Origin of the sequence: Arthrobacter sp. E3 (genome assembly GCF_017353415.1) — a bacterium.
Classification (GTDB): Bacteria; Actinomycetota; Actinomycetes; order Actinomycetales; family Micrococcaceae; genus Specibacter.
This window is the reverse complement of sequence record NZ_JAFMPX010000004.1, coordinates 114,941-160,134: the sequence shown is the minus strand read 5'-3', so window position 1 is coordinate 160,134 and position 45,194 is coordinate 114,941. Positions and strand designations below refer to the sequence as shown.

Below are 45,194 nucleotides of genomic sequence, written 5' to 3'. Positions count from 1 at the left end.
CTGCAAATAATATTCATGGACCAACCCACGAATCTCATCCCTTGTATAACCCTTCGTAATTGATGACATGGCTGGCTCCTTTAATCAAAAGACACGAATGACTCACAACCAGCCTGACGTAGAGGGTTCGCCGCTTATCGGCATGTACCGAAGCACGAATATGCGGCGAAGGTGCGTTTATACGGTTGGACTACTGCATGTGCAAGATCGCGTTGGCCTGCTGCACCAGCTGGGTGTGGCGGGCGCGGCCCACAAAGCCTGCTGTGGCCCACGCTGCTGCGCCACCCACCACGATGGAGAAAATCCACGGGATCCAGGCGGTGGAGCTGTCATTGCCCAGTCCCACGGCCATGGTGATGATCCAGACAAGCAAGGATGCCACCACGGCCGCACCGGCTGGAAGCACTGCGCCGAATGTACTGCGGTACTTGTCCACTGCCCAGGCAATGGCACCCAGGGCGCCGGAACAAAGGGCAATGATAACCAACGCGACCATGAAGATTCGTCTCTCTTTTATCCAGCTAAAGGGTGGGGGCTCTTAGAGGGCGCCGAATCCGACGCTGCGGGCCTTCTCGCCACCCAATTCAACGTACCCCAGGGCATTTCCGGGAACAATCAACAGACGGCCCTTCTCGTCTTTGAGACGAAGCGCGGTGCCCTTGTCCAATGCTTCAGTCACCAAGGCCGCAACGTCATCAGCGCTCTGCTCGGATTCAAGAACGATTTCACGGCTGACGTTTTGGACGCCGATCTTAATTTCCACTGTTGTCTCCTTGGTGCAAACTTGCGATAAAGGTATGTACAAACCACTGTAGGGGCAGCGGCTCAGGATTCTTTGGGGAAGCGGCTAATTCCGCGCCAAGCTAAACGATAAACCAGATCGCTGGCCACATCGATGTCAATATTGTCCTTGGTCTCAAGCCAATAGCGGGCGCTGACTTGGGCCATGCCCGCCAGTGCGCGTCCCAGCAGGGTTGCCTCAACGGCGGAGAGCTTGGTGTCCTCAGCAATGACCTGGCCAATCGCATCGGCATAGTTCGCATTGAACTTTTCCAGCCGGGCGGCCACATCAGGGTCGTTGACGAGGTCGGATTCGAAAACCAGCCTGTGGGCCTGATCGTCGTTGGCCATGAACGTGTAATACGCCTTCATGGTGGCCTGGACGCGCAACTTGTTGTCCGTAGTTGAGCTCAACGCGTCCACGAGCATGGACGTCAACGACTCAAGATGGCTGTCCAACAGCGCCAAATACAGTTCCCGTTTACCGGGGAAGTGCTGGTATAGCACGGGCTTGCTGACCTTGGCGGTCTCGGCAATTTCATCCATGGCTGCACCGTGGTACCCATGGTTGACGAAAACTTCCAAAGCTGCGGACAGCAGTTGTGCGCGGCGTTCATCGCGGGGCAGCCGGGTGGGCGCGCTTTTGGTGACGGCGCGTTCCTTGGCAGACGGTTCCAAACTCATGACAGCAGCCTTTCTTTCCATTGCCCCCAGGTGCTGCTGGGCTGTTTTGTGTCAGTCTACTCGCGGGCAATGCGCCACAGGCTGCAAGCAGGACTAGATTAAGAAGCATGGTTTCCCTCATTCAGTCCTTGACCTCCACGACTGCCACCCGTCTGCCAGCTCTGGTGGAGCCCGGACCTCCGTTGACTGCCGAGGAACTGGAACGGTATTCACGCCATGCCCTGATTCCGGAAATTGGGTTGGAAGGGCAACGGCGGCTGCGCAACGCCCGCGTGTTGGTGATCGGCGCTGGCGGGCTCGGTTCCCCGGCATTGTTGTATTTGGCCGCGGCAGGCGTCGGAACGCTGGGCATCATCGACGACGACGTCGTGGAGTTGAGTAACCTGCAGCGCCAAGTCATCCACAGGGTGGCGGACATTGGCCGCACCAAGCTCGAATCGGCCAGGGACTCCATTCTTGACATCAACCCGGGCGTGAACGTGGTGTTGCACCACGTGCGCCTGGATTCCTCCAACGCCCTGGACCTCTTTGCCGACTATGACATCATCCTGGACGGTGCGGACAACTTTGCCACCCGCTACCTCGTCAATGATGCGGCTGCGCTGCTGGGCAAGCCCTACGTGTGGGGATCCATCCTGCGCTTTGACGGCCAAGTCAGCGTGTTTTGGGACAAGTTCGGCCCCAACTACCGTGATTTGTACCCCGAGCCGCCGGCCCCCGGCACTGTGCCCTCGTGTGCGGAGGGCGGCGTGTTCGGCATGCTGTGCGCCTCCATCGGGGCCATGATGGTCACAGAAGCCGTCAAGCTCATCACGGGCATTGGTCAGAGTCTTCTTGGGCGCCTTCTCGTGTTTGATGCGTTGACTTCGCGGTGGCGTGAAATTCGGATCGCCAAGGACCCGGAGGCGGCACCCATCACCGAGCTTGTGGACTACGAGGTCTTCTGCGGCATTGTTGCGCACCATGACGACTACGCCGACCTCATCTCCGCCGGGCAGCTCGCCGAACGCTTGGCCGGGCGAGAGCAGGGCAGCGATGACTTTGTTTTGATAGACGTGCGGGAGCCGGTGGAGTTTGAGATCGCCCGGATACCCGGGTCGGTGCTGATTCCGCTGGCAGGCATCAAGGACGGAACGGCGCTGGGGCAAGTGCCGCGCGGCGTTCCGGTGGTGTTGCACTGCAAGGCCGGTACTCGCTCGGCCCAGGCACTGGTGAGCTTGCGCACGGCCGGTTTCACCGACGTCGTGCATCTTGACGGTGGTATGGATGCGTGGGCTGCCAACGGCTGAAACAAGGTCGTGGCGGGCTGCTATCGAGCGGAGATGAGAATATTGTCTGCGATCTTGGTCCAGCCCGGTTCCAGTTTTCCGGTGTCGAAGTCGTCGCCCAGAAGGATCGTGGAAAGCTGCGTGTTCACCGACGATATTTTAGTGATTTCGCCACTGCCTCTGGTATCTCCACAACCTACCTGCCAAGCGGGATCCTCACCTGGCGGAACAACGGCCACGCAGGTGGTGCTGGCATCGCCGCTTTGGATGCCGAAGAATTGCACCCCGTCCTGGGTCGCAAGCAGCCGTGAACTGTCCCTGTTCATTTCCGTCGACAGATTCACCGTTGCAGGCAATGTGTCTTCGGGTGTGGCGGTGCGCTCCAGGGCCTTGAGCCCTGCCTGATCGGAACAGCCCGTCAAGAGGAGAACTGCAATACCTGCTGCGGCGAAAAGCGGCACGGACACACGTTTCATTATTTTCCCCGGATCGCGACTTTCACTCGATGCTACAGCCCGGAGAATCCTGGAGGAAGCGTGATTAACATGTTGGCTGTACTTGTCATCTGGGTTTTGATTCTGGCTATTGTTTTTCTGCGGCTCCGCATTGCCGAACTCCGTGGCAGGAACGCTCCCGGAGTCCAACAACGGTAGAGCGGTCCCACGGAAACTCGATTCAGCGTGCCAGACAATGGCGCTGTCCCAGGGATTTTGCCATTCATATCGATGCGCGCTGCCCAGCGACAAACCCGCCGCATAGGAGTAAGTTTTTTGGTAGGCCTTCCTCGTAATTCTGGGGCCGGCACTCACTTAAAGAGGCGCACCTTGAATCACGCCGGGCATCAACCAACACCGCAGCAGCCACTTGCTTCGGGATTTGGGCACTACACCGCTGCCGCAGCCGTTGTGGAGGGAATGAATCTCTCCGGATGTGTTGCCATTGTGACCGGCGGCTACTCAGGGTTGGGATTGGAGACGGTCCGTGCGCTGGACGGCGTCGGGGTGCGGGTTTTTGTTCCGGCACGCCGTCCCGATCATGCCCGCGGGGTGCTGGCGGCAGCAGACCTTGGCGGGGTCGAAGTGTTCGACATGGACCTGGGTGTGCAGGCCAGCGTCAAGGAGTTTGCCCGCGAGTATGTGGCCTCCGGAAACCGTCTGGATATTCTGATCAACAATGCCGCCATCATGGCATGCCCGGAAACGAGGGTGGGTCCGGGCTGGGAAGCGCAGTTTGCCACCAACCATCTGGGGCACTTCACCCTGGTGAACGAGTTGTGGCCGGTGCTGGCCGACGGCGGGGCACGCGTGGTGGCTTTGTCCTCCACGGGGCACAAAATCTCCGGCATCCATTTTGACGATCCCCAATTCATGCACGGCTATGACAAGTGGCAGGCCTATGGGCAGGCGAAAACTGCCAACAGCCTGTTCGCTGTGGAACTGGATGCGCAGGGCACGGACTACGGGGTGCGGGCCTTCGCCGTGAACCCCGGAGGCATCATGACCGGGCTCCAGCGCCACCTCACAAACGAGGAAATGGTGGCGGCAGGGTGGATGGATGACACCGGGAAGCTCAAAGATGGGTTTAAATCTGCCGGAGAAGGGGCAGCAACATCGGTGTGGGCTGCAACTTCGCCGCTGCTTGATGGCAAGGGAGGCGTGTACTGCGAGGACTGCGACATTGCCAGTCCCACCGAACAGGAGTCGGAGTTTGCCCGATTTGCCGGTGTGGACGCGCACGCGGTGGATCCGGAAAGTGCCTGGAGGCTCTGGATGCTGTCGGCTGAGCTGACGGGCGTCAACGCGTTCGATTAACCTGCGGCTTCGTTCGGATCAAGGCTTTGAGTCAGGGTGGAGCCGATGACAGCAGGGTCGATCTTCAGCCCGTACAGGGCGTCAAGGGCCGCCAAGTAACTGTCCGGATCCCCGGCGGCCGCGAGCTCCTTCGCTCTAACCGTCGGCACGTGAAGTAGTTGCTTGACCATGCGACGCATGGCGAATTCCACTTCAGCGGTGGCTGCAGTGCAGCCGTGCTGTTTGCGGACCTTCGCGATTTCATCGTCAAGGACACCCATGGTGTGCCTGCGCAGCGCAACAATTGCGTGGTCCAAGGAGCGGGAATTTTGGGCCCGCTCAAAGTCCCTCGTTGCTGCGGAGACGAGTGACGAAGCCTGTGCCAGAGTGGATTCCTCTTCCGCTGGGGCTGCTTGGCGGACCGTTTCCAAGGTCATCAGGTCCACTCCGGGCAGGCTATCGATGTCAGCGGCAAAGTCGTGGTTCAGAGCGAGGTCGATGACAGTGAGTTGCTGCGAATCGTTGTGGCGCAGTTGCGCCAAATCCGTTCGCGTCACTTGATGGTCGGAACCGCTGCAGCCTAGGAGCAGTGATGCTTTGGACAAGGCCTGCGGCAACGATTCCTCGTTCAGGGCCGTGCCTCCGCGGGAAGCGGTGAAGGTTTCAGCTCGGCCGGAGGGGGAGTAGATGGAAATGTCGGTACAGCCGCGTTGCACGAGCTGTGCCATGGCTGCCCCCGCGTAGGCGCCGGTGCCAAAGAGAACAGCGGACTTGCCAGCAAGTGAGCCCAGTGGACGGTCCTGTAGTTCTGCGGCTAAATCCAACGCAACGGAGACGATTGACATGCCGCGGCGTCCGAGTGCCGTTTGGGAGCCCACGTCCTTGGCAGTCTTGGCAGCGGCCTGAAATAGTCTGACGAGGGAGGGCGTAGTGGCGCCTTGTTCCTGGGCGATGCTCAGCGCGCGGCGCACCTGCCCGGCAATCTCGCGCTCACCCACCACGGCAGATTCCAGTCCCGTGCTCACCGCGAAGAGGTGCCGCGGTACGGCGTCGGACTCCAAGGTGGACAGCGCTGCTGCAACGTACCGTTCGGCAAGTCCGGAATGTCTGCTAATCGATTCGATCAGCGAGCTGCGGGCAGACTCAAGGTCCTCGCTGCTGCGGGCGTGCACGTACAGTTCGTAGCGGTTGCAGGTGGCCAAAGTGATGAGCCCGGTGACTGCATTTTCCGGTGGGATGATCTCAGCACTGACTGCCGCGGCCCCGGCGCTAAGGCGGGCAACGGTTTCCAGATCAATGCTGCTGTGCGAAGCAACGAGGGAGAATAGAACCACAATGCCAATATCGTAGCCCCCCAAGCTGATGGTTTATGGACATGATGGAACAAAGCGTCACTAAGATTTTGTGATGCTGCTTACAAGCGGCCGTCAACATGTCCTCTCTTTGCGGTGACAGTTTGTCCACAAAACAGTTTGAGTTGGCTCTGTAGGGTGGTGCCATGACACTGAACTCCAGCCACCCCCTGATGGATGGCCGCACCGCCAGCTCCCCTTTGATTACGGCCTACAGGGGAGGTACGCCAAGCCGCCGCCCCATCTGGTTCATGCGCCAAGCAGGGCGCTCACTGCCGGAGTACCGCAAGCTGCGTGAAGGCACCACCATGCTTGAATCCTGCCTTTTGCCGGCCATGGCCGCGGAAATTACGCTCCAGCCCGTCCGGCGACACGACGTGGACGCGGCGATCTTCTTCTCAGACATCGTCATCCCGCTGAAACTCGCCGGCGTTGGCGTGGACATTGTCCCGGGCGTGGGCCCGGTGTTGGATGCACCCATCCGCACCGCCAAAGACATCGCAGCCCTGCCGGAGCTCACGGACGAAGCCCTTGACCCAATCCGCGAGGCAGTGGCCCTGACGGTGGCCGAGCTGGGCAGCACCCCGCTCATCGGTTTTGCAGGTGCTCCCTTCACCGTGGCCGCCTACATGGTGGAAGGGCGTCCCTCGCGCGACCACCTTGGCCCCCGCACCATGATGCATGCCCAGCCGGAGCTCTGGGCAGAGCTGATGAACTGGGCTGCGGACGCCTCAGGAAAATTCCTGCGAGCCCAAATTGAGGCCGGAGCCAGCGCCGCGCAGCTTTTCGATTCCTGGGCAGGGTCGCTGGGACTCGCCGACTACACAAATCATGTGGCGCCGGCGTCGTCCAGGGCCTTGGACCACGTCCGCAACCTGGGCGTGCCACTGATCCATTTTGGCACCGGAACCAGTGAACTCCTCGGTGCCATGCATGATGTGGGCGTGGATGTGATGGGCGTTGACTACCGACTCCCGCTGGATGAAGCCAACCGCCGGCTCGGCGGCACCGTGCCGTTGCAGGGGAATATTGATCCGGCACTGCTCAGCGCTCCTTGGGAGGTCTTGGAGCAACACGCCCGCGAAGTTGTTCGGGCCGGTTCCACTGCGCCCTCTCATGTGGTGAACTTGGGTCATGGCGTGCCGCCTGGAACAGACCCGGCCGTCCTGACCCGCCTTGTGGACCTGATCCACTCCATCTAGCCTGCATCAGCGACACCTGCACCTGCCACAAAGAGGACACCATGGAAAACCGCAGAAAGGCCGCCAAGGCCTTCACACCACTGAGCCACCCGGCCCCCTACCAAACGGTTGTGGTGGGAGGTGGCATTTCGGGGCTGCTGGCGGCCTGGGACTTGCAGGAAGCGGGCTTCAAGGTCACTATTTACGACGCCTCCGCCTCCTGGGGTGGATGCGTAGGCCGGCACGAAGTGGCCGGGGTGGTCCTTGACTCGGGTGCGGAATCGTTTGCCACACGCAACACGGCGGTGTCCGAACTTGCTGCAGAGTTGGGGTTGGGGGACAAGGTTGTGGAACCCAATCCAGCAGGGGCCTGGGTATGGCTGCCCGACGGACCCGTTCCCCTGCCGCGCACAGGCGTACTGGGCATTCCCTCGGACCTTGGCGCGCCGGAAGTACGTCAGGCGTTGGGCGCCTCGGGAGTGTTGCGTGCCGCCCTTGACGCCAAAATGCCGGTCAACATCGGCACCACCGAAGCCACCATGAGTGTGGCTGACCTGGTGCGTGCGCGAATGGGCAAGCGGGTTCTTGAACGGCTTGTTGCCCCCGTGGTGGCAGGAGTGCATTCAGCCAGTGCGGAACTGCTGGACGTAGACGTGGTGGCGCCGGGGTTGCGCGCCGGCATTCGCGACCACGGTTCGCTGGCTGCGGCCGTGGCTGCCCAGCGGGACAGGGGCCTCGGCAGCAAGCCCGGGGCGGCAGTGGGAGGGCTGGTCGGGGGCATGCACACGCTGGTGGACGCCCTCGTGGAGAAGCTGCAGGAGGCCGGTGTTTCGATGCACCTCGGGCACAAGGTGAAGGCCATCTACCGCGGTGATATTGACGACGCCCCCACACCGACGTACGACGGCGGCGAGCCCTCACCGTGGATTGTTGAATGGGAGCACGGCACGACGCACGGATATCTGGCCGCCAAGCTGTTGGTGATGGCCACCGACGGGCCCATGGCCGTTAAGTTGCTGGCTCCGGAGATGCCCGAACTGCTGCCCTTCACTCCGGCCCCGGGACCTGATATTCGTCTGGTGACGCTGGTGGTGGATGTGCCCGAACTGGATTCGGCCCCGCGCGGCACAGGAGTCCTGGTGGCCCCGTCCGTGGAGACCATCACGGCCAAGGCGCTCACACATTCCACCGCGAAATGGCACTGGTTGGCGGATTCCACCGGGCCCGGAACCCACGTGGTGCGCTTGTCCTACGGCCGTGCCGGGACCAAGCCGGCCGATGCGGTGCGGCTGACTGCGAACACGCCCACGGAAAGCGACTTGATCGCCACGGCGCTGGCAGATGCCACCACCATGCTCGGCGTGGAAGTGAGCGAGGCCGACCTGTTGGGTGCGGACGTGGTCCGGTGGCAGGGTGCGCTCCCGTTTGCCGCAGTGGGGCATCACGAAAAGATCGCGCACGTCCATTCGCTGGCCAATGACGTCCCCGGCCTGGTATTGACGGGGGCGTGGATGACAGGCAACGGATTGGCGGCGGTGGTCTCCGGCACCCGGCGGCAGATCCGTGCCGTGGTGGACGCCTCCAAGAGACTGTGACCTTGCACACTTTCTACGTCATGTAGAGAAGGCCGGTTTTAGCTTTTCTCACGGTTGGGTGCAGACTTGTACGCATGAGCCACACAAACGCACAATCTGTCACTAAAAGCCCCGCGGAAACCCCGTTCACCCTGTGGACTGTTTTCAAGCGGACCGGATCCTTCGCAGGGACCGCTTCCGCGGTAGCCGACTATGAAGAATTGGTGGCCGCTTTGGCCGCGGAGAGCATCACCGTTCGCGGCGCTTACGACGTTTCTGCCATGCGCAGCGACGCGGACATCATGATGTGGCTGGTGGGCGCCGACGCGGAAAGCCTGCAGCGGGCCGTGCGCAGCATCCGCAGGCTGGAATTATTCGCCGCAACCGAGATCGCGTGGTCGGCCATGGGTGTGCACCGCGAGGCCGAGTTCGCCAAGAACCACGGCCCCAGCTACATGGGCCCGAACGAACCGAAGGGCTGGGTGTGCGTCTACCCGTTCGTGCGCTCCTACGACTGGTACATCCTGCCCGCCGAGGACCGCAGCCGCATGCTGCGCGACCACGGGATGCTGGGGCGGGACTACCCGCAGGTCCTGGCCAACACCGTCTCGGCCTTCGCACTGGGAGACTGGGAGTGGCTGCTGGGTCTGGAGTCCGACGAACTGACCGATTTGGTTGATATGATGCGCACCTTGCGTGGCACCGACGCCCGCCTGCACGTGCGCGATGAAATCCCCTTCTACACCGGCCGTCGCATTGCCGCTGCCGAGATCGCCGAGGTCCTGAAATGAACAACCGAGTAGTTGAACCTGCACAGTACGACGCCATCCTGCTCGCCTCCTTTGGCGGCCCCGAGGGCCAGGACGACGTCCTTCCGTTCCTGCGTAACGTCACCCGCGGGCGCGGCATCCCGGACGAGCGTCTGGAGGAAGTCAGCCACCACTACCGCGCCAACGGCGGCATCAGCCCCATCAACGCCCAAAACCGTGCGTTGAAGGCTGCCCTTGAAGCCGAGCTGGCCGTCCGGAACATCGAGCTGCCCGTGCTCTGGGGCAACCGCAACTGGGACCCCTACATCCCCGCCGTGCTGCAGGATGCCTACGAGGCCGGACACCGCCGTCTGCTGATGCTCACCACCAGCGTCTACTCCTGCTACTCCAGCTGCCGCCAGTACCGCGAGGACATTGGCATTGCGTTGACGGAGACGGGACTTGACGGCAAACTGGCCGTGGACAAGATCCGCCAGTATTTTGACCACCCAGGATTCGTGGAGCCCTTCATCGAGGGAACCGCAGCATCACTGGCGAAGGTCAAGGCGGAACTTGCCGCTGCCGGCAAATCCGATGCACCCGTACACGTCATGTTCGCCACCCACTCCATCCCCACCCGGGATGCAGAAGCTGCCGGCCGTTCGGAACTGCAGCCCCTGGTGTTCGAGCAGGACTCAGCCTACGTTGCGCAGCACCTTGCCAACGCAGAAGCCATCATGGCCAGAGTGGATCCCGACCAGAAGTGGTCGCTGGTCTACCAGTCCCGCTCCGGCGCACCCCACGTGCCGTGGCTGGAACCCGACATCAACGACGCCCTGGCTGAGCAGGCCGCGGCAGGCGTGGCCGGTGTTGTAGTGGTTCCGCTGGGCTTTATCAGTGACCACATGGAAGTGCTCTGGGATCTGGACACCGAAGCGAAGGAAACGTGCGCTGAACTGGGCCTGGCCTTTGACCGTGCACCCACGCCGAGCACGCACCAAAAGTTCGTTGAGGGCCTTGTGGACCTGATCTGTGAGCGGACCATCGAGAACCACATCGCCGAACGCCCCGCCATGACGAAGCTCGGCCCGTGGTTCGACGTGTGCAACCCCGGCTGCTGCGCCAACTTCCGCGGCGAAAAGCCCGCCATCTCGGAGGTTGGAAGCACCGTGGGCTCGCTTTGTGAGGCATCCCCGGCCCAAGGCGGTTCCCAGACTTCATGACGACCTCGAGTGTGAAAATTGGTACCCGCGGAAGCAAACTGGCCCTGAGTCAAACGGGACAAATTGTTGACCAGCTCAGTGCGGTCGGCGGCTTTGACGCAGACATCATCGCGATCAAGACCGACGGCGACGTCCTGACTGGCCCGCTGTCCCAAATGGGCGGCACAGGGGTGTTTGCCGCGGAGCTGCGCGCCGCCGTCCTAGACGGGCGCGTGGACGTGGCAGTGCACTCGCTCAAAGACCTGCCCACAGTGGCCGTTCAGGGCCTGGCACTAGGTGCCATTCCCTTTCGGGCCGATGCCCGCGACGCCCTGTGCGCCCGGAATGGCTTGACGTTGTCCGAACTCCCGCAGGGCGCCAGCGTCGGCACCGGTTCGCCGCGGCGCGCAGCGCAGCTGCTGGCCGCCCGTCCGGACCTGTTGATCGTGGACATCCGCGGCAACGTCGAAACTCGTTTGGGGAGGGTTCCCGGGCTGCCTGGAAACCCTGTGAAGGAAACCGTTCCCGGCAAAGTTGGTGACCTCGACGCCGTCGTCCTCGCAGCAGCAGGACTGGGACGCATCGGCAGGCTTGAAGCCGTCACCGAGTTCCTGTCCTCGGAGGTCATGCTCCCGGCCCCCGGCCAAGGAGCCCTCGCCTTGGAATGCCGCACCGAAAGCACCGAGCTCACGGGCGTCCTGGGCCAGTCCCTGGCCGCCGTCGACGACCACGACACCCGTCTGGCCGTCACCGCCGAGCGTGCGCTCCTTGCACGTCTGGAAGCCGGCTGCGCAGCCCCTGTAGGAGCCCTCGCGCGCCGCAAGGGCTCCATGCTGCACCTGGAAACTGTTGTGGTTTCACTCGACGGCACGCGCTCACTACGCCTGAAAAAGGCCACCGACGGCTTGACCACCGTTGGAGCGACCCTGTTGGGCATTGGACTGGCCGAAGAACTGCTCGCCGCCGGCGCAGCCGAGCTGGCGGATTTGGCCGGCTCCAGCAAGTGAGCTCAACCGGCGACGGCGCCTTCGCCGACGAGGTGGACGGCGGGCCCGGCCAGGACCGGCATTCCCTCGGCGACTTTCCGGCCGATCGGCCGCGGGCGGCCTCGGCCTCCCTGATGTCGCCTACGGAAACACCGGACCTGGCTCAGGCGGGTTCGCTTTCTGGCTTGCGGGTTGCCGTCACACGGTCGGCTGACCGGGCCGGGGCGCTGGCCGAGGCGCTGGCTGCGGCCGGTGCGGAGCCGGTGCTGGTACCGCTCATCGACTTTGAGATTGCAGAACAAGACGTCCTGGGTGCAGCCCTTCGCAGCCTCGCAGCGGGGGAGTACGCATGGCTTGTCATCAGCTCCATCACCACCGTGCGCGCCTTGAAGCAGTGGTGCGACGGGGCCGGTACCACACTTGCCAAGCTTGTTCCGGCCGGAACAAACGTCGCCACGATTGGCCCCACCTCAGTTGCCGTTCTTGCAGCCGAAGGGGTGCACGCCGTTTTGGCCCCTCTTGATGTGCAGTCTGCTGCCGGCCTGGTGGCGTTGTGGCCGCCCGCCACAACGGACAGCGGCCCGGAGGGCGGCACGGTGCACATCGACAGTGCGCGTGTCCTGCTGCCCCAGTCCAACCTCGCCTCATCCACCCTGGTGGAAGGGATCGAGGCGGCCGGCTGGACGACGGACGTTGTCACGGCCTACTGGACGGTGGACTATCCTGCGCGTCCGGAGCTCCGCCTAACTTCCACGTTGGCGGGCCGGTCATTTGGCTCCATCGCCGAGCCGCCCGTCCTCACCCCAGCCGAAGCGGCAGTGGAGATCCGCGCAGGGGCGATGAACGCCGTCGTGCTTGCCTCGGGAAGCGCGGCCCGTAGGGTGGCCCAAACCATGGCACCACTGCCGGAAAGCTGCCTGCTCATTGCGATCGGGCAGCCCACGCGGGTCGAAGCCGCGCGGCTTGGCCTGCGGATCGCCGCGACTGCCCAACATCCCACACCGGAGGGAATCGTGGCCGCCCTGGCCGGCGCCCGCCCACATTTTTCACCAGCAGCACGTCAGGAGACACCATGAGTTTTCCCCAGCACCGCCCGCGCCGCCTGCGCACCACCGCCGCGATCCGCCGTCTCGTCGCCGAGCACCGACTGGCCCCGTCGGAACTCATCCTGCCGGTGTTCATCCGCGAGGACTTGAGCGAACCGAACCCCATCACGTCCATGCCGGGCGTCGTGCAGCACACCACGGCCAGTCTTTTGGCGGCGGCCCGCGAAGCCGTCGAACTGGGGCTGGGGGGCATCATGATCTTTGGCATTCCCGCCGTGCGCGACGCACAGGGCTCGGCAGGGCTTGACCCGCTGGGCGTGCTGAACAAGGCCATTCGGGATGTGCGTGAGGAGGTGGGTGACGATCTGGTGGTCATGAGCGATTTGTGCCTTGACGAATTCACCGACCACGGACACTGCGGCGTGCTCAACGAAGCTGGCGATGTGGACAACGACGCCACCTTGGACATCTACGCGAAAATGGGCGTGGCCCAGGCCGCGGCAGGCGCGCACGTGGTGGCGCCGTCGGGCATGATGGACGGCCAGGTCGCCGTGATCCGCGACGCTCTGGATGAAGCCGGCTACACGGATGTTGCAGTGCTGGCCTACGCCGCGAAGTACGCCTCCGCGTTCTACGGCCCGTTCCGTGAAGCCGTGGATTCGCAGTTGCACGGGGACCGTCGCAGCTACCAGATGGACTCCGGAAACCGCCGCGAAGCCCTCCACGAGGTGGAGCTGGATCTGGCCGAAGGTGCCGACATCGTCATGGTCAAGCCAGCCATGAGCTACCTGGACATCCTGGCTGACGTGGCGGCAATCTCACCCGTGCCCGTGGCCGCCTACCAAATCTCCGGCGAATACGCCATGATCGAGGCCGCCGCAGCCAACGGCTGGATCAACCGCCGCGCTGCCATCGAGGAGTCGGTGCTCAGCATCAAGCGCGCGGGGGCCACCATGATCCTCACGTACTGGGCGGCCGAACTGGCCGGCTGGCTTCGCGAAAACTAACTCTTCCCCCGCTCTTCCGCCATCAGTTAGCCAAAGGAATCCCCATGACAAGCTCACAGGAACTTTTTGACCGCGCCAAAACCCTCATGCCTGGCGGGGTGAACTCACCCGTGCGCGCCTTTGGCTCGGTGGGTGGCACGCCCCGCTTCATGGTGAACGCCAAGGGCGCCTACCTGACCGACGCCGACGGCCGCGACTACGTGGACCTTGTCTGCTCCTGGGGCCCGGCACTCGTGGGCCACGCCCATCCGGACGTGCTGGCCGCAGTCCATGCGGCAGTGGACCACGGCCTGAGCTTTGGCGCCTCCACCCCGGCCGAGAGCGACCTTGCCGCTCTGGTGCAGGGGCGCGTACCCGCCGTCGAACGTCTACGCATGGTCTCCACCGGCACCGAGGCGACCATGACGGCCGTGCGTCTGGCCCGCGGGTACACCGGCCGCGATTTGATCATCAAGTTCGCCGGCTGCTACCACGGTCACCTGGACTCCCTGCTGGCCGCCGCCGGATCCGGCCTGGCCACCCTCGCCCTGCCCGGCTCGGCAGGGGTCACGGCCGCAACCGCCGCCGAAACCCTAGTGCTGCCCTACAACGACCTTGCCGCCGTCGAGGCCGCCTTCGCCGCCCACGGGGACAGGATCGCCGCCGTCATCACCGAGGCGGCCCCGGCCAACATGGGTGTTGTCACCCCCGGCGAAGGCTTCAATGCAGGGCTTTCGCGCATCACCACGACCCACGGCGCCCTGCTGATCTTGGACGAGGTACTGACAGGGTTCCGCACCGGACCTGCTGGATATTGGGGCCTGACCGGCGGTGCTGCCGACGCGAACGAGCACTGGACGCCGGACCTGTTCACCTTTGGCAAGGTCATTGGCGGAGGACTTCCGACAGCGGCGCTCGGTGGCCGCGCGGAGGTCATGGACTATTTGGCCCCCTTGGGCCCGGTCTACCAGGCCGGCACGTTGTCCGGGAACCCCGTGGCCATGGCGGCTGGCGTTGCGACGCTGACAGCCGCCACCGCGGCCGTCTACGCCATAGTTGACGCCCGCTCACTGGAGCTGTCTGCCGCCGTCGCCGCTGCGTTGTCGGCTGAAGGAGTGGATCACTCCGTCCAGCGCGCCGGGAACTTGTTCTCCGTGGCCTTTGGCACCGCTGCAAACGGCGTGCACAACTACGCCGACGCACAGGCCCAGGAAGTGTTCCGCTACGCACCGTTCTTCCATTCAATGCTGGATTCCGGGGTGTACCTGCCGCCGAGCGTCTTTGAGGCCTGGTTCCTCTCCGCCGCCCACGATGATGCCGCCATGAACCGGATCTTTGCCGCCCTGCCCGCGGCGGCGAAGGCTGCAGCTGCGGCGAAAGCATAAACGCTGCCGTCTGTGATCGAGACTGACTGGCGGTGCGGCTCACGTCCCGGGGGCTGTTGTGGTGATCGGACGCCCCTATAGCGGCCTCTAATCACCACAACAGCCCCCGCAAGGCGGTGGCGGGCCAGAACTCTGCACACGGGCGCGGAAAAGCCCCGTTCTCGTTGCTGTGACAGCAACGAGAACGGGGCTTTTGTGCGTGTTGGTGATCGGCTCAACCATCAGGGGCTTACAGTACGTCGGAAAGGAAACCCTTTAGCCGGTCGGTCTTGGGGGCGGTGAACAGCTCATCGGGGGAGCCGGTCTCAACGACCACGCCGCCGTCCATGAACGTCACCGTATCTGAGACGTTGCGTGAGAATCCCATCTCATGCGTGACAACAACCATGGTCATGCCGCCCTTGGACAGGTCCGTCATGAGCGCCAAAACGCCCTTGACAAGTTCCGGGTCCAAAGCCGAGGTGGCTTCGTCAAAGAACATGACTTCCGGTTCCATGGCCAGCGCGCGGGCAATGGCAACACGCTGCTGCTGGCCACCGGACAAGTTGCCGGGGCGGGCGTCGGCCTTGTGGGCCAGGCCCACAAGCTCCAACTGGTCCATGGCTTTGGCATGCGCCTGATCCTTGGGCATCTTGCGGATTTTGCGCAGTGACAAAGACACGTTATCCACCACGGTTTTGTGGGGGAACAGGTTGAACTGCTGAAACACCATGCCAATGCGACGGCGCAGCTCATCCGGGTTGTCCTTCAACACAGAGCGTTCATCCAACAGAATGTCGCCCTGGTCTGGCTCGATGAGCCGGTTCATGACGCGCAGCAGGGTTGACTTGCCTGATCCTGATGGGCCGATCACGGAGGCCGTGGTGCCTTGCGGGACGTGCAAGTCGATGCCGCGCAGCACCTTGTTGGAGCCGAACGCCAGGTGGATGTTCGTGGCGGTCAGGGAACCTGACTTGAATTCACTCATGCTTGGCCGCCCTTTCCAACAAGTGCCGCTGCTTCATCGGGTTCGATCTTCTGCGCCTTTCCTTCACGCATCCGCTTGTCCATGTAGTTCACCAAGTGGGTGAGCGGGATGGTCAGGATCAGGTACAGCACGCCAGCGGCGATTAAGGGAGACATATTCCCCGAGTTGGCCGCCGAGTCGTTGGCGACTCGATAGATTTCACGCTGGGTGGCGGTAACACCCAGTAGGTAGACCAGTGAGGAATCCTTGATCAAGGCGATCAACTGATTCACCAGAGCGGGAAGAACCCTGCGGATACCCTGCGGGATAACCACCAGAAGCATAGCTGAGCCGTAGCTAAAACCGAGAGCCCGAGCCGCCTCCAGCTGTCCCCTGTCAACACTTTGAATACCGGATCGGAAGATCTCACCAATGTAGGCTGCCGCCATTAATGTCAGCGCAAAAATGGCCAGCGGGAAGGGGTTGGTAATGCCCGTTGCCTGACGCAGAATGGGCCCAAGACCAATGCCGATGATCACGATGACGAGGATCGCTGGAAGCCCACGGAAAATATCCGTGTAGATCCGTGATATCCAACGCAACGCTGAGTTGCGTGCGATTCCCATGACGGACAGTATCAAACCGAAAAAGCAGCCAAGAACGGCCGATGATGCGGCCAGGATCAGAGTGTTGGGCAAACCGACGGTGAGCATTTGAGGGACAACTTGCCCCATGGCCTGCCAGTCGAAGAATGTTTTTAGGAACTGCTGGAGTACGTCCATATCTTATGCCTTAGGAGATCTTTGCAGCCTTGGACCCAGGGGTCCAATCCTTAGGCATTTCGCGCTCCGGGTACCATTCCTTGGACAGCTTGGCCCAGGTGCCGTCGTCCACAACAGCGTCCAAACCGGAGTTCAGGGCGTCGATGAGTGGCTTGTTGCCGGAGTTCACGGCGTAGGCCACGAAGTTCTGCGTATTGATGATTGACTCAACAATTGCCGTGCCGTCGCCGTCTTTGACCTGACCTGATGCCTGCTGCGAAGGAGCAACCCAGGCGTCAATCTGGCCGGTTTTCAAATTGGCGTAGAGCGAGTTGTAGTCGGCGAAACGAACCGGCTCCAGCGCCAGCGTATTGGTGACATAGTCGTCCTGAACTGAGCCTTGAACGACACCGACACGCAGATCCTTGTTGAGGTCAGCGAAGCCCTTGACCGCGGAGTCTTTCTTGGCTACAACGGCCATGTAGCCGAAGTCATAGCCGTTGGTGAAGCCAACATTTACGCGGCGCTTATCGGTCGTGGAGATCGAGGACGATCCGACGTCGAACGTCTTGTTCTGGACCTGGGCGAGCAGGCCAGCGAAGTCGGTGGACTTGAATTCAACCTTCAGGCCCAGCTTGTCAGCAACGGCGCGCAGCAGTTCATTGTCGAAACCGGTGAACTTACCGTTCTTGTCTAGGAAGATGTTCGGTGGCGCGTCGGACAAGGTGCCCACGGTGATGGTGCCGGGAGTGATCAGGCCAAGATTGGCGACGTCGATCTTATCCAACGGGGTGACATCTGCGGTGGTGTACTTGTCCAGCGAAACCTTGTCGCTGCCGGCAAGGGCATCAGTGGGCTTGGCGGAGCTTGTGTCGCCGGCGCTGCCGCCGCAAGCTGCGAGCGAGAAGGCGAGGGCAAAGGCAACAGGGGCGGTTACGAGCCACTTCAGGGCTGATTTCTTCATCAAACATTCACTTTCATTGCAGGTGCCCAGCCCGAAAAGAAGGTTCAGGAGGGGGAATAAGCGTCGTGTGGGGAGCTGGAGGAAACTCTCAGTAGATTCCTAGCAGAACTCAACCAACAAAACTAAATTATGTCAGGTGGGTCCAAAGTATGGCGCCTGCGAACGAGTGAGCACTGAAAAGCACATTTCGTAGAAGAAGCTGCGATCAACAGCGTTTCATCGTCATGCTGGAGTCAGGGTGAGCGCTTATTGACTGCATGACTGACGTGCTGATGCAGGCAGGATCCGCCCAATTATTGCTTGTGATTTATATCATGTGAAGCTATGCCAGCTCCTCCAGCGGCAACACCGGCCAGCTGCCTTCGATCACCGCGGCTGGGTCCTTGCTGCGGCGCAGATAGGCCTGAAAGTCAGCGGCCTGCGCGCGCGCCCACTCCACCTGGGCGGTGTGCAGTTCCTTGGTGTCAAGGCGCAGGGAACTGTATTTGGCGGCCAGGGCATCGGCGAGCCTTAGCGTCGCTTCCGCATCGGCCGCGGAGGTGTGTGCGTCGTCGAGCTTAATGCCATATTCCTCGCACAGGGCAACCAGGGTTCGGCTGCCCCTGTGGAACTTGTCCACGTGCTTGTTGCAGATAAACGGGTCAATGACCGGGGAAGCGGTGATCTGGGCGAGGCCGTGCCGGCGCGCTTCATGGGCCAACACGGTGAAGTCGTAGCTCGCGTTGAACGCAATGACGGGGATGTTGTTGGAAAAGAGGGCCGCCAGCACGGCACCCACCTCGGCCGTCACGACGTCGGACGGGCGGCCGTGTTCGCGGGCATGCGCGGTGCTCACACCGTGAATGGCGGCAGCTTCCTCGGGAATCTCCACGCCGGGGTCAGCCAGCCACTCGTGGGTGTCGGCCACTACTCCAGCCTCGTCAGCCACCACGATGGAGGCAGTAACGATTCTTGCCGTGCGGGGGTCCTTGCCCGTGGTTTCCAGGTCAAAGGCGGCGCGGGGGTGCATGCTCCAACTAGTCATGCCTCAACGCTACCTGCTGACACGGACAAGATGGCACCGGCAGGCCGCCGCCAGGCAGCAGGCGGACGGTTGGGGACTTAGGCTTGTGGCATGCGTGAGCAGTATGTGGAAGCGGTTTTGGCCGTGGCGGAACTCATTCCTCCCGGCCGTGTCTTGTCCTATGGGGACATTGCGGCGTTGCTGGAGAGCGGCGGGCCGCGGCAGGTGGGGGCAGTGATGTCGGCCCATGGCAGCGCAGTGCCCTGGTGGCGGGTTATTCGTGCCAGTGGTGCGGCTCCCGTGTGCCACGAAGGCAGGGCGTTGGCGCACTACGTTCAGGAGCAGACAGCCTTGCGCGGGGATACGGCTGCCACGGCGCCCTCTTCCGGCCGGGCGCCGTCGTGGCGGGTGGAGGTGAAGCTTGCACGCTGGAACCCTGGCGATGCTGAGCTTGACCGCATTGACGCCATTGCCGCGCGATTGACGCACGACGACGCCCCGCACCACCAGGTGCCCGCAGTGGCGGAGCCAATGTCAGTGCCTCGTGATGGACTAGGGGTATGAGCACGCAAACAAGGCAGCATCCGGCAGAGCGGAGCATGCTGGAGCAGCAGAACACGTTGGCACCGCCACGGCTTGTCCTGGCACCTCCGGCCGGCAGCGTGCGCAGTGCCCCGCGGTTGAGCCCGGACCAGCAGGTTGTTGTGGACTTGGCCCCAGGCGCAGGACCTGTCCTTGTGTGGGGTGCGCCCGGCACCGGAAAGTCCACTGTGCTCATCGAGGCCGCGGTCAAGCGCATGGAGCACGACGGCGTTGATCCAGCAGCAGCCCTCCTGCTGGCCCCTTCCCGGCTGGCTGCCGCACGGCTGCGCGACGGCTTTAGCGCCCGCCTCACCAAGAGTTTGAGCACCTCCCCGGCCAGGACCTGGTCCTCCTACGCCTTTGACCTGCTCAGGCGTGCCAAGGTGGAAGGGCGGATGCCGCACCTTGACGGTCCGCCGCGGCTCATGAGCGGGCCCGAACAAGACCTCATCATCAAGGATCTGCTGGCCGGCCACAAGCTGGGGCTGGGCACGGCCCCGGACTGGCCTGCCGAATTGGCAGAGGCCCTGGAAACCCGCGGCTTCCGCCAAGAGATTCGCCAGCTTTTTGACCGGGTCATTGAATATGGACTCATGCCGCAGGAGCTTGCTGCCCTGGGCACGGCCAACCAGCGCCCCGACTGGGTTGCGGCAGCGTCGCTCTACCAGGAGTACAGGGATGTGGTCGATTGGGGGAAGTCGGGCTCCTTCGACCCGGCCGGCATCATCACGGCCGCCACCACGCTGCTGCAGATCGACGCCGGATTCCTGACCCAGGAACGCCACCGCCTGGCGTTGATTGTGGTGGATGACATCCAGGAAGCCAACAAGGCCGTGCATGAACTGTTGCAGTTGGTGGGCCGCGGGAAAGACGTCCTCGTGGCCGCTTCGCCGGACACCGTGGTGCAGGGCTTCCGCGGAGCCCGCCCGGATCTTGTTGCCTCCCTGTCCGGCACCCTCTCCACGGATGAAAAGCCGCTACAGCAATTTTCACTGTCCACCTCGCACCGCATGAGTGGTCCGCTGGCAGCAGCATGGTCGGGGGTGGCTGAGCGGATCTTCCAGGTGCGTGGCGGGCACAAGGCCCGTGAATTGGTGTGGCCGCATGACCTCGATCCGTTGCAAACTCCAGCCCGAAGCCCGGAAAGGGAATCGGCAGTGGATGCGCTGCCACCTGTGAGCGCCCATGTGGTGGCCTCGGAGGTTCATGAGCTGCGCCTGGTGGCCGAACGCATCCTGCACCTGCAGCATTTGGCCGGGTACAGCTTGGGCGAGATCGCCGTCATTGTGCGCACGGGATCAGCCCTTGCAGCGCTGCAAAGGTACTTGAGCTCGCAGGGCATCGCCGTCAAGGTGCCGGTAGCGGAGAACCCCGTCCGCGACGAACCTGCCGTGCGGCCCCTGCTGGAGGCGTTTGGTGCGGCCCTGGAGCCTGAAATGCTCGACGCCGAATCCTGCGTTGCCCTGTTGACATCCCGCCTGGGCCGCTCCACGTCGCTGCATCTGCGCCGCCTGCGGCAGGCGCTGCGGCAGCAGGAGCTTCACGCCGGCGGCGGTCGGGCCAGCGACGAATTATTGGTTGAGGCGCTGCTGAACCCGCAGAAGCTGGCCCCGTTGGGGTGGGAAGCGGCCAATGCGCGGCGCATTGGAGCCATGCTGGCCGCCGGACGTGAAGCCGTGACCCAGCCCGGGGCCAACGCTGAAACCGTCTTGTGGGCACTGTGGGATGCCTGTGACACGTCGGGAACATGGGAGTCCCAAGCCCTGCGCGGAGGGCCCACCGGCATCCGCGCCGACCGGGACCTGGACGCCGTCATGGCCCTGTTCCAAACGGCCGAACGCTATGTGGACCAGCTGCCCGGCTCCACCCCGCAACAGTTCCTTGACTATCTGCTGAGCCAGGAACTTCCCATGGACACCCTGGCGGCCCGTGCCCAGCGCGCCGACGCCGTGGAGATCGTGACCCCTGCCAGTGCGGCAGGCAGGGAATGGCCTGTGGTCATTGTGGCGGGACTGCAGGAAGGGGTGTGGCCCAATACGCGGCTGCGCGGGGAGTTGTTAGGCAGCCAACTGTTGGTGGATGTGCTTGAGAGTGGTGCCGAGGCGGCCCGACAGATCGATCCGGCCGCCCGGCTGCGCCAGATTCGCTATGACGAGCTGCGCAGCTTCGCCGCCGCAATTTCACGCGCCGGTGAAAAGCTCATCCTGACGGCTGCTGCCGGGCATGACCTCCAACCCTCGCAGTTTCTGGACCTTGCCGCACCATTCATTCCGGTGACCGATTCAGGCGGGGAGTCCCAATACCCCGTGCGGCCCGTGGAACAAGTTCCACGGCCCATGACGCTGCGCTCCCTCGTGGCGGAGCTGCGCCAGGAATCCGAGATGCACGCCGATCTGGAGGCCGCCAACTTGCTGGCCGTGCTGGCAGCAGAGAACATTCCCGGCGCAGACCCGGCCCAATGGTGGGGGCTGCTGCCGCTGAGTTCGGACGCACCGATCGTGGCGCCCGGGGAGTCGGTGACGGTCTCACCGTCGAAGGTTGAAGAAGTGCTCAAGTCCCCGCTGAACTGGTTCGTCAAAGCTGCTGGGGGAGAAGCCACCACCGATTTTGCCCGCAGTCTGGGTACACTCATCCACGCCATCGCCCAAGACATCCCGGACGGCGCCGGGCACGAGTACCTGGCCGAGTTGGACAAGCGCTGGCCGTCGCTGGGACTGCCGGAGTCATGGGAAGCGGACGTTGACTACAAACGGGCGCAGGAGATGCTGGGCAAGTTGGCACAATACGTCATTGACGCCCGCATGCAGGGCCGCACCCTGGTCGGCGTGGAAGAGAACTTCACCGTGGACTTGGGCGAGCTGCCCGGTGGGAACACTGTGCGCCTGCGCGGACAGGTGGACAGGCTCGAGGCCGACTCCGAGGGCCGCCTCATGGTCGTGGACATCAAGACTGGACGCACCAAGCCCACCAAGGACCAAGTCACCGAGCACCCCCAACTGGGCGCCTATCAGGTGGCCGTCACCGCGGGCGGCTTCGAGGAACAGGCCAGGGCAGCAGGGCTGCCGGGCGGTGTTTCCGGAGGCTGCGTCTCGGGAGGTGCGGCGCTGCTGCCGCTGGGGGACGGCACCAAAAGTGTCAAAACCCAGGACCAGCCACCCATGGTGGCCGGCGCGGAAAACGATCCCACCCACAAGGTCATGGAGGCTGCACTGCTCATGGCCCAAGCCGTCTTCCCCGCCCGCCACGGCTCCGACTGGTCCTCCCGCAACGGCTGCCCGCTGCCCACCATTTGCCCGCTGTGCCCGGAAGGGAAACAAATCACCGAATGAGCCTTTCACAGCCGCTGACTCCCTACGAACTAGCCGAACTCCTGGAGCAGCGCCCACCTACGCCCGAACAGGCCGGCATCATCTGCTCGCCCTTGGAACCGCTGCTTGTCATTGCCGGGGCAGGTTCAGGCAAGACCACCACCATGGCCGACCGTGTGGTGTGGCTTGTGGCGAACGGGCTGGTGCTGCCTGAGGAAATTCTTGGTGTCACGTTCACCCGCAAAGCCGCCGGCGAGCTGGCCGCGCGGATCCGCGGGCAACTGGCCAAGCTGGGAACACTTGCCCGTTCCGGCGAGGTGGAACTGGCATCGGCAGCCGCAGCCAGGGACGCCCTTGAACCGAAAGTCTCCACTTACCATTCCTATGCCAGCGGAATCGTCACCGATTATGGGTTGCGGCTCGGGATCGAACGCGACGCCGTCGTGCTGGGTGCGGCCGAGGCCTGGCAGTTGGCCAGTGAGGTGGTGGAAGCGCACGACGGTGCGCACGACCACTTCACGGCAGCCAAATCAACCCTCATTCAGTCGGTCATGGATTTGGCAGGGGAGTGCGCCGAGCACCTGCAGGAGCCCGAACACGTCATGGGCACCCTTGAGTCGTATTTGGAACGGTTTGAGGCACTGCCCTACATTGCCGAAACCGCCAAGCCGCGCACAGCGGTGGTGAACAAGCAGCTCGACGTGCTGCGCACCCGCATGTCGGTGGCCGGGCTCGTACTGAAGTACGCGGAGGCCAAGCGGCGCCGCAACGTGCTGGACTACGGCGACTTGGTCGCCCTGGCCGCACGCATTGCCAAGGAAGTGCCGCATGCGGCACAGATGGAACGCCAGCGCTACAAGGTGGTGCTGCTGGATGAATTCCAAGACACCTCGCACGCCCAGTTGCAGCTTTTTGCCAAGCTTTTCGGCGCTGGACATCCCGTCACCGCGGTGGGGGACCCGCACCAGTCCATTTACGGCTTCCGCGGCGCCTCGGCCGGGCAGCTGTTCCGTTTCCCGGAGATTTTCCTTAAGGCCGACGGCGGGTACGCACCGACTGCCGAACTCACCATTGCCTGGCGCAACTCCGCGCACATCCTCTCTGCTGCCAACGTCATGTCCGCAGAGCTCACCCAGGCCCAGAACCGCAAGGCCAACGCCAAGCTGGCCGCTGGCCTCACGGCGGAAGAACGTGCGGCGGCAGGGCCCCGCGTGGTGGTGTCCGCACTGCGGGAAAAACCCCAGGCCCCCGACGGCGAAGTGCTGCTGGCGCGCTACGAGACCGAACTGGCCGAAGCCGAAGCCATAGCCGAGCAGATCCTTGACCGCAAGGGCGACTTCACCCACCGCCGGGGAGCCCAGGGCGAGATGACAGTGGCGGTGCTGTGCCGCCGTCGTGCGCAGTTTTCGGCCCTGCAGTCGGTCTTTGAAGCACGCGGCATCCCCTATGAAATCGTGGGGCTGGGAGGGCTGCTAGGCACCCCGGAAATCGTGGACCTTGTGGCGACATTGCGGGTCTTGGCGGATCCAGGCCGATCGGATGCGCTCATGCGACTGTTGACGGGGGCACGGTGGCGGATTGGTCCCGCCGACCTCATGGCGTTCGCCGACTGGGCCCGTTACTTGGCGAGGCGCAGGGAATGGGCTGCCCGGCACAAGGTGGACTTCGACACTGCCGCGGTGCGGGGAACCCAGAGCACCGGGGAAGCTGCGGCAGCGGCGACTGCGGAATCAGGGGCAGTGGAACCCGAAGCAGTGGTGACGGCGGACTTGGTGGACGCATCGTCGCTGGTGGAGGCGCTGGACTACCTGGGCACGGACTTCTGGCCGGAGGGGCTGAGGCCGCTCAGCGATGTGGCCAGGACCAGGCTGCTGGCACTACGCGACGAACTGCGGGTGCTGCGCACGTTCGTTGGGGAGGATCTGTCCAACCTGCTCGGGGTCGTGGAGCGGACCATGCTCCTGGACGTTGAACTGGCTGCCAAACCGGGGGCGAGCATCCACCACGCCCGGCGCCATCTGGACGCCTTTGCCGATGCTGCAACCACCTTCATGCAGGCCGCGCAAAGGGTGGACCTGGACGCCTTCCTTGGCTGGCTGGAAACGGCCGAATCCGAGGAGGGCGGACTGGAGATGTCACCGGTGGAAAGCAACCCGGACTCCGTGGCGCTGCTGACTGTGCACGCCTCCAAAGGTCTTGAATGGGATGTGGTTTTTGTTCCTGGCATGAATGCAGGTGCGTTCCCCAGCGCGCGGGCAGATAGGTGGAGCACCGGCGCCAAGTCGCTGCCGTGGCCGCTGCGAGGGGACAGCGGCGATCTGCCCGTCTGGGACACTGACGTGGCGGACCTGAAGAACTTGATGGACAACGAGAAACTGTTTGCCGCTGACGTGCTGCTCCACGGAGAAGAGGAGGAACGGCGCCTGGCCTATGTGGCATTTACCCGAGCCCGCGATTTTCTGATGTGCTCAAGCACAGTCTGGGGCAGCGGGAAGAAACCGTTGTCGCCGTCGCCGTTCCTGGCTGAACTGCTGGACCTCACCGAAGGGGCCGGGCACAGCGCCACCATTGCCGTTTGGAGCGAGGATCCGGAGGAAGGCACGGAGAACCCCATCAGCGCCGGAGTTGAAAGCGCCGCGTGGCCTTACGATCCTTTGAACGGACCGGAAATTGTGGGTCGGTCAGGGGTGGCTGCGCGGACGGGACGCCGTGAGAACGTGGAGCGCTCCGCCGCTGCCGTGATGGCCGCTGCTGCGCTGCCGGCCCAAGAGCCCGGCAGCGCAGCCTTCCTGGCAGACCATCCGCGGTGGGGCACGGAGGCGAGCGTGCTGCTCGCACAGGAGCGTGTGGAGTCTGAACAACTGCGTGTAGAACTGCCTCCGCATATTTCAGCGTCGCGGCTCGTTGCCTTGGGTGAAGATCCGGAAAAAGTCACTCGCGCCATGCGCCGCCCGGTACCCACCAAACCTGGCATGGCAGCACGCAAGGGGACGGCGTTCCACGCCTGGATCGAGGAGTTTTTTGCCACGACCGGCCAGTTCGATTTTGATGAAGCTCCCGGCGCTGACTCCTATGTTGACGAAGCCTACGGCTTGTCCGAGATGCAGGAGACGTTCAAGAACTCAACGTGGGCTGGCAGGATTCCGGCCGAGCTGGAGGTACCCATTGAAACAAGGGTTGCCGACGTGGTGGTCCGCGGCCGTATCGATGCCGTGTTCCGCGATGACGACGGCGGTTGGGATTTGATCGACTGGAAAACCGGCAAGGTGCCTTCGAAGGCGCAACTGGCAGTGCGCGGCGTGCAGCTGGCAGTCTACAGGCTGGCGTGGTCCCGCCTGAAGGAGATTCCGCTGGAGCAGGTGAGGGCTGCGTTTTACTATGTTGGGCAGGACAAACTCATCCGCCCCGTGGACCTAGCGGGGCAGCGGGAACTTGAAGCGATTGTCACCTGTGCTTACACAACCTGACGCGGATCCGTGCCCGCAATGCAGGGTTGGGTGTGCGCCATGTTGTGTATGAAGGTGTGTGCTGCTACTTTTCGCGTTTGAGCGGAACAACGTTTAATGCCGTGGTGTCAGCACTGCTGGTGTCGCCCGTAGTGGCTGCTGCATCCCTGCCCTCAGCAGTGTCAGCCGCACCCTCTTTGAGTGCGTCTTTCTCCAATTTCGTGTCTGTTTTCGTGCCTTGTTCGGCGCTCCCAGAAGCGGGTGCGAAAGCAGGGCCGGTTGCCGCAGGAGCGTCCGCGTCGCGGACGGCAGCACCGGGCGCGGTCACATCAACCGGCTTGGCAGCCGAACTCGTCTCGGCGGCCGCAGTGGTCTTGGGTGCAGCGCTGGCCTTGGGCCCAGCGGGCTGTGCAGCAGTTACAGGCTTCACTTCGGGTACAGCCTTCGCTTCTGCCGTCGGTGCCGATGCTACGAAAGGCTGCGCGGCGGGCGGCTCAACACTGATGGCTTGACCACCGTGCTCGGTAATGTCTGCTTCGAGGGTGCGCAGCATGGATTCAGCATCCTCCACCATCCGGGCACTGTCAGCGGCGTAGCCCTTGACAAGCCACTGGGCCAGAGCAAATTCGGCGCTGAGGGCGGCACGTCGCAGCAGGTGGGGGTCGGGTGTTTCGTGACGGGCTAGGGCGTATGCGTGCATAACAGCGTCAACGAATCTAGGTTCATGAACGGCAACCAGCCAGGCAAAATCGTCGGCAGGGTCTCCGATCCGCAGCTCGGTCCAGCCCATGACGGCCGTCACCTTGTCGCGGTCGAGCAGGATATTGTCTTCATGCAAGTCTCCATGGACCACGCAGGGGTTGAAGCGCCACAGTGCCACGTCCTCCATGGCGTGCTCCCAACGGCGCAGCAGCGACGGCGGGATCTTGCCTGTGGTGGCGGACTGATCCAGTTCGTTGAGCTTGCGTTGGCGGAACTCGTTGGCCGTGTAACTGGGCAGGTCATGGGTTGTGACAAGCCCCTGCGGAAGGTCATGGATGGCGGCAAGTGCCACACCAATTTCCTTCGCCAAAGCGTCGCTGCCATCAGCTAGGTACTCCACCGACTCGGCCTTGCCCACAATGTGCGAGTACACGAAGGTGATCAATTCTCCCTGACGCACGGTCCCGGCCACGGTGGGCAGCAGGAAAGGCAGCTCCGCCCTGATGGCAGGGGAAAAGGCACGTAAAACCTGGCGCTCAGTTTCCAACCGTGTGCTCGCCTCGGCATGACGGGGGGAACGGACACGCCAGCGGCGTTTTTCCGAGTCAACCAACAAAGCAGAGCAGAAATCAGCTGCATCGTCGGGTCCGGGCCCAAACGCGGTGACATTGAGTCCGGGCACGGCGGCGCTGGCGATGGCGGCCAATTCGATTGCAGTCATTCTTCTCACACCTCCACCGTAGAACGCAAAAGCTCCAACTCCGCGTCGCTGAGGCGGCGAGTCGTAAGAAGTCCTTCCCAAACGGTGGGCGCCGACTTGGGCAAAGACGCTGGATTGTCCACAATCACGTGCTCTTGAATACGAAAAATGGCTCCTGATGCGTACGGTATAACTATGCTCACAACTAATGCTTCCCCGGTAACTGCACTTGATAGGCAATGCGAACAGCGAACAACTCCGGGGTACCTCGCGGCGGTACTGGAGACCGACGATTATCGTGTGGTGGTTTTTCACCGCGGCAGGGCACTCATGGACGGCACAAACCTGGCATATCTTGACCCTGAGTCCATTGATCCGGCGTATCGCGACCTTGCAGGGGACGCTCTCCCGCTCGGCGGTACCCACGTATACCTGGGCAAGGTGCGACCTGGCCAAACACACAGGCTGGCTGCAGCCACGGACATCGTGCTCCTATCCCTGCCTCTTAATGCACTGCCGGAAGATGCCACAGAACTGTCCTGGGCACCGCTGGGCAACGTGTTTGCCGGGTACCGCGACGTCGCCCAAGATCTCAATGCAGTGGATGCCCAAGTTTTTGTTGAAGCCCAGGCTGTTGCCCAATGGCATGGCAGTCATGTGCACTGTCCACGCTGCGGGAGTTCCACTGAGTCGCAGTCCGCTGGGTGGATGCGTCGATGCACCGCCGACGGTTCGCAACATTTTCCGCGCACCGACCCCGCAGCCATTGTTGCAATCGTTGGAGCCGATGATCGAATCCTGCTTGCGAACAACTATGCCTGGAACGAGAACAGGTACTCCACAGTTGCGGGATTTGTTGAGGCGGGGGAGAGCGCAGAGCAGGCAGCAGTGCGTGAAATAGCCGAAGAAGTCGGTGTTCACCTGCACTCCTTGGCGTACGTCTCCTCACAGGCCTGGCCGTTCCCGCGCTCGTTGATGTTCGGATTCATCGGGTACACCAACGACACCGAAGCCACCCCGGATCGCAGCGAAGTCAGGGCTGCGCGGTGGTTTGAGAGGGAGGAATTGCAGGCCGCAGTTCTCTGTGGTGACGCCGTGATCTCGCACAAGGCCTCTATTGCCCGCTCTTTGATTGAGAACTGGTATGGCGGCCCCATCCTGGAACCTGGTGAACAGGCGTGAGCTTTGACCCGCATCAATCTGGGCTGCCGGTCATGGATGAACGCACAGCGGAGCAACGCATCCTGGCCGGGCTGGATGAGGAGCAGCGCACAGTCGCCACCACTTTGAACGGGCCGCTGTGTGTTTTGGCCGGTGCAGGCACCGGAAAGACCAGGGCCATCACCCACCGCATCGCCTACGGAGTGCATACGGGCGTTTACAACCCCAACCGCCTGCTCGCCGTGACGTTCACGTCAAGGGCCGCGGCTGAAATGCGCACGCGGCTGCGCGATCTTGGAGTGGGGACAGTCCAAGCCCGCACCTTTCACGCCGCAGCACTGCGGCAGCTGCAGTATTTCTGGCCGCACGCCGTCGGCGGTCAATTGCCGGGCCTGCTGGACCACAAGGCCCAGACCATCGCCGAGGCGGCCCGACGCTTACGATTGCCCACCGATAGGGCCGCCATCCGGGATTTGGCCGCTGAAATCGAGTGGGCCAAGGTCTCCATGCTGACGCCGGAGACGTACCTGCTCAAGGCAGTAGACCGTGGTGAACCCGGAGGCCTGGACAAAGTGGCTGTGGGACGGCTTTTTCAGGCCTATGAAGATGTTAAAGCGGACAGGAACCAGATCGACTTTGAGGATGTCCTGCTAATCACCGTGGGCATCCTGCAGGAAGACCCGCGCGTGGCGGCCACGGTTCGGGGCCAGTACCGGCACTTCGTGGTTGACGAGTACCAGGACGTGTCCCCGCTCCAGCAGCGCATGCTCGACTTGTGGCTGGGTGGGCGCGATGAGCTCTGCGTGGTGGGCGATGCCAGCCAGACGATTTACTCCTTCACCGGCGCCACGCCGCGGCACCTGCTGGACTTTCCCAAACGCTATCCCGACGCCCAGGTGGTCAAGCTGGTGCGTGACTACCGCTCCACACCGCAAGTGGTTGGATTGGCCAACTCGCTGCTGGGCAATCGCCGCAGCGGCGGGCTCACCGCGGATGCATTGTGGTCGGCACCCTTGGAGTTGGTGGCCCAGCGCCCGAACGGGCCGTCGGCGGAATTCCTTGAGTGCAGCGATGATGAAGCAGAAGCCGCCGCCGTTGCAGCCCGCATCAAGATCCTGATGTCGCACGGCACGGCTGCCAGCGAGATTGCTGTGCTGTTCCGCACGAACGGCCAGTCTGAAGCTTACGAACAGGCGCTGACGGCCGCTGGTGTGGGGTATCAGCTGCGTGGCGGGGAACGCTTCTTTGCACGCAAGGAAGTCCGCGACGCCATGCTGCAGTTGCGCGCCTCTTCGCGGGCCGCCGAGGACGAGCCACTGGGCCAGCTGGTGCGTGATGTGCTCAGTAATTTGGGCTACCAGTCCGAGGCACCCAAGACCGGCGGTGCCGTCCGGGAACGTTGGGAGTCGCTCTCAGCCATTGTGGCGCTGGCAGATGAATTGGTGGTTTCCCGCAGCACGCCCGAGCACACCTTCAACGTGATTGACTTTGTGGCTGAACTGCAGGAACGGACATCGGCTCAGCATGCACCCACCGTCCAGGGGGTGACACTGGCGTCGTTGCACTCGGCCAAGGGCTTGGAGTGGGATGCGGTGTTCCTTGTCGGACTCAGCGAGGGGCTCATGCCAATCTCCTTCGCCGACACGGCTGAAACTGTTGATGAAGAACGGCGTCTGCTGTACGTGGGGATCACCCGAGCCCGGGAGTTCCTGAACTTTTCCTGGTCCACGGCACGGACGCCGGGAGGGCGCGCCAACCGCAAACCCTCCCGTTTCCTTGACGGGATGCGTCCCAACTCGGTGGGTGGGGCACCTGCCGGTCCACGTCAGGCGTCCTCACGTAAGTCGCGCAAGACTGCAGGGCCTTCGTTATGCAGAGTGTGCGGGAAAATCCTCAACACCGGTGCTGAACGCAAAGTGGGGCGCTGTCCCGACTGCCCGCCCGGCTACGACGAAGCCATTTTTGAGGAACTGCGCGAGTGGCGGCTGGCCGAAGCCACCTCCGCCGCCGTGCCGGCGTTTGTGGTGTTCACCGATGCCACATTGATGGCTATCGCGGAGGAGGCACCCCAAGACCTTGACGCATTGGCAGCAATGCCCGGCGTGGGTCCGTCCAAGCTTGAACGCTACGGTGAGTCCGTGCTGGAGATCGTGGCCAAGGGCTGATTTTGCCATTGGCACCCACAGTCAGGATGGATGCGGAAGTCCTGCTGGGTCCACCGGCCGTTGTCGGGGTGGAAGGTCATGACCGAGGACCAGGAGCTGGGCTGGTTGATCGCGTCCAGAAAGAGCAGCACCTGGGCCGCTGCCGTTCCGGCCAGTGTCGTGGACAGTGCGGCATTCTCCAGCGATTCCGCTCGCGGCCTACGGTCAGCTGACGGTTCGGGAATCGCGGCGAGTTGGGTGCAGACTTCAAGCCACAAGGGGTCGTGGACGCTGCGGTGCCGCTCAACGCATTCGGCGCACGCCGTAACACCAGGCACGACCAAGGGGCCCACCGTGCCGTCCTGTTCGCGCAACAGAACCAGCAAGTGAGGACGCTCGGCGGACATGAAGCGAGCTGTTGTCGGTGCCGGTACGGCGTCGTGACCCACCACAACGGCAAGGTCAAGGCACTGCGCGCTGGGACCTCCGGCCCCGCCGTCGTGCACGATGTGCGCTTGGCAGCCCGGATCGATCCGCAACAAGTGCCTGCGCACGGCCACTGAACGCGACAAACCTATGTCGCTGAGGTTGAAGGAAGTGGGCCCCACATCGGTCGCCGTGACAGGGCAGTCGTCTTCGAGCAGTATGGTGCCCACACCGGCGCTGACTAGAACTGCGGCCAGGGCTGCACCCGTGCGCCCCAGCCCGATCAGGTGGATGACGCCGTGTTCGCGACGTTCCATGAGGCTTTGACAGGGGCCCTGATGCAGGCCCAGAAGGGCTGATCGCTCGGGCAACAGGCGCTCCGCCCTGAAGCCCTGTGTGCGAAGTTCGGCGTCGCTAAAGAGCAAACCCGCAAGCATGGCGCAGATTTCCTGGGCCCGCAGCTCCGCTACTCCAAGCGAAACTGCCTGGGTCAGCACCTGGGCGTCGGAGATTCCATGGCGCAGGGCCTGCACAAATGTCATTTCTGAATCCAACAGGCCCTCGAGAATCAGGCCGCCTGCGCCCACCCCGATCTGGACTCCATGCGGACCGCGTCGCACCATGCGCAACCCTGGATTGATGGTGGTCATGCCGGCCTCCTGCGGTCTCGTTGCCTCAGATTCTTCGAACGGTTCCCCCAATCACGATCATGGCATCTTGTACGGGTTCATGCTGGGCGTTATCCACAGGTAGAAGTTCTCCACAGTGGGATATCGCAGGGGTGCGGCGGCGGTCCTATGCCTGTACCGTCGAAACATGGCAGCACCATCAGCACCACGATCAACAGCACACAAACCAAGGACCCCGAACTCCTTGGATGCGCAGTGCCGCGCACCCATCGGGAAGGACACGCCGGGGCCGCTGGGCGACTCATTCTCACACCACACGCTCAGCACCGGGGAGTATGTGGTAGTCAGGCGCACAGCCAGGCGAAAAACCGGGCTTGCCGCGTTCTGGGAAGCCGGGCAGGCCGTCATCGCTGTGCCTGCTCGGTTGAGCATCGAGGATGAACAGTATTGGGTGCCGCGCATGGTGGCTAAACTTGAACAGGGGACAAGTGCACAACTCGGGCGGGGCGGGATGGGGTCCAGCGACGAAGTACTCTTGCAACGCAGCCTGAAGCTATCAAAAACGTACCTTGGCGCACGCGCTGTCCCGGTCTCCGTGCGGTGGGTGCGTAACCAGAACAGCCGTTGGGGTTCAGCCACGCCTGCGCGCAAGACCATTCGAATTTCACACCATGTCCAAGGCATGCCCGAATGGGTGCTGGATTACGTCCTGCTGCACGAGCTCGCCCACCTCATCCATGCCAACCACAGCCCGGCGTTTTGGGCCGTGCTGGCCGGCTACCCGCAGGTCGAAATGGCCAAGTCGTTTCTGGAGGGGGCCTCCTTTGCCGCCTCCCGGAACATCAGTGGACTGGAAGGCGGTACGGATGACCCTGCCGAAGACTCCAGAAGTGCGTTGTTCGAAGGCTAAGGTTTCAGCGCGCGGCCGGAAGGATCAGCCCGTTGGTCATAGGTCAGCAGGGTTGTCCGTATCGGGGTCCTGTTTACCAGGCTCCGGCTCTCCGGACTCTTGAGGCTCGTGCTTCAGGGGTTCGTTGTCTTCGAAGCCCCCGTCAAGAAGCTTCGCCAGGGCTGCATCCACGTCGGCCTCGGAAGCATCTTCAGCGCTGCGGCGGGCGCTGAAGCCTGCTGCATCGTCAAGATCTGCTGCGGTGGGAAGCAGGTCCGGATGTGCCCAGATCGCGTCACGTCCAACGATCCCGCGCTGTTCCTTCAGTGAAGCCCAGAGGGCAGCGGCCTCGCGCAATCTGCGGGGGCGCAGTTCCAAGCCAACAAGTGAGCCAAAGGCATGCTCGGCAGGGCCACCCGTCGCACGGCGGCGGCGGATGGTTTCACGGATAGCCGCGGCTGCGGGCAGATTTGACGCCGCCTCGAAGGTCAACTCATCAACCCAGCCTTCCACGAGTGCAAGGGCAGTTTCCAGCTTCGACAACGCGGCTTCCTGATCGGGCGTGCGGGCCGGCATGAAGACGCCCTCAGACAAGGCCGCCTGCATTGCTTCGGGATTGGACGGGTCCAGGTTATGGGCCAGGTCCTCAATCCGGGACATGTCGATGTGGATTCCGCGGGCGTAAGATTCAATGGCGCCCAGCAGGTGGCCACGCAACCACGGGACCTGGACAAACAAACGGGCATGGGCGGCCTCGCGCAGGGCAAGGAACAGGCGGATTTCCTGTTCGGGGACTTCAAGCCCCTCTCCGAATGCCTTGACGTTTGCCGGCAGCAGCGCCATCTGGAGATCGGCCAACGGGATGCCAATGTCGGTGGAACCGAGCACTTCCTTGGCCAAGGCGCCCACAGCCTGTCCAAGCTGCAGTCCGAACAAGGCCCCGCCCATGTTCTGCATCATGTTGGCGGCGTCGCCCATCATGGCTTTCATCTCGGCCGGAAGCTGCTCATTCATAGCGGTGGAGATGGCAAAGGCAATGCTGTTGGCCACCGGCTCGGTCAACCGCTGCCACGTGCCCAGGGTTTCTTCCACCCATTCGGCGCGTGACCAGGCACGGCCAATGATGGAGGTTGCAGCAAGGTCGGTGTATGGGTCAAGCCACATTTCGGCCAGACGCAATGCTTCGTCGACTTCGCGCTGCTGGGCAGGGGTCACCGAAGGATCATCCCCGGCGGCGGCCTTGCGTGCAGCGTCATGGGCGAGCTCCCAGTTGACCGGGGTGTCCGAGGAACCGCTCATCATGGACTGAACCTGGGCAAACATTTGTGCCAGTGCATTGGGATCAGAGGGCAGCCCGGCGGCCTTGGCCAGCTCAGCTGGATCAAAACCCTCCATGCCCTGCCCGCCCAAAAGGTTGGCGAGCATTTCCTGAAGGGGGTCCTTCGGGGTTTCGTCGTCGTTATTGGCTGGTGTGGAAGACATGATGGCCCGATCGTTGGCATGGACGCTGAATAACCTCACGTTACCGCCGTCCTGTTGCGTTGTCGCCCTAGGCAAGGGCACTGTTCGCTCTAGGCAAAGGGTTCGCACCTGCCCCATACTCCAGCCTGTCATTCATTGCCAACTCACAGCACCGGCACAAGCACAGCACAACTTGACGCAGTAGGCTAGGGGTTCGGCGCCCGTTGTTCGTGCAGGCGTCGGTGCGACTCAAGAGAGCTTGGAAAGGTCATCGCTTTGAGCCAGGAGATTTTAGAACCGGAGAGCCCGCCCACGGCAGTCCGCGACCGCAGATTCTCCTTGATGGTGGGCTCCGGCGTCATAGCAGTGGTGCTCGCGGTGGCGGCTATGACCCTCCCTGTTCCATACGTCATTGAATCTCCCGGCCCGGCCATCAACACGATTGGCGAATTCAACGGAAAGCCCATCATTACTGTTGCTGGGCATGAGAGCTTTCCTTCCAACAGCGGCAGCCTGGACCTGACCACCGTGCGCTTAACCGGCGGATTACCTGAGAGTCACATCAATTTCTTCGATGCGCTCAAGTCCTGGCTCACCCCCTCACAAACGCTGTACCCGGCTGAACTCATTTATGCGCCGGGTGTCAGCCAGGAAACCGTTAACAGCGAGAACTCTGCGGCCATGACAGGGTCGCAGGAAAATGCCACGGCGGCTGCCCTGACCGCATTGAGCATTAAATTCGAGTCAAACTTGGCCGTGGCCTCGATCCCGGACGGTGGTGCTGCATCCGGCATTCTCAAGCCCGACGACGTCATTCTCGCCATTGGAGGGCAGAAGGTGACAAGCCTGTCCGTCATCCAAACTGTGCTGGCCAAGGGAGCCGGAACTGCGGAGGAACTTGAAATCCGGCGCAGTGGCAAGGACATGACAGTTTCAGTGACACCGAAGAAGAACAGCGATGGAAAGTATCTTTTAGGGATTGCCCTGCAAAACACGTTCAAGTTCCCCTTCGATGTCAAGATTTCCGTTGAGAACATTGGCGGTCCCAGCGCAGGGATGATCTTTGCCTTGGGCATCATGGACAAACTGACCGCGGGGGACCTCACCGGTGGCAAGCAGTTTGCCGGTACGGGAACCATTGATCCACAGGGCCAAGTCGGCGCAATTGGTGGAATTGCGCAGAAGATGGTTGGGGCCCGCGGCGAAGGGGCAGAATACTTCCTGGCTCCAGCCGCGAACTGTGCGGATGTTGTGGGCCATGTGCCCGCAGGGCTGCAAGTCATACAAGTCAACACACTCCAAGAGGCCTACAACGCTGTTTCCCTCATTGGTTCCGGAGGGGACGGTTCAACCTTGCCCACCTGTAAATAACGATTGAACAGCTACGAGTAACGATCGTGCATCATGCGGAACTCGTGCCACACACCATTCGTGGCACAACGTATGAGCACCAGGCAATTTTTCATAAATACCAGTCGAGTAAGAGGTAGAGAGTGACATCCCGACCATCCCCGTCGCCGAACAAAACCGTCAGGCCCAAGCGTCGCAGCGCCCTGCTGCCCACCATTATTGTGGTGGCAGCGCTGGTGGTTGCACTGGTGATTTTCTCCGGAATATACACGGACATGCTCTGGTTCAACCAGGTCGGTTTTGCCGGTGTGTTCTGGACAGAACGCATTGCCAAGCTGCTGATTTTCCTTGCAGGGTTCCTCATCATGGCCTTGGCGGTGTATTTCTCCATACGGGCCGCGTACAAGGCCCGGCCCGTCTATGCCCCGGACAGCGCCCATGAGGACAGTCTTAACCGGTATCAGGCACAACTTGAACCAGTGCGCCGGGTTGTCATGCTGGGCGTTCCCATTGTCTTCGGCTTGTTTGCCGGAACGGCCGCCATGGCCCAATGGGAAAAAGTCATGCTGTTCCTCTACCAAGTACCGTTTGGCACCACTGACCCAGAATTCGGCATGGACGTCAGTTTTTACACCAACACGTTGCCGTTCCTGGGTTTTGCAACGGGCATGCTCATCAGCGCCACGGTGATTGCGTTCATTGCCGGAGTCCTGACCCATTACCTCTACGGTGCCATCCGACTGACTGAACGCGGCATCTTCACCTCCCGCGCAGCCCAGATTCACATCGCCATCCTGGCCGGAGTGTTCTTGTTGCTGCTTGGCGTCAACTTCTGGTTGGGCCGCTTCGCCACGTTGCAGGACAACTCTGGCTACCGCGCCGGTGCCATGTTCACTGACGTCAACGCCGTGATCCCCACCAAGGCCATCTTGGCTGCCGCCGCCATCATAGTTGCGATTCTTTTCATCGTCGCTGCCTTCTTGGGTAAGTGGAAGCTTCCCCTGATTGGCACCGGCATGCTGGTTGTCACCGCGATTGTGGCTGGTGGCTTGTACCCGTGGGCTGTCCAGGAATGGCAGGTCAAACCGTCTGAAGGCAATGTGGAGCTTCCATACATTGCGCGGAACATCGATATGACACGTCAGGCCTACGGGCTGTCCGGCATGGAAGTCACGCCCTACAACGCCACCACGACGGCGACGCCCGGTGCGTTGCGCCAAGACGCAGACACGGCGGCAAGCATCAGGCTGCTGGACCCAAACTTGATTTCATCCACTTTTGCCCAGCTTGAACAGTACCGCCCGTATTACAAGTTCCCGAAGACCCTGAACGTCGATCGCTACACCATTGACGGCAAGGTCCAGGATGCTGTGATCGCTGTGCGCGAGTTGAATCCCAACGGGATCGACCCCGACCAGCAGAGCTGGTACAACCAGCACCTGGTCTACACGCACGGTTATGGCGTGGTTGCCGCATACGGAAACACTGTTACCTCCGACGGCAAGCCCGTGTTCATGCAGTCTGGTGTGCCTTCCGAGGGTGTGTTGGGAACGGATACCAGTTACCAGCCACGCATCTACTTTGGTCAGTCAACCAGTGAGTACTCAATTGTTGGTGCACCGAAGGGGACTGCGCCCATTGAATTGGACCGGCCTACAGGCAACAGCCCCACCACCACCAGCGACAACCCAGCTGACGAGTCACTGACAACGTTTACTGGCAATGCCGGCCCCAATGTGGGTAACTGGTTCAACCGGGTCATGTATGCATTGAAGTTCCAGTCCTCGGATCTGCTGCTGACCAACGGCGTGAATGAAAAGTCGCAGATCCTTTACGACCGCACCCCGGCCGAACGTGTTGCCAAGGTCGCCCCGTACCTGACCTTGGACGGCAATCCCTATCCCACCATTGTTGACGGCAAGGTCAAATGGATTGTGGACGGCTACACCACCAGTTCCTACTATCCGTATTCACAGCAGCAGCAGCTGCAGGAAGCCACCACGGACTCCCTGACGGCCACAGGTGGCATCCGGCCGCTTCCGAATGCTTCAGTGAACTACATCCGCAACTCCGTCAAGGCAACAGTGGACGCCTATGACGGCTCGGTGGAGCTCTACGCGTGGGATGCGCAGGATCCGATTTTGAAGGCATGGGAGAAGATCTTCCCCACCAGCGTGAAGCCGTTCACGGAGATGTCCGCAGATGTCATGTCCCATGTGCGCTACCCGGAAGACTTGTTCAAGGTGCAGCGTGAACTGTTGGGCCGGTATCACGTGACCGATCCGACGAACTTCTTTAAGAACACGCTGGCGTGGAGCGTCCCGGACGACCCCACAACCAAGGCCGTTGACAAGCAGCCGCCCTACTACCTGTCTTTGAAGATGCCAGGCCAGGACAAGACTGCTTTCTCCCTGACTACGGACTTCATTCCCCAGGAAGTTAAAAACACTGATTCCCGCAACATTTTGTATGGCTTCATGGCTGCAAATGGTGACGCCGGCAATGTCAAGGGCGTCAAGAGCCCTGACTACGGAAAGTTGCAGCTCCTTCAATTGCCTGACGCCACGCAGGTGCCGGGACCGGGACAGGTGCAAAACACGTTCCAGTCCGACCCCTCGGTTTCAGAACAATTGAACGTGCTTAAGCTGGGCCAGTCCGACGTTATCAATGGCAACCTGCTCACCCTTCCCATGGGTGGCGGCATGCTGTACGTGCAGCCGGTCTACGTGAAGTCCACGGGCTCGACGTCGTACCCCACCTTGCAGCGCGTGCTCGTCGCCTTTGGTGACAAGATTGGCTATGCGGCAACGTTGAACGAGGCCCTTGACCAGCTCTTTGGCGGTGACTCCGGCGCAGCGGCAGGTGATGCTGGCGTCCAGAAGGATCCCGGCACAGGTGGAAGTTCCACGGAAGGTACGGTTACTCCTCCATCCGCCAACGGAAATGCGGCGCTGGGCAAGGCGCTCAATGACGCAAGCACTGCCTTGAAGGACGGCCAGACCGCACTCAGCAAGGGTGACTTCACCGCATACGGGGAAGCCCAAAAGCGTTTGGAGGCAGCCATCGCTGCAGCGTTGGCAGCCGAGGGTGCCGCGGCCACGCCTGCGGCACCGTCAGCAGCACCGAGCGCGGAGCCGAGTGCCACACCGTAGCTACGGCGTCGTGCACGTGTATTGATTGAAGGGCCCGGTTGCCCTACGGTGGCCGGGCCCTTCTTTCTGTGTGCAGGCCCGTATCGTGTGGGAGACGAAGGTCACGTGCTGCGGGTTTGCTGCCAAGGCAGCCCCCGCGTAAGGTAGTAATTGCAACGCGGGGTGGAGCAGTTCGGTAGCTCGCCGGGCTCATAACCCGGAGGTCACAGGTTCAAATCCTGTCCCCGCAACCAAGATGAGGAAAACCCTCGGCCAGCTGGCCGAGGGTTTTTCGTTGTCTAAACTTGAAGTCTAGAACGTCTAGAACACGGGCACCAAGAACACAGCCACGGCTAGGTACAGCATCTTGGCGGTCCCTGTCTTGGTGATGGCAGCGGAGAATGAAATCATTCCCGCCACTAAAATAAGCGTCTGCCACGCCATGGATCTGCGGGCCTGGTCCATGGTTACGACGCGGTTCAGGACCATGGCGAATGCTGCCAGCAGTGCGGCCACGGATGCGGGAACAAAGCGGGTGGTCATCATGACAACTATGGCGAGCAGGATGATAAGTGCCGGAATTGCGCGGGGACCCAGCGGTACCGTCTGCCGTCGGATGGCGTAGGGGCAGTCCACGAGTAAAACGTTCTGATCCAGTGTGTGCTTGTCGAGAGCCTGCCAGCTGCCATGCAGTAACAACGTGTCGCCGGCATGAACACGGATGGCTCTGACGTGGCCCGCCCGTGTGGGTGGTGCAGGAAACTTTCCTGCACGCTGGTGTGCAAGAACCACCAAGGAGCCACTTTCGGTGACCATACCGGGATAAACTTCTGTGCCGATCAAGTTCGAGCGGGGAGCCACAAGCACCTCCGCCGCTCCAAAGGACTTGCTCACAAGACCGCAGGCAACGCAGCTTCCCTCGTTATCCCGTGGGCCTGGGCTAACTCAGCGATGTGAGCAGCCTTGCCGCGCATCACGAGAAAGTCACCTGGGCTCAAAGTGTCCTGTTTCAGCGGTTTGCTGGCAGCACTTTGCACACTGATCAGGTGCACCTCCCCGCGGATGGCTTTGGCAACCACAAAAAGGGTCGCGATGAGCACCACCATTTGGGCACCGGACCCGGAGAACGCATCATCCAGCTCAATGAACACATCGGTGGCTGAAAATCGTGGGTGTGGTTCTACATCGCGTATGAATTGTGACTTTTCACAAGGACAAAGGACTGCATTCTGGTGCTATTCTGACATCACGAAAAGTGGATAGAGCAAATTTAGGCTCTAGCCACGGTGCAATGGTCGCCCTTGGTGAAAGAGGAATTGTAGGAACAACAATGCAGTTCTTTGACGTATTTTGGTCAATTACCATCGCCTTCCTCTTCCTGGCCTATTTAATCCTACTTTTTCAGATCATGGCCGACATTTTTAGGGACGGCTCGCTCTCGGGTATTTCCAAGGCAATTTGGATTTTCGTCCTGTTTGTTACCCCATATATTTCGGCTCTCATTTACCTTATTGCCCGCGGCAATGGAATGGCGCCGCGGAGCGCCAACGCTGCAAATGCTGCTCAGCAGAGCAGCGAGGAATATCTGCGCAGGGTCGCGGGAACTCAGAGCCCAGCAGACCAGATCTCGGCAGCCAAGTCCCTGTTGGATTCAGGAACCATCACGGAAATTGAGTACATGCAGCTCAAGGCGAAGGCACTTGCCTAACGGAACGTTGGACAGGCTGCATCAAGCCACTGCGATCCGACTGGATCCAACCACCCGCGCCAGAGCGGCGTGGACTAAAATGCGAATAACTTAGTGAAGCAACGGCGGACTCCACGGCTCCGCCGTTGCTTGTTTTTGATTCCGCCCATTTTCCGTGAAGGAGTGTGTTTTGTTGAGTATTGGCAATTGGTTCGCTGACGCCGAGAATATAGCGTGGCTGCTGCTGGTTCTACACGTGGTTGTCGGGGCAATCGCAGTAGCGTACATCTCCGCCAGGCGACGGCCGGCAACGGCCATTGCCTGGATGCTCACCATTATTTTCATCCCATATGTTGGCCTTGTGGCATTCTTGCTGGTTGGGTTTACCCGCCTGCCGAAGACTCGCCGAGAGAAGCAGATCCACGTCAATAGACTCATCATGGAGCGGACTGAAGGGCTGGACCAGCACAGCCACCGTGAGGACTGGCCCAAAGGCCTGTCCACACTTGTCACGCTCAACAACAACCTGGGCGCGCTGCCCATGGTGGGCGGCAACGACGTCGAACTTCTCCCGGATTACCACGGCTCCATCGCGGCGATGGCCCATGCGATTGATTCAGCCGAACGCTACGTTCACGTGGAGTTCTACATCCTGGTCCACGACACCGCCACAAAACCTTTTTTTGATGCGCTGGAGCGGGCATGCCGGCGAGGAGTGACGGTGCGAGTGCTCAGCGACCACTTGGCCTCATTGATGAACCCGGGCCGAAAGGAAACTCTGGCATGCCTGTCCAACATGGGTGCCGAATACCATGCCATGCTGCCGTTGCGGCCGTGGAAGGGGAACTTTCAGCGGATCGACCTGCGTAATCACCGCAAGTTGTTGGTGGTGGATGGCCGGGTGGGGTTTGCCGGCTCGCAAAACCTGGTCCATGAGAGTTACAACAAGAAAAAGAACATTGCCCGCGGACTGCGTTGGCATGAGCTGATGATGCGCGTGCGCGGGCCCGTGGTTCGCGAGCTCGACGCCGTGTTCGTTACCGATTGGTTCAGCGAGACCGACGTTCTGCTGGAACTGGACACCTCGCCGGTCATCATGGACCCGGCCAAGCATCTTGTGGATGCCCAAGTAGTGCCGAGTGGGCCAAGTTTTGAAAATGACAACAGCATGAAGCTTTTTGTTTCCATGATTCACCAAGCCACCGACCGAATCAGCATCACCAGCCCTTACTTCGTGCCTGAAGATTCAGTGTTGCTGGCCATCATCACCGCAGCTGGCCGAGGCTTGTCCGTGGAACTATTCGTCTCCGAGATAGGGGATCAGGCCATGGTCTATCATGCCCAACGCTCCTACTATGAGGCCCTGCTGCGTGCCGGTGTGAAGATATTTCTGTACAAGTCCCCCGAGGTGTTGCACTCCAAGCACTTCAGTATTGATGCCGACGTCGCCGTGATTGGATCTTCCAACATGGACATCAGATCCTTCTCGCTGAACATGGAAATCTCAGTGTTGATTCATAGCGCATCATTCGTGGAACAAATGCGTGCAGTGGAGGACGGGTACCGTGCCAATAGCAAGGAGCTTGCGCTCGAAGACTGGATCAACCGGCCACGCTGGGAAAAGTTCTGGGACAGCGCTGCAAGACTGACCTCCAACCTGCAATAGTCCCCACGCCCTCCCCAACGCCAGCCGCTGGCGCGTCTGCCTTCGGGACCCCTCGGGCGCGTGGGCCCAACCACGCCCTCCCCAACGCCAGCCGCTGGCGCGTCTGCCTTCGGGACCCCTCGGGCGCGTGGGCCCAACCACGCCCTCCCCAACGCCAGCCGCTGGCGCGTCTGCCTTCGGGGCCCGTCGGGCGCGTGGGCCCAACCACGCCCTCCCCAACGCCAGCCGCTGGCGCGTCTGCCTTCGGGGCCCCTCGGGCGCGTGGGCCCAACCACGCCCGTGGATCTCCTACGTAGCGGTTTTTCTCTTGAGCTTTTCGGTTTTGGCCGCTGCTCTTTGCTCTTGAAGCATTTGCTTTGGCTCATTCACGTCGCCGATGAACGGACGCAGCCACGCCGATTGCGGGTGCGAATCCACGAGGATCGCCCTGGCGAACAGGGACAGCGGAACGGCCATCAAGGCGCCCAGCGGACCCAAGAGTTCCGACCAGAAAATGACAGACAGGAATGTCAGCGTCATATTCAAGTTGACCGTCCCAGAGACGAACTTAGGCTGGATGATCGATTGGATCAGCGAGTTGATGACGCCGTAGAACGCCACAACGGCAATGAAGGCCGGCAGGCCCCCCGCCAGCAAAGCCATGATCGCGGCTGGGACCAGACTGATCCAAAAGCCAATGAAGGGGATATAGCCGCAGACAAAGGCCAGCAACGCCCAAAGTCCCTCACCCGGTACTTCCAGCACAAGCAGCAGGATCAGGCTCAGCACGGCAACGATGGCACCAAAGATGGTGGTCATGACCATGAACGAGCGTGAGAGCTTGGCGAAGTTGGACAGTGCCTCGACCACGGGCGCGCACTTTTACTGCACAACGGCAAGGATCGTCTGGTAGTAAACGGCGTCGACGCTCATGAACATCACCAAGAGGATCAGAAATATGGTGCCTGAACCGACATTCATTGCGCTGCCAGCAGGTTGTAGGCGGTGTCCAGTAGAACCCTGGGATCAACAGAATCCACAATGGAGCATATCTGGTCGTCGCCTATGCCCAGGTTGTCGTGGAGAAACATCCACAACTGGCCGCGCAGTTCCGATATTCGTGGTGCAAACTGCGGAAGCAACCGGGTGAGCTGCACAGCCGAAACCCAGAGTGAGGCTATCAAGGCACCGACCATTGCGTAGACGGCCAGAATCATTGAAATGGTGGCCAGCGCAGCCGGGACACCCCGGTTGATGAGCCGCTATTTGAGCGGATAAACGGAGATTGTCAGAACGAGCGCCAAAAACACCGGGCCGAAAATGAAAGAGATTCGGCTCAGCCCAAAAAGCACTATGACGGCTGCCGCCAGACCTAACAGCACCTTTGCCCCCGAAGAGTTTTGGTGCGGGTCCGGCGATGGGATGGTGTTTGCTTCGCTCATTGACTGCCCGTTTCGATGCTTCCAGCGAAATGCCCCAATGGCCTTGGAAGGCTTCCATCCGGAGGTGCTCGTCACAGGCAGTTCAGGCAGTTTCACGCGCAATAATTGCTTGCAGCTCCTCGCTCCAGGCATCGAGCACCCAAGACCGCCGGTTGGCGTCGTCAGTGAGAATATTGGCCAGGCCCAGACCGCGGCCCAAGTCGAGTGTTGCAGCCACAATTGCCCGCAACTGGGGTGTTTCACGGTCAATGTCTAACAGTGTGGCAGCCAGCCTGAAGGCCTCACGCGCAATTATCTGCTCAAGTGGAATGATGTGTTCGCGCACCGCTGGATCCACGGCGGCGGCATTCCACACCTGCAGGGCGGCCTTGAACAAAGGGCCGGTGTACATGTCCACCAAAGAATCAAGAACCTCGCGCACACGCACGGGACCGCTGCTCCGAGCGGTAAGTGTGGTCTGGATTTCCTGCACGCGGGCAACGGTCATATGCTCAATGGCCGCAGTGAAAAGGTCGTCTCGCGTAGGGAAATGGTGCTGTGCGGCACCGCGGGAAACCCCTGCGTGGGTGGCCACTGTGGCCACTGTGGTGTTCGTCCAGCCCGCCTCCGCCAGCAGTGTGACGGCACTCTCCAACAGCCGCTCGCGGGTGGCGCGGCTGCGTTCCTGCCTGGGCTCGATGGCTATTCTGCTCACAGGAGGGACGCTAGCACAAATTATAAACAAGCAAGCATGATTGCTTTTTTGTGCGTCACCTCACATACTGGTGAAGAGGCTACGGAAGATTCCTACTGGCCCGTATTTCGAACGGCAAGGGGCTCCCAAGCCTCGCAACGAAGGAGTGCCTTCAATGGCGGATCTAGTGGATGTCTTGACCGATCTTGAAGCGGAATCTGCTGCGCTGGATGCCATCCTGACGGCATTGCCGGCCAAGTCCTGGTCGCTCCCCACTCCCGCTCCTGGCTGGAGCATGGGCTACCAGCTGGGGCACTTGGCGTGGACCGACGGCGTTGTCATTGATGCCGCAGCCGCTGCCCGCGGAGATGCTGCGGCCTTTTCCGCAGTCGGGCAGGACCTGCGTTCCGGAGCTATCACGATCGACTCGGCCGCTGAGCAGCTTGCCGCACTGCCCCCGGATCAACTGCTGGCGCAGTGGAGAAGCGGACGACGCCGGATGGCTGCGTCCCTGCGCCAGCTCACCCCGGGTGCCAAGCTGCCTTGGTTTGGGCCGCCCATGAGCGCCACGTCCATGGCGACGGCGCGCATCATGGAAACATGGGCTCACGGCCAGGACATTGTTGATGCCCTGGGGGTTGGCCGCCCAGCCACTGACAGGCTGCGTCACGTTGCACATCTTGCCGTGCGGGCAAGGAACTATGCCTTCGCGTTGAACCGACTGGCATCTCCGGCGGATGAATTTCGGGTGGAACTGCAAAGCCCTTCGGGTGAACTTTGGGTGTGGGGGCCGCCGGATGCGGTGGACAGCGTGTACGGAACGGCCAAGGATTTCTGCCTCTTGGCCACTCAGCGCCGCCACCGCGACGACCTGGCCGTCTCAGCTGATGGACCCAACGCGGACAAATGGCTGGACATTGTCCAAGCCTTTGCCGGCCCTCCCGGGCAGGGACGGCAAAGCAAGGGACGGCAGAGTCAGGGAGCCGAGGGCGAAGAATTCCAGGGTGAGGCCCAGCGCGGCGCAGCCAAGCCCGCGGAGGCCGCTTCATGAGCGTGCTGCGCGTTGCCAATGCCTCAGGGTTTTACGGGGACCGGGCCGGGGCCTTTAGGGAAATGCTGGATGGCGGCCCGGTAGATGTCATCACCGGCGACTACCTGGCC

At 61.9% G+C, this 45,194-nt stretch carries 39 protein-coding genes and 1 tRNA gene (1 of these 40 cut by a window edge); 23 read left to right on the top strand and 17 right to left on the bottom strand.

Annotated features, from left to right (window positions below):
• Positions 1-190 precede the first annotated feature (190 nt).
• From JMA46_RS03545 to JMA46_RS03535, 3 genes are all read right to left on the bottom strand, one after another.
• Positions 191-496 carry a hypothetical protein gene (locus JMA46_RS03545; RefSeq protein ID WP_207343908.1) on the bottom strand — a complete coding sequence of 102 codons (306 nt, stop codon included), beginning with the start codon at positions 494-496 and terminating at the stop codon, positions 191-193.
• A gap of 42 nt (positions 497-538) precedes the next feature.
• Entirely contained in the window at positions 539-763 is a 225-nt protein-coding gene (locus tag JMA46_RS03540; protein ID WP_207343907.1) for a DUF3107 domain-containing protein, read from the bottom strand.
• Positions 764-825: 62 nt separating this feature from the next.
• The gene (locus tag JMA46_RS03535) at positions 826-1,464 is read right to left on the bottom strand and encodes a TetR/AcrR family transcriptional regulator (protein ID WP_247647006.1); all 639 of its coding nucleotides are present in this window, start codon (positions 1,462-1,464) and stop codon (positions 826-828) included.
• Positions 1,465-1,571: 107 nt separating this feature from the next.
• Here JMA46_RS03535 and moeB point away from each other — a divergent pair, with 107 nt between their 5' ends.
• Positions 1,572-2,753, top strand: coding sequence for a molybdopterin-synthase adenylyltransferase MoeB (gene moeB, locus JMA46_RS03530; protein ID WP_207343905.1), 1,182 nt, complete (start codon positions 1,572-1,574; stop codon positions 2,751-2,753).
• Between the two features lie 20 nt (positions 2,754-2,773).
• Here the strand turns inward: moeB and JMA46_RS03525 are convergent, their stop codons facing one another.
• The gene (locus tag JMA46_RS03525; protein WP_207343923.1) at positions 2,774-3,541 is read right to left on the bottom strand and encodes a hypothetical protein; all 768 of its coding nucleotides are present in this window, start codon (positions 3,539-3,541) and stop codon (positions 2,774-2,776) included.
• 15 nt (positions 3,542-3,556) lie between these two features.
• Here JMA46_RS03525 and JMA46_RS03520 point away from each other — a divergent pair, with 15 nt between their 5' ends.
• A complete protein-coding gene (locus JMA46_RS03520) occupies positions 3,557-4,543 on the top strand; it encodes an SDR family NAD(P)-dependent oxidoreductase (RefSeq protein ID WP_247647005.1) in 987 nt (328 codons plus the stop codon).
• Here JMA46_RS03520 and JMA46_RS03515 read toward each other — a convergent pair.
• Complete coding sequence (locus JMA46_RS03515) at positions 4,540-5,880, bottom strand: glutamyl-tRNA reductase (protein ID WP_210768514.1); 1,341 nt, start codon at positions 5,878-5,880, stop codon at positions 4,540-4,542. The genes JMA46_RS03520 and JMA46_RS03515 overlap by 4 nt on opposite strands.
• Positions 5,881-6,020: 140 nt before the next feature.
• Here JMA46_RS03515 and hemE point away from each other — a divergent pair, with 140 nt between their 5' ends.
• The 8 genes from hemE to hemL all read left to right on the top strand — a co-directional run bounded on the left by hemE (position 6,021) and on the right by hemL (position 14,983).
• On the top strand, positions 6,021-7,076 hold the full coding sequence (gene hemE, locus JMA46_RS03510) for a uroporphyrinogen decarboxylase (RefSeq protein WP_207343903.1): 1,056 nt from the start codon (positions 6,021-6,023) through the stop codon (positions 7,074-7,076).
• A 41-nt stretch (positions 7,077-7,117) separates the two neighbouring features.
• Positions 7,118-8,650: a protoporphyrinogen oxidase gene (gene hemG, locus JMA46_RS03505; RefSeq protein WP_207343902.1), complete on the top strand. Its 1,533-nt coding sequence runs from the start codon at positions 7,118-7,120 to the stop codon at positions 8,648-8,650.
• 74 nt (positions 8,651-8,724) lie between these two features.
• Complete coding sequence (hemQ, locus tag JMA46_RS03500; RefSeq protein ID WP_207343901.1) at positions 8,725-9,420, top strand: hydrogen peroxide-dependent heme synthase; 696 nt, start codon at positions 8,725-8,727, stop codon at positions 9,418-9,420.
• On the top strand, positions 9,417-10,601 hold the full coding sequence (locus JMA46_RS03495; protein ID WP_207343900.1) for a ferrochelatase: 1,185 nt from the start codon (positions 9,417-9,419) through the stop codon (positions 10,599-10,601). The genes hemQ and JMA46_RS03495 overlap by 4 nt, the downstream gene beginning before the upstream one ends.
• Complete coding sequence (gene hemC, locus JMA46_RS03490; protein ID WP_207343899.1) at positions 10,598-11,587, top strand: hydroxymethylbilane synthase; 990 nt, start codon at positions 10,598-10,600, stop codon at positions 11,585-11,587. The genes JMA46_RS03495 and hemC overlap by 4 nt, the downstream gene beginning before the upstream one ends.
• Positions 11,584-12,642, top strand: a complete 1,059-nt coding sequence (locus tag JMA46_RS03485; protein WP_348770043.1) for a uroporphyrinogen-III synthase — start codon at positions 11,584-11,586, stop codon at positions 12,640-12,642. Before hemC ends, JMA46_RS03485 begins: the two co-directional genes overlap by 4 nt.
• Positions 12,639-13,619 carry a porphobilinogen synthase gene (gene hemB, locus JMA46_RS03480; protein WP_207343898.1) on the top strand — a complete coding sequence of 327 codons (981 nt, stop codon included), beginning with the start codon at positions 12,639-12,641 and terminating at the stop codon, positions 13,617-13,619. Before JMA46_RS03485 ends, hemB begins: the two co-directional genes overlap by 4 nt.
• Before the next feature lie 44 nt (positions 13,620-13,663).
• Complete coding sequence (gene hemL, locus JMA46_RS03475; RefSeq protein ID WP_207343897.1) at positions 13,664-14,983, top strand: glutamate-1-semialdehyde 2,1-aminomutase; 1,320 nt, start codon at positions 13,664-13,666, stop codon at positions 14,981-14,983.
• A 229-nt stretch (positions 14,984-15,212) separates the two neighbouring features.
• Here hemL and JMA46_RS03470 read toward each other — a convergent pair whose 3' ends face one another.
• From JMA46_RS03470 to JMA46_RS03455, 4 genes are all read right to left on the bottom strand, one after another.
• Complete coding sequence (locus JMA46_RS03470; RefSeq protein ID WP_207343896.1) at positions 15,213-15,950, bottom strand: amino acid ABC transporter ATP-binding protein; 738 nt, start codon at positions 15,948-15,950, stop codon at positions 15,213-15,215.
• Entirely contained in the window at positions 15,947-16,711 is a 765-nt protein-coding gene (locus tag JMA46_RS03465; protein WP_207343895.1) for an amino acid ABC transporter permease, read from the bottom strand. The genes JMA46_RS03470 and JMA46_RS03465 overlap by 4 nt, the downstream gene beginning before the upstream one ends.
• Before the next feature lie 10 nt (positions 16,712-16,721).
• The gene (locus JMA46_RS03460) at positions 16,722-17,654 is read right to left on the bottom strand and encodes an ABC transporter substrate-binding protein (RefSeq protein ID WP_207343920.1); all 933 of its coding nucleotides are present in this window, start codon (positions 17,652-17,654) and stop codon (positions 16,722-16,724) included.
• 322 nt (positions 17,655-17,976) lie between these two features.
• A complete protein-coding gene (locus tag JMA46_RS03455; RefSeq protein ID WP_207343894.1) occupies positions 17,977-18,678 on the bottom strand; it encodes a 3'-5' exonuclease in 702 nt (233 codons plus the stop codon).
• Positions 18,679-18,768: 90 nt separating this feature from the next.
• On the opposite strand from JMA46_RS03455, the gene JMA46_RS03450 reads away from it, so the two are divergent.
• Genes JMA46_RS03450 through JMA46_RS03440 form a run of 3 tightly spaced genes read left to right on the top strand, consistent with a single transcriptional unit; the run spans position 18,769 to position 26,014 of the window.
• On the top strand, positions 18,769-19,221 hold the full coding sequence (locus JMA46_RS03450) for an MGMT family protein (RefSeq protein WP_207343893.1): 453 nt from the start codon (positions 18,769-18,771) through the stop codon (positions 19,219-19,221).
• Complete coding sequence (locus JMA46_RS03445) at positions 19,218-22,568, top strand: ATP-dependent DNA helicase (protein ID WP_207343892.1); 3,351 nt, start codon at positions 19,218-19,220, stop codon at positions 22,566-22,568. Before JMA46_RS03450 ends, JMA46_RS03445 begins: the two co-directional genes overlap by 4 nt.
• Positions 22,565-26,014 (top strand): ATP-dependent DNA helicase, encoded by a 3,450-nt coding sequence (locus tag JMA46_RS03440; RefSeq protein WP_207343891.1) that lies wholly within the window; start codon positions 22,565-22,567, stop codon positions 26,012-26,014. The genes JMA46_RS03445 and JMA46_RS03440 overlap by 4 nt, the downstream gene beginning before the upstream one ends.
• A 64-nt stretch (positions 26,015-26,078) precedes the next feature.
• On the opposite strand, the gene JMA46_RS03435 is transcribed toward JMA46_RS03440, so the two are convergent.
• Positions 26,079-27,416, bottom strand: coding sequence for a macrolide 2'-phosphotransferase (locus tag JMA46_RS03435; RefSeq protein WP_207343890.1), 1,338 nt, complete (start codon positions 27,414-27,416; stop codon positions 26,079-26,081).
• 174 nt (positions 27,417-27,590) lie between these two features.
• Between JMA46_RS03435 and nudC the strand changes: the two genes are divergently transcribed.
• Positions 27,591-28,577 (top strand): NAD(+) diphosphatase, encoded by a 987-nt coding sequence (gene nudC, locus JMA46_RS03430; RefSeq protein ID WP_247647004.1) that lies wholly within the window; start codon positions 27,591-27,593, stop codon positions 28,575-28,577.
• A gap of 32 nt (positions 28,578-28,609) precedes the next feature.
• Entirely contained in the window at positions 28,610-30,721 is a 2,112-nt protein-coding gene (locus tag JMA46_RS03425; RefSeq protein ID WP_207343888.1) for an ATP-dependent DNA helicase UvrD2, read from the top strand.
• Here the strand turns inward: JMA46_RS03425 and JMA46_RS03420 are convergent.
• On the bottom strand, positions 30,682-31,776 hold the full coding sequence (locus JMA46_RS03420; RefSeq protein ID WP_207343887.1) for a ThiF family adenylyltransferase: 1,095 nt from the start codon (positions 31,774-31,776) through the stop codon (positions 30,682-30,684). The two genes, JMA46_RS03425 and JMA46_RS03420, sit on opposite strands and share 40 nt — an antisense overlap.
• A gap of 166 nt (positions 31,777-31,942) precedes the next feature.
• Here JMA46_RS03420 and JMA46_RS03415 point away from each other — a divergent pair, with 166 nt between their 5' ends.
• A complete protein-coding gene (locus tag JMA46_RS03415; protein WP_207343886.1) occupies positions 31,943-32,665 on the top strand; it encodes a M48 family metallopeptidase in 723 nt (240 codons plus the stop codon).
• 36 nt (positions 32,666-32,701) lie between these two features.
• Here JMA46_RS03415 and JMA46_RS03410 read toward each other — a convergent pair whose 3' ends face one another.
• Positions 32,702-34,126, bottom strand: a complete 1,425-nt coding sequence (locus JMA46_RS03410; protein WP_207343885.1) for a zinc-dependent metalloprotease — start codon at positions 34,124-34,126, stop codon at positions 32,702-32,704.
• 255 nt (positions 34,127-34,381) lie between these two features.
• Here JMA46_RS03410 and JMA46_RS03405 point away from each other — a divergent pair, with 255 nt between their 5' ends.
• The 3 genes from JMA46_RS03405 (at position 34,382) to JMA46_RS03395 (ending at position 38,840) form a co-directional block, all read left to right on the top strand.
• Positions 34,382-35,476: a S16 family serine protease gene (locus JMA46_RS03405; RefSeq protein ID WP_247647003.1), complete on the top strand. Its 1,095-nt coding sequence runs from the start codon at positions 34,382-34,384 to the stop codon at positions 35,474-35,476.
• A gap of 122 nt (positions 35,477-35,598) precedes the next feature.
• Complete coding sequence (locus tag JMA46_RS03400) at positions 35,599-38,607, top strand: UPF0182 family protein (RefSeq protein ID WP_348770042.1); 3,009 nt, start codon at positions 35,599-35,601, stop codon at positions 38,605-38,607.
• Between the two features lie 156 nt (positions 38,608-38,763).
• Positions 38,764-38,840 (top strand) — tRNA-Met (locus JMA46_RS03395).
• Between the two features lie 67 nt (positions 38,841-38,907).
• Here the strand turns inward: JMA46_RS03395 and JMA46_RS03390 are convergent.
• Both JMA46_RS03390 and JMA46_RS03385 read right to left on the bottom strand, forming a co-directional pair.
• Positions 38,908-39,480: an SLC13 family permease gene (locus tag JMA46_RS03390; protein WP_207343884.1), complete on the bottom strand. Its 573-nt coding sequence runs from the start codon at positions 39,478-39,480 to the stop codon at positions 38,908-38,910.
• Positions 39,477-39,737: a hypothetical protein gene (locus JMA46_RS03385; protein WP_207343883.1), complete on the bottom strand. Its 261-nt coding sequence runs from the start codon at positions 39,735-39,737 to the stop codon at positions 39,477-39,479. The genes JMA46_RS03390 and JMA46_RS03385 overlap by 4 nt, the downstream gene beginning before the upstream one ends.
• Positions 39,738-39,784: 47 nt before the next feature.
• Here JMA46_RS03385 and JMA46_RS03380 point away from each other — a divergent pair, with 47 nt between their 5' ends.
• Both JMA46_RS03380 and cls read left to right on the top strand, forming a co-directional pair.
• Positions 39,785-40,294 (top strand): SHOCT domain-containing protein, encoded by a 510-nt coding sequence (locus JMA46_RS03380; protein WP_348770041.1) that lies wholly within the window; start codon positions 39,785-39,787, stop codon positions 40,292-40,294.
• Positions 40,295-40,472: 178 nt separating this feature from the next.
• Positions 40,473-41,939: a cardiolipin synthase gene (gene cls / locus JMA46_RS03375; RefSeq protein ID WP_207343916.1), complete on the top strand. Its 1,467-nt coding sequence runs from the start codon at positions 40,473-40,475 to the stop codon at positions 41,937-41,939.
• Positions 41,940-42,227: 288 nt separating this feature from the next.
• On the opposite strand, the gene JMA46_RS03370 is transcribed toward cls, so the two are convergent.
• From JMA46_RS03370 to JMA46_RS03360, 3 genes are all read right to left on the bottom strand, one after another.
• Complete coding sequence (locus JMA46_RS03370) at positions 42,228-42,788, bottom strand: AI-2E family transporter (RefSeq protein WP_207343882.1); 561 nt, start codon at positions 42,786-42,788, stop codon at positions 42,228-42,230.
• A gap of 107 nt (positions 42,789-42,895) precedes the next feature.
• Complete coding sequence (locus JMA46_RS03365; RefSeq protein ID WP_207343881.1) at positions 42,896-43,135, bottom strand: hypothetical protein; 240 nt, start codon at positions 43,133-43,135, stop codon at positions 42,896-42,898.
• Positions 43,136-43,442: 307 nt separating this feature from the next.
• Entirely contained in the window at positions 43,443-44,054 is a 612-nt protein-coding gene (locus JMA46_RS03360) for a TetR/AcrR family transcriptional regulator (RefSeq protein ID WP_348770040.1), read from the bottom strand.
• A gap of 154 nt (positions 44,055-44,208) precedes the next feature.
• On the opposite strand from JMA46_RS03360, the gene JMA46_RS03355 reads away from it, so the two are divergent.
• The gene (locus JMA46_RS03355; RefSeq protein ID WP_207343880.1) at positions 44,209-45,084 is read left to right on the top strand and encodes a TIGR03084 family metal-binding protein; all 876 of its coding nucleotides are present in this window, start codon (positions 44,209-44,211) and stop codon (positions 45,082-45,084) included.
• Positions 45,081-45,194, top strand: the start of a protein-coding gene (locus tag JMA46_RS03350; RefSeq protein WP_207343879.1) for an acyclic terpene utilization AtuA family protein. The gene runs 1,605 nt beyond the window's last position; only the first 114 of its 1,719 coding nucleotides appear in the window; it begins with the start codon at positions 45,081-45,083; the stop codon falls past the right edge of the window. The genes JMA46_RS03355 and JMA46_RS03350 overlap by 4 nt, the downstream gene beginning before the upstream one ends.

What these genes read in the sequence shown, in the direction of transcription:
- JMA46_RS03545 (WP_207343908.1), bottom strand. Translation starts at nt 496, where the DNA reads ATGGTCGCGTTGGTTATCATTGCCCTTTGTTCCGGCGCCCTGGGTGCC.
- JMA46_RS03535 (WP_247647006.1), bottom strand. Translation starts at nt 1,464, where the DNA reads ATGAGTTTGGAACCGTCTGCCAAGGAACGCGCCGTCACCAAAAGCGCG.
- moeB (WP_207343905.1), top strand. Translation starts at nt 1,572, where the DNA reads ATGGTTTCCCTCATTCAGTCCTTGACCTCCACGACTGCCACCCGTCTG.
- hemE (WP_207343903.1), top strand. Translation starts at nt 6,021, where the DNA reads ATGACACTGAACTCCAGCCACCCCCTGATGGATGGCCGCACCGCCAGC.
- hemG (WP_207343902.1), top strand. Translation starts at nt 7,118, where the DNA reads ATGGAAAACCGCAGAAAGGCCGCCAAGGCCTTCACACCACTGAGCCAC.
- hemQ (WP_207343901.1), top strand. Translation starts at nt 8,725, where the DNA reads ATGAGCCACACAAACGCACAATCTGTCACTAAAAGCCCCGCGGAAACC.
- JMA46_RS03495 (WP_207343900.1), top strand. Translation starts at nt 9,417, where the DNA reads ATGAACAACCGAGTAGTTGAACCTGCACAGTACGACGCCATCCTGCTC.
- hemC (WP_207343899.1), top strand. Translation starts at nt 10,598, where the DNA reads ATGACGACCTCGAGTGTGAAAATTGGTACCCGCGGAAGCAAACTGGCC.
- hemB (WP_207343898.1), top strand. Translation starts at nt 12,639, where the DNA reads ATGAGTTTTCCCCAGCACCGCCCGCGCCGCCTGCGCACCACCGCCGCG.
- hemL (WP_207343897.1), top strand. Translation starts at nt 13,664, where the DNA reads ATGACAAGCTCACAGGAACTTTTTGACCGCGCCAAAACCCTCATGCCT.
- JMA46_RS03470 (WP_207343896.1), bottom strand. Translation starts at nt 15,950, where the DNA reads ATGAGTGAATTCAAGTCAGGTTCCCTGACCGCCACGAACATCCACCTG.
- JMA46_RS03465 (WP_207343895.1), bottom strand. Translation starts at nt 16,711, where the DNA reads ATGGACGTACTCCAGCAGTTCCTAAAAACATTCTTCGACTGGCAGGCC.
- JMA46_RS03460 (WP_207343920.1), bottom strand. Translation starts at nt 17,654, where the DNA reads ATGAAGAAATCAGCCCTGAAGTGGCTCGTAACCGCCCCTGTTGCCTTT.
- JMA46_RS03455 (WP_207343894.1), bottom strand. Translation starts at nt 18,678, where the DNA reads ATGACTAGTTGGAGCATGCACCCCCGCGCCGCCTTTGACCTGGAAACC.
- JMA46_RS03450 (WP_207343893.1), top strand. Translation starts at nt 18,769, where the DNA reads ATGCGTGAGCAGTATGTGGAAGCGGTTTTGGCCGTGGCGGAACTCATT.
- JMA46_RS03445 (WP_207343892.1), top strand. Translation starts at nt 19,218, where the DNA reads ATGAGCACGCAAACAAGGCAGCATCCGGCAGAGCGGAGCATGCTGGAG.
- JMA46_RS03440 (WP_207343891.1), top strand. Translation starts at nt 22,565, where the DNA reads ATGAGCCTTTCACAGCCGCTGACTCCCTACGAACTAGCCGAACTCCTG.
- JMA46_RS03435 (WP_207343890.1), bottom strand. Translation starts at nt 27,416, where the DNA reads ATGACTGCAATCGAATTGGCCGCCATCGCCAGCGCCGCCGTGCCCGGA.
- nudC (WP_247647004.1), top strand. Translation starts at nt 27,591, where the DNA reads ATGCTCACAACTAATGCTTCCCCGGTAACTGCACTTGATAGGCAATGC.
- JMA46_RS03425 (WP_207343888.1), top strand. Translation starts at nt 28,610, where the DNA reads ATGGATGAACGCACAGCGGAGCAACGCATCCTGGCCGGGCTGGATGAG.
- JMA46_RS03420 (WP_207343887.1), bottom strand. Translation starts at nt 31,776, where the DNA reads ATGACCACCATCAATCCAGGGTTGCGCATGGTGCGACGCGGTCCGCAT.
- JMA46_RS03415 (WP_207343886.1), top strand. Translation starts at nt 31,943, where the DNA reads ATGGCAGCACCATCAGCACCACGATCAACAGCACACAAACCAAGGACC.
- JMA46_RS03410 (WP_207343885.1), bottom strand. Translation starts at nt 34,126, where the DNA reads ATGTCTTCCACACCAGCCAATAACGACGACGAAACCCCGAAGGACCCC.
- JMA46_RS03365 (WP_207343881.1), bottom strand. Translation starts at nt 43,135, where the DNA reads ATGATTCTGGCCGTCTACGCAATGGTCGGTGCCTTGATAGCCTCACTC.
- JMA46_RS03355 (WP_207343880.1), top strand. Translation starts at nt 44,209, where the DNA reads ATGGCGGATCTAGTGGATGTCTTGACCGATCTTGAAGCGGAATCTGCT.